The following is a 57,671-nucleotide window of genomic DNA, read 5'->3' on the forward strand; positions in this document are numbered from 1 at the left end:
GACCACTGACCACTGACCACTGACCACTGACCACTGACCACTGACCACTGACCACTGACCACTGACCACTGACCACTGACCACTGACCACTGACCACTACTCACCAACCAACTAAATAACCTTCATTACCTGCAAAGCTAAAAAGCCAACTGCAGCAACCATCGTTAGCACCATGGTTAGTATGCTGGTTTTCATTTTGGCGCGGATGCCGGGCAGGCAAACTATTACAGATATCAGTACAAAAAAACTGATAACAATGAGGTTCCGGATAACTTCGTCTGTTGATATAATGTCGGCATAGTGGTCATTTAATTTAATATCCAGGTCCTTTTTAAAAAAATAAGCCTGTTTAAGCGCGTTATACATTACCGCCCAGGATAGCATTATCCATCCTAATTGTTTTCTCAAACCAAAACCAATGGCGCCCAATGGCAGCATTAAATAGGGTATTACTACAAACAAAAAAGATGGGCGGTACGAACTGGATTCGGTAATCATGCGCAAAACAGCGGTATCACCCTGGGCAAGCGTAATAAAATACACTGCTAACACCGTTAGCGAAATAATGCCGATTACCCGCTTTGCCGAAAAGAACTGCTGATTTGCGAGCGCTATTTTTGCTTGTTGAGGCTTGGGCGAATTTAACTCCTGCGTTTGTTTGGTAACTTTTCGCTTCAGGTAAAGATTAAATTCGTCATTTATTTCTTTAAGTTGTTCGGGTGGCAGGGCCCTGCGCTGAAGTTCGATGTACGCCGTTTCAACAGCAAGAGGCTGAAAATTTCTTGAATTGCGTATGATAGCGATAAGTTCTGAGTTTTCAAGTCGTTCGTACTTGTACTCAAATGAGTTGACATTAACAAGTTGGTCCATAATAAAGGTAAGGAGCGTAAATATATTACATCAGCCAACATCGCCATATACCAATGAGTTGGTATTATTTCTATTTGATTCAGCCAGGTCTTCAATTTTTGTAATTGTAGTGCCGGCCTGCACAGCTATATATTGATGTTTGTTGTAGTATGTTTTATTGCTGTTAAATTCCGCGTAACTGTGCAACCTTGTGCCACTTTGGAGCAGATGGGTTTTATGTAAATTGAAATTGTTTTGTGCCTGTTCAATTTCGCTCCGGGCATTTGATGGCGCAGCAAAGGGCATGCTTTGAGCGATATGCTCCATGTTGAGTTTTAGCTGCTGTAATAGGTCGTTTACTTTAGCAAACCAAGTGCTTATAAAACTGGTTTTACCAACTCTAAAAATGGGCTCCGATAGTTTGACTGCGAATTTATGCACAGCTAACAATTCGCCCCCGCTCAGGGTTTCCGAACTTTGTAACAGTATATTCAAAATAAGATCAGGAGGTATTTGGTTAAAACTGGAACCAAATATAGATACTTTTTTAAATTAAAATGTAGTTAAAAAATTACCTTTTTTTATAAAAATGGATTTTAAGTATCTGATGTATATGTAATTATGTTTAAATGTTAATTTTAGTTAAAATGTAATTTCGTTACAGTTACAGATCGTATTTATGTTTATTTTTAAACATGCTTAAACATCTACTTTTATTACTGCTGAGCGGCTCAATTCCGGCATTGGCGCTTGGGCAAACTATGCAAACCGGGGTTGTGTTTGAAAACAAAACGCGTGTAACCCTACAAGGCGTTAAAGTTGAAAACATGGGTACCCACAAGGTTTTCATTACCGATAAAAGTGGCGTATTTAATATTGAAGGGAAAACAGGCGATGTATTGGTATTTAGCAGCAGCTTTTACCGCGCCGATACTGTGCTGCTAACTGATAATAAACCAATGGAAGTTTTCCTGGTACCGCAGCATAATATGCTTAACCAGGTTAATGTTACGGCAACAGAAGCCAAACACACAGGCTCGTTCCAGGCACCCGATTTTCATAACCAAACGGTAGTTTACCAGCGCGATCCAAAAACCGGGTATTACAAAGGTGGCGTAGCAATCAGGCTCCATTACTTTAAAAAAGACGAAAAACGAAAAGCTAAGCAGGCCGCCTTTTTAAAAGACCAGCAGCAACAGGATGAGATAGCTAAGATTTTTAACGCCGAAAATATTGCTAAGTACCTGCCACTGAAAGATAAGGACATGGACGATTTTTTGATCCTGTATACCCCATCAACCAAATACTATTTTAGCGCGGCTTTTAACCTTGTTAGTTATCTGGATACCAGTTACAAAGCGTTTTTAAAGATTCCGGTTGATAAAAGGAATACCGTTCTGGGCGCTTCGCCACCCGTTTTAGGCAAACAATAAGTTTAACTTACAGGTTTCTGTACATGATATAGGTATCTACAAAGCCCAATTGCCGGTGTCTGAATCCCTTAGGCGTGGTCCCGATGATGGTGAAGCCGTGTTTTTGCCAAAGCTTTACGGCTTTTTCGTTAGTTGAAACCACAAAGTTAAACTGCATGCCCCGGTAACCTTGTTGTTTAGCTTTTTCAAGCGAGTGCAGGCACAATTGGCTGCCTACACCTTTGCCGCGGGTATCGGGATGCACCATGTAGCCGCAATTGGCAACGTGGCCGCCCAGGCCCGGCTGGTTGGGTTTTAATATATAGGTGCCCAGTATTTTGCCATCTCCTTCGGCAACAAACGTTTGAATAGAGTTGCCAAACCAATATTTTTCTAAATCGGCCTTTGGGGTTTCCGGATCAAAAGCATAAGTATCGCCGCTTTGTATAACGATCGAGAATATCTCCCAAATTGAATCGTAATCTTGTTTTGTAGCCGGCCGGATGTTCATATCGTTAATATTTTATGCGCTATTGACGTGTTACGCAAAGATGCATCAAGAACAGTATAGCTGCACAAAGGTTGATGAAGAAAATTAGATGCTCCTAAATGGTAATTACCGGCTGGTAATTTTTATAGATGGAATGGTATTTGTATCAGTAAACCAAATTGTAGATAAACTGCCGTGAAAGACGAAAACATAAAAACAGCCGCCCGGATATTATTGGGGACAGGCCTAATATTTGCAGGCATCAGCCACCTTACATTTGCCCGCAAAGTTTTTAAGGCGCAAGTGCCAGACTGGGTGCCATTAAAAATTGACGATACTGTTGTATACTCGGGTATCGCTGAAATAACTTTGGGAACTGCGTTGGCACTGGCTCCCGAAAAATATAAAGCAACTACAGGTAAAATAGCGGCCGCCTTTTTTATCGCTATATTCCCCGGTAATATCTCGCAATATGTAAACAAACGCAGTGCCTTTGGATTAGATACTGATGGTAAACGGTTTGCAAGGCTTTTTTTTCAGCCTGTGCTGGTGTACTGGGCGCTTAAAAGTACGGGTAATATAAAGTAGCTCCTTAGCTTTTTATCGAAGCGCAAGGCGTAAATGCCTGTTTTTAATCTCGACACAGATAACCGGCATGATCAGGTTGCCGTGGGGTAATCATCTTGAACCTGGTGTCCTAAATCAATAAAAAACTGTTTTATTAACCTGTAGGCTTCGGCATCCGTATGTATTTCTTCGGATGGTTGGATAGCCATGTATTCACAGCCAAGGCAAACGTTTAGTGTCGAGATGATATTGCCATCCTTGTCATAAAATACTACCGCGTCGCGGTAAACAGGCGCACACATCCAATAGGGGATGTTAACAGCAGGGATATTCAGGATAGTTATTAAGCGATCAACTTCAGGGCTTTCTCGTTTAAATGTATTTGTTTTTATGGCTGATTGATGAAATTGCCCGTCTTCGTTGATAATGTACGACCCCACCTTATGATATACATTGTTCAAATGGGTGTATCGTTCTGCTTCGCCGGAAGTGAGTGTTTCGCTTTCGCTACGGGTTTTAAGCGCCTCAAGTTCGGGAAGGATCACATTGAGCCGTACCTGGTAATCGCCGCCGCGCTGAAACGAATAGGTTTCAATATAATCGAACGTAAGGCTGTTAACGTAATCTGGCGACGAAATATAGGTTGTAGGCATGTCCATTTTTTTGCCGCCAAATTACGATAGCTATATTATATTTCTTCCTTTTCTTCCGTTTCTGGTTGTTTAGGTTCTTCCCGTTCAACGGTAATGGTACACTCGCCAACTAAGGCTGCTACCGCGCCAACTGCCGCCAATACAGGCGCCAGGAAAATACCCACAAGGCCTACAGCCAATGGGAAAGTCATGAGTTCTTTGCCCGAATGATCGGTTATGGTTATTTTTCTGATGTTGCCTTCGGCAATCAGGTCTTTTACTTTTTTAAGCAGGATGTCTCCGTTTATAGAGAATGATTCTTTTGTGGCCATGATAGGTGTTATTAATGGGTTAATTTTTAATAATAATTCAGCAAAACTTGCAGGTTATGGTAATTTGTATTAATATTCTTTTGACTGCCACTTGTTTGTATTGTTACTGATAAAAATTATTAATGTTTAATACAAATATTTATGCAGCAGGGAAGCCCGAAATGGAATGGCAATTCCGGCCGCAGCTGGAACAGGTTTCGTTATGGCAATACCGGCCCAACCTGTAGAAAACAGGAGAAAGTATAATATTGAACACTGAATTTCGAATGCCCAACACCGAAGTTTTCCCTTCATTATTCGATATCGACATTCGGTGTTCGATATTAAATCTACCTTAATTTCTTAACTTAGTGATATCGGCCGGTATTCACTGCTATCCTTATTGCAGAAAAATAAGTTTGGTCACAACTGCTTGTACTTCTTGCTTTTATCGGCCCTACAGGGCCGGTTGCATTATGTTTTGCAAAAGTACTTTCATTAAACTACCTTAGGCCATATAAATCCACAAAACCTTATGGAACCGATAAAAACCCCAAGGCCGACAGTAGGTTGGAAAGCGCAATTAGATGACGGCAGCGAATTTTTTACCGAGGAAGCAATTGCCGCAGCAGATTTATTGCTGGATAATTATATTGCCGCTTTACAGGGCGCCACCAATGAACGGACTATCTGGAAAGCCATTGAAGCCGTTGTAAAAGGCTTTGATCAGCTGAATATTGCTCATGACTACTTTATTGAAACCATGGAGCGCGAAGACCTGGCCGAATTTATCCAAAAGGCAGCCGAAGCAGCCGGATTGTTCTATGATGGTGACGTAACCGAAGAGTGGCGCGAGGAATGGTAGGTGTGGTGCTAAACATCGTCAAAAATAGTATCCGGCTATAGTCTTGGGTTGTTGTTAGCCCAAGTATTGATCTTAACAACAGTATCGCAGACACGTTATAAAGGCGATCAGGTGAAAATACTGATCGCCTTTTTTAATTATTGATTCCGCCGAAAATCTCCCTGTTAATTTATCATACAATAATAACAGAAGGCTGTCCATATCTGAAGTGAAATGCATTAGCATCCTGATAGCTTGACGGTTCCTGGGCGTTTGCTACGTTTGTTATAAATTTCAAATCAGTAAGGGGTGGTTCCAAAAGCATAATAATATCAGACCCTCCAAAAGCAAAATAGCCAAACTCTTGCCCTTTAACTACCTGTTGCCCCTGTAGGGTGTCTGTATACATATTAACCGACGATACCTGGGCCATGCCGATAGGTATGGTAGCAACCAGCCCAACGTTAGATGTGCTTGTACTGGTGTCAATTACCAGTACGCCCCTGGCCTGGGTAAACTCGTATCCATCTTCGGCCGCATCGGGCGCATCAAACTGGTTATCGGTAATATTAACAGCAAGGTATACATTGCCGGGTACTGCTACCAGGTCAAGAACGGTGCCGCTTACCGGTGTGTGAAAACGGTGATAGTCAAACGGGCTTAAAAAATAGTGAACAAAAGTGCCGTTATAAAAATTACCGGCGTACGGGCTCCCTGCCTCGCCAAGTAAATCGTTGATGTTGCCTATGGTATGCGTTTGTTTTAAGGTTAATGTTGTAAGGTTGCCCTCATTATCAGTTACATTACCGTCCTGGTCAATCTGGTAATATGCTTTAAACGTACAATCAGCCGGCGAGCAGATAATAGTATTGTCATCGGGATTGGCAACCGGGCGCATGGGCGAGCCATCGGGTTGTGTTGAATTTAATTGACGGTAAAAAAAGGTATTGAATGAAACCCAGTTAGGTGCGTCATTTGAATAGTTGGGCAGGTTATATTCAGGATCGTTCCAGTACGATTGTAGCGCTTCTGGTGTAAGTGAGGCAGGGGTATCTAAAAAGCTGCCCCAGGCCGTAGCATATTGGTCAAGCCAGCCGGCAAACGTAAATTCATTAATAGGGCTTACATAGTCCTGCAAGGTAACACTGGCTGTGCCCTGGTCTACCAGCCAGTAAAACTGGCACAGGCGGTCGTATATTTCCTGGCTATAACCGTTTTGCCCTGGGGTATTTTGCCACGGGTCGTAATTGCCCGTGTTTTCGCTGGGTATTACTTCTGCAAAAAGTGTCAGGTAGGTAATGTAATCGCCGGGGATAGCAGGCCACCCAAAGCCCGAGTATATATCATTGAGAGCATTGTACAAACCAGGATCAAGGTTGGCAATCGCCAGGTTGTTTGCCGATACTAATGAATTGGTTAGCGCGTTTGCAAAGTCACTGTCATCATTGATTTGATTTTGAAGTTCCTGAATTACATCGTACGAGGTTGTGGTTGTTGTTAGTGTGCTCATAATACTGTTTTTTTTGATAGTAGGTTTATGTAAATTGGATGTACTAATGTATAAACTATTTATAAATAATAATAAATAAAAAATATTTATTTGTCGCATTCAAAAAAATCGTATTTGTCAGATTATCAACACATGTTAAATAAATTTTTATTATAAAATGAAGTATTTGTATGTGAAATTAATATTAAAAAATAGCTGCAGGTCTTAACAGGTTTCGGGATATCAAAGGCTGCGGCCAAATATCTTGTTTGTGGAACACCGAAATAAAATCAGGTTCTCCTGTTTCCAATTTTTCGGGCACCTGCGGCTACAACACTACCATGTCCACAGTTTATGCCCAAACGGCGTATAGCTAAATTTCAGGGTTAAATGCGCTAAATGCTGGCAGGCGCTAAAGACAAAAAAAAGCATTATTTTAGCTTAAAATGATGCCGTTAAACGCCGCAATTTTTTATTTTTGATGATAAAACAACTCTAATACCTTTTGCAATATGAATATGCTTTTTGGCGGCGGCAGCTATTATTATTTAGTGCTTATTTTAGAAGCCTTTTGTATTATTCATTGCCTGCGCAGGGGTACCCAACAACAATGGCTTTGGATACTTATTGTTATCCCCGTTTTAGGTTGCCTTATCTATATTTACAAGGAGATTTTAACCAACCGCCATTCTATCCGTATACCTAAAGTGGATGTTGGTGCCGTACTTAACCCTGGTGTAAAACTTAAGCGGCTGGAAGATGAATTGCGCTTCACCAATACCTTTGCCAACAAAGTGAAACTGGCCGATGCCTATCTGGAAGCCGGCTTTACCGATAAAGCCGTTGAGATATACCAAGCCAGCTTAACGGGTGCCTTTGCCGAGAATGAACATGTGCTTGCCCAATTAATTATTGCCTATTACGAACAGGAGCGTTACCAGGAGATTATCCCGATAGCACAAAAGATTTATAAACTACCCCAGTTTGCCCGTTCAAAGGCGCATATGAAGTACGCAGAAGCCCTGGAAAACACCGGCCAGGTTGATTTGGCTGAAAAGGAATTTAAGGCGATGAAAGGCCGTTACTCATACTTTGAGCAGCGTTACCAATATGGTTTATTTCTGGTACGCCAAAACCGCGACGAAGACGCCTACCAGGTTTTTTCCGATATCCTGAACGAAGAACGCCAGCTAAGCGCCATGGAACGCAAAACCAATAAAGTTTGGTTTGCCAAAACCAAGGATGAGCTAAAGAAATTGGCGGCACAGAAGACAGCGTGACAGTAAGACTGTCGTCTTGAGTTGTAAAATTTCGCGAAACTTTAAAGAGGAAATGACATTCAAAGATAAAAGGCTGTCATCCTGAGTGGTAAAATCTCGTGAAATTCTGAAGGGAGAATGACAATCAAAAATAAACGATTGTCATCCTGAGGTACGAAGGATCTATTCGCGAACTTTGCTGGTGGTTGGGCACGGCGTACAATAGATCCTTCGCTATCACTCAGGATGACAGGAAAATTGAATATGCCATGGATACGAACGAAGCAATGATGATTTATACCTCCTATCCCCCCTTAAAAACTCACAAAAAACGGCGCCTCAAAAACATGGCCGGGGCTAAGTTTCTGGATAGCTTCTTTATGTTTAATGTCTTTTTGCTCGCCTGCGGTATCGGCGCAGCCTAACCAGGGCTCGATGCAAACAAAATCGGCACCGGGTTTGGCCCAGATGCCCAGGTAGCTAAAGTGGGGGAACTCAACCGATAGTGTTTGCCCGTGCTTGTCGCTTTTTATGGTTACCATCCTCGATTTTAACTCTTTAAACACCAGGGCATCTGCATTAAATAAATCGCGGGTTAATTGCAGCCTGTTTTTAGGTGTGGCTACCGGGTGACTTTCGCCATTAAAAAAACCATCGGCAGATAACAGTTCTGTTTCCAGGTGTTCATCTGTTTCAAATTCAATGTAATAATCCTCGTACTTCTCGCCTTTGTTAAATGGAACGTTAAAAGCAGGATGGGCCCCTACCGAAAAGTAGATGTTTTTTTTATCCAGGTTAATTACTTTATAGGTTATCCTGAGGGCGTTATCTATCAGTGTATACAGTACCTGGTAATCAAATTTAAAGGGGTATGTCTTTAAGGTGTTATCACAATAAGGCAACGAAAAACTTGCCGAAACATCGCCTGCATCTAATGTTATAAACTCCGATTGCCTGGCAAAGCCATGCCGCCCCATAGGGTACTTGCTGCCATCAACCACCAGTTCGTTGTTAATTAAGCCACCTACTACCGGGAATAAGTTGGGTGCATGCCATGGCCAAACGGCGGCATTGGCCTGCCAAAGGTGTTCAATGCCGGTTGCCTTATCAATTAATGAACTTAACTGCGCACCTTTAGTATCGATGCTTGCCTTCAGGTATTCGTTTTCGATGGTGATCATAACAATTAGAATTTGACAGAACCCGAAGTTAGGGATTTGTTTGAATTTCAGGAATTACTTCAAAGTTAGATTTTCTAATTTCTATTAATTCATATATTCTTCATTAAACAACCGCGGTAGTTTTTAGTCTAAAGCCTAAAGTTCTAAGTCAAAAGAGATTTTAATTAATACTTTGTGGCTCTTGACTTAGAGCTCAAGACTTTGTACTTAAGACTCAACACTAATCATCGTCTTCTTCCTTCTTCGGCTCCAAAATTACAAAGGCGCTCCGTTTTGGCGCGGGCATAACCGCGGTTTCGCCCTTAACAAATTTCCAGATCACTTCGTTCAAATCGATATCAGGGGCTGCATCTTCCTTGGCCAGGTTAAATAATTCCGACCGGCGGCTGCTTTCATTTACAGCAACGTTGCGTTGCTCCAGGTCAACCTGTGCGGCTTTGGCCACGTACGGTGTGAAATCTGCTTTGCTGGTAAAGCAATCATATAATGGCATGGCGGCTGCGTCATATTGGCTCATCGGCGGCAGGCCTAATATCAGTTCGATAGTGCGTAATACGCCGGATGTGGAGTACATACCATGCACCACCGTGTTACGTTTTACATACGGCCCTGCAACAAACACCGGCGAGCGGTGTGCATCCACATGGTCGGGCCCGTTTTGGGCGTCATCCTCTAAAATAAATACTACCGACTCTTTCCAGATAGGGCTTTTTGAAAGATGTTCAATAAACTGGCCTATTGCCTGGTCATTATCCCCAACAGCCGCTATGGGCGATAGGGCACCTTTACGCTGCCCGCTGGTATGGTCGTTCCCAATCCTTACGCTGTTAAAACGCGGCACTGCGTTAATAGCCAATAATGAATCGAAATCGTGTTTCCAGATCTCTACGCGTTTAATATCCTTCACACCCAGGTCAAAGCCAGGCGACTGCGTGCAGTAATGCCCCTCTAACGATTTAAGGCTGGCCTTACCCGGGTTGCCATCGGTAACAAATTCGCCATAGGTGCGGTAGCTTACACCGGCCCGTTTGCAGTAATCCCATATAAAGCCATCGCGGGGGTAGGCTGTTTTGCGGGTGCCCTCATAGTCGTAATTACCACCACGGCTACCATAGCTGGTTGGCCATGTTTTTTCTACAAAATCGGTGGCGTAGGCGGCGTTGCTCCAGTTATGTCCGTCTGCACTTACTTCCGCGTCTACATAAAAGTTATCAAGTAATACAAATTCGCTGGCAATGGCGTGGTGGTTGGGCGTTACTTTTTTATCAAAAATACATAGCGAAGTATCGCCGTTGCCCTGTGGCATATCGCCCAAAACCTGGTCGTAAGTTCGGTTTTCTTTAATAATGTAAAACACGTGCTTAATAGGCGATTTTTCGCCCATCCGGCGGGGGATAGGGTTCCCCTCCTCGCCCGGTGCTGTTTTGGCTATTTTGTTGTTAAAAGGCGTGTTGGCATAAACCTGTTTGGTATAGGCTTTAAGCTCATTTACCGATGGTGTTTTTATAAACGACAGTGCGCCTTTAAATAAGCCGCCAATGTATTGTTCCCTGCTATTGATAGCCCCCTTTTGATAGCCGCTGTTATCGGCTTTTTTTACAGGCTGCGGTCCTTGCGGGTTGGCCATTGATGTAAAACCTTTGCCGTCGGCAACCAGTATTTTTTTGCCCAGCATTTTAACGTTGGTAGGGTACCAGCCCACGGGTATAAAACCCATACTGCGGCTGCTGCCTGGTTTGCTTACATCAAACACGGCCAGGCAATTGTTATCGGCATTGGCTATGTACAGCGTTTTTTCATCGGCCGATAAGGCAAGGCCGTTGGTAGTTGAGCCGGTAAGATGGGTAGGGTATAAGGCTGTAGAAATAGTTTCGAGCGCCCTGTGCGTTGCTGTGTTTATTACCGATACCGAGTTATCATTGGCGTTGGCTACATACAGCAGGCTGCCTTTTTTATTCAGCAGCAATTCGTTGGGGTTGCTGCCTGTTTTTATAGTTTTAAGTGTTTGGGTAGCCACATCGTAAATGCCAAGCTGGCCGCATCCCCATAAAGAAATATAAAGCGTTTTTTCATTTGGCGATAAGATGCAGCTATAACCCTCTGATGGCAGCTTGAGCCGTTGTAATGTTTTACCATCGTTAGGGTTAACCGTATAAAGTGTGCTATCCTCTTTAGTAACCACATAAAGCCGGGTGTCGCTTTTATTTACCGCTATTCCACTCGGCGATACCTTGTCTTTTGGCCATGATTTTGGCGCCAGTTTAATAGTATCGGGTTTGCCCAGTTTAGTACCGGTTATATTAAAAACATAGATCAGGTTATCGTTACCGCCCGATGCATAAAGTCTTTTCTCATCTTTACTGAAAGTAAGCCCGTACCATGATTTGGCTACCACCTTTTCATCCAGCAGCTTCTCGTTTTTTGGGTCGATAAGTTGGATGGATTGGGTACTTTGGCCGTTGTTGGTAACCGCCAGCAGCTTTCCCGAAGCCGATAGCTGGAGGTTGAGCGGCAAATCGCCCAAGGGCAGGGAGGTACCTGCCGGGCTTAGCTTCCAGCCGTTTGGCAATAAAACCTGCCCTGTTTGGGCAATTTTGCCGGGTGTTTGGGCAAATGTTGTAACTGACGATGCTAAAATAGCTAAGCCGATGAGTAGCTTTTGTTTCATAACCGGATGATTGTATGTCAAAACTAAACAAACAAACGGTTATGATGTGTTACTTAACAAAAACATAACACACAAAAAAGGCCCGCTTGCGGGCGGCCCTAGTGTATGTAATAGTTTTTTTACTTCAGCAAATTCTTCCAGCTTACCTGGTCGCCGATGATTTTTTCAAGGTCGGCGCTGGCCACACGTTCCTGGGCCATGGTATCGCGGTAGCGGATGGTTACGGTATCATCCTCCAAACTCTGGTGATCTACCGTTATACAGAAAGGTGTACCAATGGCATCCTGGCGGCGGTAACGCTTGCCAATGGCATCTTTTTCTTCGTATTGTATATTGAAATCAACTTTCAGTCGGTCCATAATTTCGCGGGCTTTCTCTGGCAAACCATCTTTTTTGGTAAGCGGGAAAATAGCGGCTTTAACCGGTGCCAGGCAAGGGTGCAGGTGCAGCACGGTACGGCTGTCCTGTTTCTCGTCGGTGCTCAGGTCTTCCTCTTCAAAAGCGTTTATCATGGTTAGCAGGAACATCCTGTCCAAACCTATCGAGGTTTCCATTACATAAGGAATATAGTTACCGTATGGTTTGCCGGTTTGCGGGTCAACCTCGGGATCAAAGTACTGCATTTTTTTGCCCGAGAATTTTTGGTGTTGGCTCAGGTCAAAATCGGTACGGCTATGAATGCCCTCTACCTCTTTAAAGCCAAACGGAAACTCAAACTCAATATCAACCGCCGCGTTGGCATAGTGGGCCAGTTTGGTATGGTCATGATAGCGGTATTTAGCGGCATTTGTACCCAGGGCCAGGTGCCATTTAAGGCGGGCGGCTTTCCAATACTCATACCATTCCATTTCGGTGCCGGGGCGTAAAAAGAATTGCATCTCCATTTGTTCAAACTCGCGCATGCGGATAATGAACTGGCGGGCAATTACCTCGTTACGGAAAGCCTTACCTATTTGCGCAATACCGAAAGGGATTTTCATCCTGCCCGATTTTTGCACGTTTAGGTAGTTCACAAAAATACCCTGCGCGGTTTCCGGGCGAAGGTAAATCAGGTCGGCATCATCGGCTACGGCGCCCATTTGGGTGCTAAACATCAGGTTAAACTGGCGCACGTCTGTCCAGTTGCGGGTACCGCTTACCGGGCAGGCAATTTCGTGCTCAATAATTAGTTCTTTAAGGCGGGGCAGGTCCTCGTTTTTAAGGGCCTCGTCCATATCGTGCTGCAGTTGCTCGGCTTTGTCGGTTTTACCATCTTTATCGTAACGGTCAATCTTATCCTCCAAAAGCTGATCGGCGCGGTAACGCTTCTTCGAATCCTTGTTGTCAATCATCGGATCGCTGAAACCATCAACGTGGCCGCTGGCTTTCCAAATTTTGGGGTGCATAAATATGGCGCTATCAATACCAACAATGTTGTCATGCATTTGCACCATGGCTTTCCACCAGTAGGTTTTAATGTTGTTCTTCAGTTCGGCACCATTTTGGCCGTAATCGTAAACAGCGCTTAAACCATCATAAATTTCGCTCGATGGGAAAACAAAGCCATACTCCTTGGCATGCGATATAACATTTTTAAAAAGTTCGTCGGTTGATTTGCTCATAATAGCTGCAAAGATAGTTTTTTTGAGGATTTCGGATATCGGATTTTCGATTTCGGAATTTGTCTGAATTAGAATTTATAGAATTTAAGAATTAGCAGAATGAAAGGGCGGGGAACTTGCGAAGTTTTCAAAACTTCGCAAGTATAATTAATCCCAAATCAAAATAAATCCGAAATCGAAATTCCCAAATCCGAAATAACAATGGCGTTCCCTGCGGGCCGGGCCATACACTCATACGCGCACAGGGCATTAGGCGCGGGCCGGTATCCGTTTCTGTCCCTAACGCAAAATCCGGAAGCGATAAGGCCGTCCGTCCGCACAGGTGTCCTCACTCATTGTCGGACAAAAGCGGACAGGCATCGTTTGATGGCTATTTTTTAATGAAATTCTTTATTTTAAAGAAATTTCTGTATATTTGTAATAGGCTTGTTCTGTTTTAAAAGCACTAAAAACTGTCCGCTTCCGTCCGATACCGTCCTACACCTGTGGTCGGACGGACACCAGAACAGGCCCTCACCACCTTGTCCGCCCTGTCCGAAATGTACCGGGACCCTAAAGCGGACGGACGGAAACACAACCAACCACATAAGCACACCAGATAGCATGCACCCGCCCGCTTTCCCCACTTTAAATAAATTTAAGGTAAGGAGAGGTATTTTTAAAAAACTCGGTTTTTATAAAAACAAGGGCAGTAAAAAATCAGGGTAAGTTGCTCAATATACTCTTTAACATATCTTTTGCTGTACCTCTTTGGGTAATTAATTGTATTGATATGGCAAAAATGTAAAATGCCAGGAAAAACAAAATACCATAATACCGTTCCTGGCTTATTAAGCCTATTGCAAGGGCAATAAATATAAGTAGCGGTGCGGTTAAACTTGTGTAATAACTAAAGTTTACCAAAACCTCATCCGCCGTAACGCTGAGCTCAAACTTTCCTCCATTTAGCCGTCCTGCAGCTTGGTGCCTCCACCTTAATTTCCAGGGATTATCATCAAATTCAACAATACTACTGGTTAAGTTGTTAACCCTGTATTCTTCACCCTCTAACAGGGATACTGTTTTGTCAATTACAAATTGAGGGGCAACGTGGGTAGCTTGTGTTAGTTTAAACTTTATTTTCATTGCGATAAGTGCCGCTAATTTACTAAAGTGCAGGCAATAATAAATATATGGCTGTTTGACCGATTGATTGCCTGCGTAATAAACACACTGCCAGTGCCTGTGTAAATTCCTTTGCCCTTAAAAAAACATTGGTTGCCCTTTTGTAGTGTCCGTCCGCAGGGGGGGGACAGGACAAAAACGGACAGGCGCGGACAGGTAAACTTTTGGCAAAACTGGTTTTAACCATGTCCGTCCGGATTTGTCCGTTAAAGAGCGGCACCCCCCGTGCGGACGGACGGGCTTTTAGATTAACGGAAGCTTGCGCTAAGGACAGAAACGGATACCGGCCTGTGAATAAGGCCTGTGCAGTATGAGTGTATGGCCTGGCACACACTTCTACCAGTGTGGGCAACGCCCTTAAAATGACACTAAAACAGGGTATTTGCTAAAACTTATCGGGCAAAAGTTTATTGTACTATATACAACTAATTGCTGCCATGGAAACCATAGTGAAAATCATATCAACCCAATATGTAACCCATAATGTAAAACAGTTTAGGCTCGAAAAACCCGAAGGCTTTACTTTTACACCGGGGCAGGCCACCGAATTATCTGTAAACCAACCCGGATGGACGGACAAGAAAAACCCTTTTACCTTTACTTGCCTTAACACCGACCCCTACCTAGAGTTTACCATTAAAATATATCCCGATAGCGAGGAAGGCGTAACCAATCAATTAAGCAAATTAGCCGTTGGTGATGAACTTATTATCCGCGATGCCTGGGGTGCCATTGAGTATAAGGGCCCCGGTTATTTTATAGCGGGTGGTGCAGGTATTACGCCATTTATTGCCATTTTAAGAGATTTGAACAGGAAAGGAGAGCTGGCAGGAAACAAACTGTTTTTTAGTAACAAAACAGATAGCGACATTATTCTTGCCGATGAGCTGAAAAGTATGCTTGGCGCCGATGCCTTGTTTTTAATAAGCAGCCAAAAGGATAGCGTTCACGACACCCGCCGCATAGATGAGGCCTTTTTAAAAGCCGAAGTAAGCGATTTTACCAAACATTTTTACGTTTGCGGGCCCGATGCTATGGTAGAGCAGATTAACGGTATTTTAACCAGCATGGGTGCAGATGCCGATTCGGTGGTGTTTGAGCGGTAGGTTTTTGGTTGATGGATCATAGTTCATGGTTGATTGTTCATGCTTCATGGCCCCGGCGGAGTTTGAAACTGTTGCTTATTTCCTGCCATCTTAGGCTATGAACCATGATCCATGAATCATGAACAAAATATAATCTGCCAGGTCTTCAAACAGCCATGATCCATGAACCATGAACCAATGAACAAAACCGTCCGCAGTGTTGGTCACCTCCGGACGGACGGACACCCAATAAATCCGAATCGAAATACCCGATTACGGCAAAACCATAAACCATGATCTATGAACCATGAACAACTAACAAATTCTTCCATCTCCTATCTCAAATCTCATATCTAACATCTATTTTTACCGCATGAGTATCCGGGTAGAAGCATTGACAAAAATTTACGGCGAGCAAAAGGCAGTTGATAGCATCAGCTTTACTGCCGAAACAGGTGTGCTGGGCTTTTTGGGGCCTAACGGAGCGGGTAAATCAACCACGATGAAGATACTTACGGGCTTTATACCCCAAACATCGGGCTCGGCATCGGTTTGCGGGTTTGATGTGGTAACACAATCGTTAGATGTGCGCAGGCGTATTGGCTACCTGCCCGAAAGCAACCCGCTATACCTGGATATGTACGTGAAGGAATCGTTGGTGTTTATAGCAGGCATCCACAAAATGGCCCAACCCGAAGCCCGCATTGCCGAAGTGATTGAGCAAACCGGCCTTGGCCCCGAGCAGCATAAAAAAATTGGCCAGCTATCTAAAGGCTATCGTCAGCGCGTTGGCCTTGCCCAGGCTATACTGCACAATCCCGATGTGCTGATTTTAGATGAACCAACCTCGGGACTTGACCCTAACCAGCTCATAGGCATCCGCCGGTTAATTACCGATTTGGGTAAAACCAAAACCATCATCCTATCTACCCATATTATGCAGGAGGTTGAAGCCGTTTGTGATAAGGTGATCATCATCAATAAAGGCAAAATAGTTGCTGATGACACCCTGCAAGGGTTGCGGGCCGGTAATAACAATAAAACGTTGGAGAAAATATTTATCAGTCTTACCAATTAATTGGCGTAAATATTTTTATTTTCGCCTCAATAATTAACCTTATCATAATAAACATGAAAAAAACATTACTCGCCCTTTTTATTTTATTTGGCACCGTACTTACTGTTAAAGCACAGGACGATGAACTTTTACCAAGGTTTAGCGCAGGTTTTGGTGTTGGCGTTACAACCGGCCCCCAACATTCGGGGTTTCCGGCAGCGGGCAGCCTTGGCTTAAAAGGGGAATACCCAATAGCCGGCAGCCCGGTATGTATTACAGCATCGGTGGCATACCAGTTTTACGTATCAAGCGATGGCTATAACTACAGCTACAATAGTAACTATGGTGAAAGCACCACCGGCACTATAGCATCATTTGTTCCTGTAATGGCTGGCGCAAGGGTATATGTTAACAAGCTTTTTTTTGAAGGCGATGTTGGCGCTTCTTTTAACCTAAATTCAGGTAAGTCATACACAGCCCAAAAGGTAGCACCTATACTTTCGCCAAGTATTGGTTATGGTTTCAGGTTCGGGTCGTCGCAAAAAATTGGGCTCGATTTAAGCCTGTCGTACGAAACCCGCCTGGAGAAAACACAAACGCCTTCAGACCCATCAACGGTTAGCCCTTACATCAGCGGCTATGGTGCCTATAACCTGGTTGCTTTTCACGTAGCTTTCAGCCTGGGATTATAATATCGAAAAAATTTAATGAACGGCCCCGGCGATTGACTTGCCGGGGCTTTTTATTGGATTAAAATTTACCGGGCTTAAATATAAATTATTGGCCTCAGGCTGTCGCATTTAACTGCCAGGGTACGTAACTGTTGTATAACCTCAAATCTGTATGCAAGCTAAATCAATCCGTTTGTTTTTATTATTGATGCTTTTCGGGGCATCCACCCTGGTTAAAGCACAATCGGGTAATAAAATGAGTATCAGCATAGGGCCGGATGTTGGTATTCCCTTTAATACCGAACACACCTATCAGGTGCATACCCGCGATATTTACCAGGATGGTTTGGGCGGTAACATCAGGGCCGAGTTGCCTATCACCGTAGGTTTACACCTGACGGCAAGTGTGGGTTATGTGGTTTACCACTCCAATGTAAAGTATTTTTATTTAACGCCCTGGCAAGGTACTATTAATAGTTCATCGGCCCCGGCAGGCCCGCCGCCTTATAAGTATATCCCGCTAAAAGCGGGTTTGCGTTATTACTACTCAAAGTATCTATACGTAGGTGCAGAGGCCGGCGACGCGGTTAAAGTTCAAAAACAGGCTGTATCGTCTTTTATATATTCGGGAGGCATAGGCGCCGCAATTCCCTTTGGTGTTCATCATGGTCTGGATATTGGCCTGCGTTACGAAAGCGGTTATAAAAACATCGATTCGGATTTTAAGATGGCGCAGCTGGGTATTGGGTTTGCTTATAAATATACCTTTTAAAAGTATTTGTAACCGGGGCATGGTTTTGCCTTCCTGAAAATTCCCTAATAAGGGCGAAATTTGAATATACCCTGTCACATGAAAAAAACTTTACTTGTCCTATTGTTCTTAACGGTTATCACTTTTACCGCAATGGCGCAAACCGATGTTAATCCGCTTTCGCGGGTAGCGGTTGGCTTTGGTTTAGGGGCTACAGTTGGTCCGCATAGCAATGAATACCCTGTAGCCAGTGGTTTTGGTATTAAATTCGAATTTCCTATCAAATCAACCTCAGTTAGTATCATGGCTTCAGCAGCTTATACATTTATGCTGTCAGAGGCTGCCTACTACAACGATAGGCATAATTACAATAACAACTATGAAGGCGATGCACATGTTGCTTCATTTGCTCCCGTTGAATTGGGGGTAAGGGTATATATGGATGGTAAGCTTTTTGTTGAGGGCAACGCCGGTGTATCCTTCAATTTAAATGAAAACCACGGTAATTACACCGGCAAAAAAGTGGCCCTGGTTATAACCCCTAATATTGGTTATGCCTTCAGGTTTAAAGCATCAAAAAAATATGGCCTAGATTTAAGCCTGGGTTACGAAACCCGACCCGAAGATTCCCAGCTTCATGAGTTTAGTAATTATGGCAGTTACAATCAAATAGCGGTACACGCAGTTTTTAGCATAGGCTATTGATTTTGGGTTTTCAATACTTTAAATATCCCGGCTGTTATCTGGCGCCCTTTACCGGACTAAAACGCTTGCAATCAGAATAGCGATCTGTGAGGACACAGATCGCTCTAGTGGCTTTAGGCTTTCAGCATTCTGCTTTCAGCTTTTAAAGATTCCCCCTCAAATCCTGCTCCCTTTCAATGGCTTCAAACAGTGCTTTGAAATTACCGGCGCCAAATGATTTTGCCCCTTTACGCTGAATGATCTCGAAGAAAAGGGTAGGCCTGTCTTCAATAGGTTTGGTAAAAATTTGCAGCAGGTAACCTTCGTCGTCCCGGTCAACCAGTATGCCCAGGTTTTTAAGTGGTTCAAGGTCTTCGTCAATGTGCCCAACCCTGTCTGTAAGCTCATCATAGTAGGAGGTGGGTACGGTTAAAAACTCTACTCCGCGGTTTTGCAGTTCGGTAACGGTGGCTACAATATCGTGGGTGGCCAGGGCCAGGTGCTGTACGCCTTCGCCCTCATAAAACTCCAGGTACTCTTCAATCTGCGATTTCTTTTTACCCTCGGCCGGCTCATTGATAGGGAATTTCACATAACCGTTGCCGTTGCTCATCACCTTGCTCATCAGTGCCGAGTACTCGGTAGAGATCATTTTATCATCAAAGGTTAAAATGTTTTTGAAGCCCAATACTTCCTCATAAAAATTAACCCACTCGTTCATTTTATGCCAGCCAACATTGCCTACGCAATGGTCCACGTACAATAAACCGGTCTCGGTTGGGTTATAGGCGGTTTCCAGTTTTTGATAGCCGGGCAAAAACAAGCCTTTATAGTTTTTACGTTCCACAAAAAGGTGAACGGTTTCGCCATAAAGCTTAATGCCGCTGGTGCGTACCTCGCCGTATTCATCGCGCAGGGTTTGTGGCTGCTGGTAAGGTTCGGCGCCGCGACTGGTGGTTTGTTTAAAGGCATCGTAAGCATCATCAACCCAAAGGGCCAATACCTTTACACCATCACCGTGTTTTTTAATATGCTCGGCAATAGGATGGTCGGAGTGAAGGGGGGTGGTTAACACCAGCCTTATTTTGCCCTGTTGCAACACGTATGATGCCCTGTCGCGTACGCCGGTTTCGGGACCTGCATAAGCCAGTGTTTGAAAGCCGAAGGCGGTTTTATAATAATGGGCGGCCTGCTTGGCATTACCCACATAAAACTCAACATAATCGGTACCATTAAGGGGTAAAAAATCAGTTGAGGTTGTTGGTTTATCTATGGTTTGTGTGTGCATTTTAATTAGTGAATTAGTGAGTTATTGAATTATTGATTTGAAAAGGGCGGCGGCTTAATCCTGAATTATTGAATTGAAAGGGGGAGAGTCCTTTCAGCTTTTGCCTTTAACCTTTCACCCATTTTAACTTGATTGCAGCTACCTTTTGCCTTTCAGCTTTTACCTTTCGCCTAACCTACATTTGCCAGCTTTTATAATAATTTTCGTCCTCAATCTTAATAGCATCTTCGGTAAGCATCAGCGGCCTGAAGGGGTCAATCATCACGGCAAGCTCATCGGTTGATTCTTTACCTATTGATTTCTCGACCGATCCTGGGTGCGGGCCATGCGGGATACCACCCGGGTGCAGGGTTATCTGGCCCTTAACCACGCTTTTACGGCTCATAAAATCGCCATCTACATAATACAAAACCTCGTCGCTATCTACATTGCTATGGTTATAGGGGGCGGGGATAGACAGGGGGTGATAATCAAACTTGCGGGGCACAAAGGAGCATATCACAAAGTTGTTGCCTTCAAAAGTTTGGTGAACGGGCGGTGGCTGGTGCAGGCGGCCTGTTATCGGTTCAAAGTCATGAATAGATAACGCCCAGGGATAATGGAAACCATCCCAACCAATAAAATCAAAAGGATGTGTGCCGTAAATGTAGGGGTAAATAAGCCCCTGCTTTTTAATCAGAATTTTGAAATCGCCGTGCTCATCGTGGGTTTCCAGGTTGGTGGGGCGCTTAATATCGCGCTCGCAATAGGGCGAATGTTCCATCAGCTGCCCGTACTGGTTTCGGTAGCGTTTGGGGGCACGTATCGGGCTAAAGCTTTCGACGATGAACAGGCGGTTTGCTGTGCCGTCAAACTCCATCTGGTAAATGGTACCACGTGGTATTACCAGGTAATCGCCATAGCCGAATTTAATATTGCCGAATCCGGTTTTTAAAGTGCCTGTACCTTCGTGAATAAACACCACCTCGTCGGCCTGGCTGTTTTTGTAAAAATAATTAGTCATGCTTTGGCGTGGCGCGGCCAGTGAAATATGCAGGTCGCTGTTTACCAGTACCGGTTTACGGCTTTGCAGGTAATCGTCTTCGGGCGGTACATTAAAGCCTATCAGGCTGGTATGCTTCAGGTGTTTTTCGCGAGCTATTTTGGGCTCAACGCTGTACGGTTCGCCAAGGGTTTTAACAATGGTAGGTGGGTATACGTGGTAAACCAACGAGTAAAGGCTCGAAAAACCTTCTGTAGAAACCAGCTCTTCGGCGTATAAGGTACCATCGGGCTTACGGAACTGCGTATGCCTTTTAGGCGGAATTGCTCCTAATGAATGATATACAGGCATTGTGTTTTAATTGGTTGATAATAAAACGTTTAAAGTACCAGGATAGTTTCGGAAGTTTTAAATATGCTTATAGCGCAAATGAGCCATATGGCTGTAAACCGGCTTTGGCAATAATTAAAAAAGAAGAGTGGAAAAGGGAGTTAGTATTGAGCCAGCACAGCTTTGGCGAGCATAGCATCCCTAAACGATGATGCATCGCTCATGGAGGTAAGCCCCAGGGAAAAATAAAAGTGCTTTTGTATGCTCATGGTTTATTTAATACGAAGTTAGGTGGTTTATTATTGCAAAGCAAATTTTAGTTAGATGGAGGGGCAGCTTGGTAATAGCTGGTTAAACAACAAAGTAGTATGCAAAAGTTGAACAAGCCTGCGGGGAATGTTTGCTGATAAATAATTCTGTAGCAAATTTGTGTTTTTTAAAATTGAAACAGCTTTGTTACGTAAAAAGCTATTTGTTATTGGTTTTTTAACCTTGCCTAACAATATGTTAACGTTAGGTTTATTTAATCATTAAACCGCCGGGGTTTCTTTGCAGGGATTTTTAATCCCCCATGATAATGAAGAAACTCCTACCCCTATTAATTATCTTCCAGTTTGCTATCAGCAGTTTTGCTTTTGCAAGCGGAACGATTAAAGGAACCGTTACCGACAGAAAAACAGGCGAGCCACTGGTTGGTGCCACCGTTAAATTAAAAAGCAAAGATAAAGGTTTCAAAGCGTCAACCGGCGTTGGCCTTGATGGTACTTTTGTATTTAAAAATGTACCCGCGGGTAATTGCGAAGTTGAGGCAGACTACATTTCTTTTGAGGATGATGAAGCCAGTGTAACCGTGCAGGATGGCGGTATAACAAACGTTAAATTATCTTTAAAAACAAAAGAACACGCTTTAAACGAAGTAGCTATAAATGGCCGCGCCGATAAAAGTACCGATCAGTCGGCCACCACTGCCCAGCGCAGGTCGCCGGCTTTGTTAAACGTGGTTTCGGCACGCGCCATTGAGGCGTCACCCGATATTACCATAGCTAACGTTACCCAACGTGTATCAGGTGTATCGGTTGACCGCAGCACCAACGGCGAGGCACAATACGCTATCATTCGCGGTATGGATGCGCGTTACCAGTATACATTGGTAAATGGTGTTAAAATCCCCAGTCCCGATAATAAAAACCGTTATGTACCGCTTGATATTTTCCCGGCAGATATTGTTGACCGTTTAGAGGTTTCCAAATCGCTTACGGCCAATATGGAAGGCGATGCTATTGGCGGCGCCATAAACCTGGTGCTAAAAGATGCGCCGGACGATTTTACTGTTCGTGCCAACCTGGGTACGGGTTTGGCGGCCAACTTTTTTAACAAAGGCTTTACCAAATTTGATCATAGCGGTAGCTTACAAACCTCGCCACGTGCCGATGGCCGCATAGCTACCGGTGCCGATTTTACAACCGCTCCATTTCATTATAGCGAAAACAAGGTGCCTTTAGCTACTATAGCTGGCTTAAGCATAGGCGGCCGCAGCGCCAATAAAAAGTTTGGGGCCTTATTATCTTTAAGCTATCAAAATACGTACAGGCAAACCAATGGTACATTTTTTAGTACCGAGGTTAACCCGGCAAATAACGAGCCGCTGGTTACCGATATTGAAAAACGTAATTACAACATCCAGCAACAGCGTACAGGTGTTATTACCAAGTTTGATTACCGTATCAACAATGCCAATAAGATTACCCTCGACCTGGATTACATTAACCTTGCCCAAAATACCTACAGGTTTAGCTCGGATACCAGTTTAGAGCTTGGCCGCGCAGGTATTGGCACCGGCCGTGTAGGCCAAACCTACCGCAGCGACAGAACGATACAAACCATAAAAAACGGCAATTTACATGGCGATCATAGGTTGAACGATAATTTTAGCATCAACTGGACGGCCGTTTACTCAAAAGCTACCGCCAATGAGCCCGATAGGGCCGAACTTAACCTGAATACCGGCCGTAACGTTCAATCAGACGGTACTATTGTACAGGCCCCTTTTACTTTTGATGCCAATAAAGCCCAAAGCCGCACTTTCACCAAAAACTCGGATGAGGACAAAACAGGCTTCCTGAACTTTATTTATACACCAACTTTGTTCGATACTAAATTTGAATTAAGCGCAGGTGGTATGTACCGCGATAAAACAAGGCACAGCAGCTACGATGAGTATGACCTGAGGCCAGGCGCCGCAAACACGGCCCAAACTTTTAACGGCAATGTTGATTTAAACACTTTCGATTTGTTTAACACCCAGGGCACGCCAACTAATGCGCTTAATTACGATTTTACCGAAAAGGTTGGCGCCGGATATGGCCAGGTTAAGTTTACCACAGGTAAATTATTAACTATTGCCGGCTTAAGGTATGAGCATACCAGCCAGGCCTGGCATACGCAGGCTGATGCTTCGGTAGAAGGTAAAGACGGAACAATCAGATATTATGATTTACTACCAAGCCTAAACTTTAAATATCAGTTTAATGAAAAGCAGGATCTGCGCCTGTCGTATTACTCGGCCATCAGTCGTCCAAACTTTTATGAGCTGGTGCCGCATACAGCCGGCGACCCGGATGCACTTTATGACGAATTAGGCAACCCGAACCTGAAACGTATCACCGCCGAAAACTTCGACTTACGTTACGAACTGTTCCCTAAGGCGCTTGACCAGTTATTGGTTGGTGTGTTTTACAAATCAATAAACAACCCGGTTGAATACGCTATCGAAAAATCGGGAACAAGCTACGTATTAAGGCCGGAAAACTTTGGCAATGCCCACAACTACGGCTTTGAGGTTGATTACACCAAATATTTCAGAAGTTTTGGTATCCGTGCAAACTACACCTACACCAACTCTAAAATAACAACAGATAAAGAAGAAGATTATCGTAACGACCAGGGACAGGTAACACACCGTACTGTGCAACAAACGCGTTCGTTACAGGGCCAGTCAAAAAATATTGGTAACCTTTCATTACTGTACCGCAGCGTTAAAAACGGGCTTAATGCACAGTTGTCATTTGTATACACCGGTGCAAGGTTAAATACCGTATCGCCATATCTGAATAATGATATCTGGCAAAAAGGTTTTACAACGCTTGACCTATCGGCCGATAAACGCTTGTTTGGCAATCTGTACGTATATGCCAAGGCAACCAACCTGTTGAATACCCCCTATGAATTAGAGATCAGGAGGCCTTACCCAACAGATGCGGTAAATGTTGAACTGCAAAAAGCTGGCGAAAACACAGCTGTACGTAAAGACCTTTACAAACAATATTACATACTTGGTTTACGGTATAAATTATAATGATATTACAGATGAAAAGCTTAAACAAAATATATTTTGCATGCCTTACGCTATTAGCGCTAAGTGCATGCCATAAAGCCGAACTGGCAATTATTTCGCCGCCATTGCACCAGGTAAGTAACGGTATCACTTCTGATACCCTTAAAGGGGCCGTAAAAGGCACTATGCTCAGCGGTAAAACTTATTACTTCAGCAGCGATATTACTGTAAATGAGGGCGACACCCTGCAAATGGAGGCCGGCGTAAAGCTGATAGCCATAGGCGATGGTAAAACCTACCAAACGGCGCCCGAAATTATCATGCACGGTACTTTTATCAGCCTGGGTACAAAGGATAAACCCAACTATATAACCGTACAAAATGCCGATACCTATCACACCGAGGCGAACGCGCAAAACTATACCGACGTTTTTAAAGGATACTGGGGTGGTATTGTTTGCTGGCCCGACCCTTCATCGAAAAGCGCTACCCCAGGCGGCGATCTGATTATTAAATGGACACACCTTGAATTTGCGGGCGGCCCCGCAAGCGGTAACGAAACTGGCATTTACTCCAGCGGCGACCCCAGGTATATCATTTATTTCGCCAATATCAACAGGAACTTTATTTTAGAAGATTCGTGGGTGTTTGGCGCGAAGGATGATGCCATTAGGGTAGCAGGCGGCAAGATTAGCGTAATGCGAAATACCTTTGAACTTTGCGGACAATCAGGAGGCGAGTTTTTTAATATGAAAAGCGGTACCGTGGGCGATTTGGCTTATAACTTTATGATAGGTGCTGCTACCAACGCTTTAAAGGCATCTGATGCCGGTAGCTCGGGCACTCAAACCAATGTTAACATGTACAACAATACCATGGTTAACTGCGGTTTCAGGCAAACGAAATCTGGCCGTGGGGGCTCTATCAATTTTGAAAAGGCGGCACGGGGAACAGTTTACAATAACATTATTGCCAACTGCCGGTTTGGCCTGCGTTTAACCGGTGATGCAGACTTAATTAACATCAAGTACAACAATCAATATTATTACGGACAAACCCAAAAAATAGTCGACCTGTTTAATGCCGCTGATGGCGTATCCACTTTTCAATCGGCCGATGTGCATTCAACTACGCCAAAAGATAACGATCCGTCATTTTATGGCTATGATCTTACTGCTTTTGATTATACAGCCAACCCTGGCCCAATGACGGTATCATTACAAACCCCGGCCGCGGTAATGGTTGGTACATCAAACTTCAGGTTAAAATCAACATCGAAAGCGCTTAAAGCGGGCAAAACTGATTTTACACCAATGCACGCGGTAACTGCAACCGGTACTTACGGTACGGATATTACCCCTCCGGGTAAAGATGCCGGCGCTTATCAGAATGATTTTACAGGTAACCAGCATTAATAATAAGCTCTTGGTTAATTAATATTTGCAAGGATCAGTTGAAAGGCTGATCCTTGCATGTTTAAATTGATATTTTTAAAGTGTTTACGTTTAAAAAGAGGAGGACTGCCATGTTATCCATGACATATCCAATTTTCCTGTCATCCTGAGGTACGAAGGATCTATCAACTGTATATGACCGATAGAAAAGTTCGCGAATAGATCCTTCGTACCTCAGGATGACAGTCTTATATTTTTTAATGTCATTTCGCTTCAGAATCTATAGATTTTACAGCTCAGCATGACAGCCCTTTTAATACGACATTTCTTCAACCCATGAAAAAAGCTTTCTTATATCTTCTGCTCATATCTGTATCAGCTTTCAATGCCTATGCCCAGGATTGTGGTACTGCTTTTTTAGGTACCAAAACCTTGTATAAAGCACCGCTTGCCAAATATACACCTGCGCCAAAAGGTTACCGGCCGGTGTTTATTAATCACGTGGGCAGGCACGGGGCAAGGCATTTAACTAAGGATGTGAATACCACTGCTATATACGTCATTTTATTAAAGGCCGATAGCGCAGGCATGCTTAGCGAAAAAGGCAGGCTGCTTAAACAAATGGTGATTAACCTGCAAAAGGTAGAGAAAGGAAACATCAAATCCATATCTGCCGAGGGGCGTACCGAATTACAGCAAATAGGGGATAGGATGTATCGAAACTACAGCAACATATTTGCCGGCCATCCCAAATTAAACGTAACAATTACCAAAGAGGTACGCACTAAACAAAGCGCCGATGCTTTTTTGTCGGGGTTGAAGGCGGGTTTAAAAGATTCGGCTCAGATAACGGAGGCCAATGATGACTTAAACCTGCGGTTTTACGATGAATCGCCGGCTTATACCGCTTATAAAGACGGCGACGATTGGGAAAAATACAAAGCTATTATTGCCAAAGCCGAACATATTGAAGAGATCAACAAAAATATTATCGCCAAATTTTTCAAGCCTGATTTTGTGAAAGTACAGGATAAAAAATGGGCTGATAAAATAGTAAGTGATATCTGGGGGTTTGCAACTATAGTATATTCGTTAAAGGAAGAAATCAACCAAAAGGGCATCGATCCCAAAGATCTTGACTTTACCCACTTTTTTTCCTGTGATGAGCTAAAAGCTTTGGGGCGCGCCGATGCCGCTGAAGATTTTTTGGTGAAAGGCCCCGGTATAAAACCCAATGGCATCCAGGTAAGTATAGCTGCGCCTTTATTAGCCAATTTTATAACCACCAGCGATGATTTTATAAAAACCGGAGCAATTAGCGCCAACCTCCGTTTTGCCCATGCCGAAACTATTTCGCCTTTTGCGGCATTGTTGGTAATTAAAGGCGCCGATAAGGTATCGCCAAACATTAACCAGTTTGATGCCAATTGGCGGGCTTCAAACGTAGCCCCGCTAAGCTCAAATATCCAATGGATATTTTATAAAAAAAGGGGATCGGCAAGTTACCTTGTCAAGATACTACTAAACGAGAAGGAAGCGCATATCAGCGGGTTAAAAACAGGTTTCCCATATTACAAATGGGCCGATATACGCCAATTGTATATGACCAAACTTGCCATGCTAAATTACAAACCGGGCGACGATGCTGCTGCGTTTTTAAAGGAGTTAAAATAGCTTTTTGTACGCTCGGTACCCGCAGCCGTTACCCCAGGGATTAAGTTAACTTCTTCAGTTTTTTTATGCCCTTTTTGGCCTGCGGGTAAATTACAAGTACAAAAAAGCCCCCTTATCCAGGAGGCTCTTAAACTATAAATCAGAACATGTTATTTAATTTCAATTTGCCTGCTTACAGATTTGGCTTCTTCTTTTTTGGCAATGTTTACCTTAAGTACGCCATCGGTGTAAGTAGCTTCAATGCGATTGTCATCTGCACTTTCAGGAAGGGTAAATGATCTCACGAATGAGCTATAACTGTACTCGCGTTTGCTGTAATTTTTTTTCTCGTTATTGCTTTCTGACAATTGTTCAACAGAAATGCTCAATACATTGCGGTCAAGGTTTAGTTTAAAATCTTCTTTTTTTAAGCCGGGTGCAGCCAGTTCAATATGGTAGTTTTCGGCTGTTTCGCTAATGTTAGCGGCAGGCACGCGGGCCACCATACGGTCGTTTAAAAAAGTGTCGTTAAAAATGGAATCAAAAACGTCATTAAAGCCTGGCAGTAATGAGTTGCTCCTTTTTTCGGGATTAAATTTAACCAATGTCATAGGTTGTCCTCCTAAATAAATTTAATGATTGAACTTGTATTAATTAAACTTCAGAACTTCGCGTTCTGATAATAACCCAACAAGTAAAATGCCAGAAGCTAAAGCGGCTTAACCGACTGAAAAAATTTCATATTCTGTGAAAAAATTGCAGGTTATGGCTGTCACAAATTCAAATATAACGCGCGTTATTCATTACCGTCCATAAATAATCTAAATCAAATATTAGGAGCCCATCCCAATAGCCCCTCCTAAAAACACAAAATCCCGGATGAAACCACATCCGGGACTTGTATATTAACTACTTTGCCAACAGGGCACCCCGATAATTATCGGGGCGGCGCCGTAGGGGGGTATGTCATTAAAAATTAGGATTGGCATCCTGTTCAGATTGTGGTATCGGGAATAGTAAATGGTTATCATCAACAGTGACACTAACCTTGGCCATAGCGGCCTTCAGCCGTCCCAAACGTAAAAGGTCCCAGCGGCGTTGCCCTTCTCCGCAAAGTTCACGCGCCCGTTCGGCCAGTAAGGCATCTATAAACGCATCAGGGGTGGGGGTATTGGTAATATTTAGTTGGTCTGTTGGCAATGATAAACCCGCCCGCGCCCGCACTATATTTATCCCGTTAAATTTGTCGGGGTCAGCTGGGTTGATGTTATTCATGGCCTCTGATTGCAACAGGTAAATTTCGGCCAGGCGTAATACAAACCAATCACTCCGTGAATTATTATCCTGCTTCCACTGGCTATCCCTGAATTTATAAATAAAAGGGGTTACCGTTTGGGTTACACCTTTACTATCAACGGCCTGGTTAGATATGCTATAGGTTTTGCGTACATCTCTGTCGCCATCGGGAAAGCCATTATTGAAAAAGTTGTTCTGGGCAAAAAATGAGCCGTACCCGCCTAAAACAGTTGGATAAAACATCCGCAATATAATATTACCAACATTGGGCGCTGTGCCAAAGCGTACCGCAAAAACTATCTCTTTGTTATATTTATTATCCGAGCTGAATATACTGGCATAATTGGTTAGCAAGCTGTATGAGCCGCCGTCGTTAATTACTTTATTACATTCGGTAAGCGCGTCCTGGCTATCAGTAGCTTTTGCTGCCCCTGATTTAGCGCGTGTTAACAGTACCTTTGCTAACAGGCCAGATGCTGCGCCCGAAGATACCCTTCCCTTATTGCCGGCAGTAATATTTTTTTCGGCATAGCAATTGGCTTCGGCATACTGAAGATCGGCAACCACCTGGTCATAAAGAGCCGCAAGTGAAGCTTTTTTTGGATACAGATCGGGCGAGGTTGCGGTAACAGGTTCTGTAATAAGCGGCACTTCCCCAAAAGCAGTAAGCAGATTAAAATAGCCTAATGCACGCAAAAAGCGGGCATTACCAATAATATTTGCCTTCTCAACCGGGTCCATCGAAATCGGCGGAACGTATTTGATAACGTCGTTTGCATTCTTGATCATTTTGTAATCATTGATGTACCAGTTGCCAATTTCGCCATTAACGGCGGCAAAAGTATGGTTGGTTAGCGAGTTCCTGTCGGTTGAAGAACCAGGTGCTGCATACATCAGGTCCGATGCATTATCAGATACGATGTAAACCGTACGCTGATAAAAGGTTTGAGGTTGCATCGTGCTGAAAACTCCGTTTAAAGCCGCAACCGCATCGCCCTGGTTTTTATAAAAATTGGAGGGCGTTAAAAAGCTATATGGCTGTTCGGTAAGGAATTTCTTACACGAGGTAAGGCTGATAGTAACTATCGCCACAGCCATTAAAATTCTTATCTTCATATGAATGATATTAAATATGTTTTTGTTTAAAATCCTATTTTCACTCCCAATAAAAAGGTTCTTGGCGGCGGATATGAGTTAACGTCGGCCCCAAGGTTTAAGTTCTGGCTGCCTGGGTTCAGGTTCTGCGTACCCGCATTCAGGTTTTGGGCACCAAAGCTGTTTATTTCGGGGTTATAGCCGGTGTATTTTGTGAAAGTGTGTACGTTTTGGACTGTGACATATACCGTTGAGGTTTTAAATACCCGTGATGTGGGCGAGACAGGTATATTGTATCCCAGCGATATGGTTTGTATCCTCAAATAACTCCCGTCTTCCAGGTAATTATCTACCACGCCGGCGTTGCGTATAGACGTGCTGAGTACCCTTGGAACGGTGTTGGTGCTGCCGGCGCCGTTCCAGGCATTAGCCATATAGCTGTACACGTTTGCTGTAGTGCCGCTGCTGTGTGCATAGCTGGTAAGGTTTAGCACCTTGTTGCCTTGTACCCCCTGGGCAAAAATGGAAAGATCGAAGTTTTTGTAAGATAAAGTATTGTTTATGCTGAAAATAAATTTTGGAGCTGCCTGCCCGATAATTTGCCGGTCATTACCGTCAATTATTTTATTGCCGTCAACATCTCGAATGATGGCGTCGCCCGGTACTACGCCTGATATGCCTGCTGCAGCAATTTGCGCCTGGGTTTGGTATATGCCATCAAAATGATAGCCGTAAAACGATCCTATAGGCTGGCCAACCCGCAAAATAGAAGGTGCAAGGCCGTTGGTTGCAATGTATGGACCGGTATTACCAACCAGTATATTGTTGGTGCCATTCATATCCAATACTTTGTTCCGGTTGGCGGCATAGGTAAGGGTGGTATTCCAGTTGAAATTCCGCGATTCAATATTTCTTGTAGTTAAAGAAAATTCGATACCGTGGTTTTCAACCTTTCCCGCATTAAGCAAGATGCTTGAAAAACCCGACGATTGAGGTATCGAAAAATTAAGCAGCAGATCGCTGGTTGTTTTATGATAATAATCGGCAGTAAGGCTGATGCGGTTATTAAACAATCCCATGTCGGCGCCTACGTCAAAAGAAGCTGTAGACTCCCAACTCAATTTAGGGTTAGCAATATTATTTGGCTGTACGCCAACCACACGTGTTGCCGACGTGCCTAAAGTGTAGCTGTTTATGCCATATTGAGATAATGATTGATATGATCCTATTTCCTGGTTACCGGTAACCCCGTAGCTGGCCCTGATTTTCAGGTCTGATATTTGTTTTATGTTTTTAATGAATTTCTCTTCCGATGCCCGCCACGCGAACGCTCCGGATGGAAAATAACCCCATTTTCTTGTTGCACCAAAACGGGAAGACCCATCAGAACGCATGGTGAAAGTAAACAGGTATTTTTCCATCAGCCGGTAATTAATCCGCCCAAAATAGGAGGCAATAGTATTCCTGTACTTGTTGGATTGGGGCGTTAAAACATTGGCGCCTAAAGCCAGGTTGTCGGTGCCTAAATTATCGGTAAAAAAGCCCTGTGCACTGCTGCTGAATGCCTTGGTTTTAAACTCCTGTAATGAAACACCGGCCACCGCATCAATTACATGTATTTTGTTGAATTGTTTATTGAAGGATAATGTATTTTCATTTAACCAGCTGTAGCTTGTATTATTGGACGAATAAGCCGTTCCGCCGGTTTGCTGCCCAATGTAAATGGTGGTAGGCAGGTATGAATTTTCGTTGGCGGTATTATAATCAACCCCAAAACTGCTTTTAAATTTAAAGCCGGGGATAAATTCATACTCGCCAAAAGTATTAATAAGCCCCCGCGAATTGGCAATACGGTCTGTGGCCAATTCAACAGCGGCAACCGGGTTTCCATATGTGCCAACATACGCGGCAGGCGCATTTGCAAATGTATATGCCCCGCTGGCATCGCGTAAAGGTGTAATTGGGCTCATGCTTAACGCGCCGCCCGCAGCGCCATATCCTACCCCGGTTATACTTGGGTCAACCGCCTGTACATTATAGGAAATCTGCGAAGAAAAGCCCATCTTAATCTTCTTGCCTATATTCCTGTCCAGGTTTAAACGCACCAGTTCGCGTCTGAAACCCGTGGCCCTCATAATACCGTCCTGGTCAAAGTGGTTTAAGCTGAGGTAGTATCGAGCTTCGTTGGTTCCGCCGTTAAAGCTAAGCTGATAATTTTGTATTGGCGCGGTGCGGTATAGCGCGTTCTGCCAGTCGGTGCCTTTGCCAAACCCGGCAATCTGGTCGTCGGTGTAAGGTAAAGCTTTGGCTGTGGCTGGGTTAGCTGCGTTATATTCGGTATAATATTCGTTCAGGTATTTGCCAAACTGTGTGGCGTCCATAAGGGGGAGTTTGCGGGCTATACGCTGTACACCCGCGTACGATTCAAAATTTATAGCGTGCTGCCCGGCTTTTCCCTTTTTGGTGGTAATAAGTATTACCCCATTGGCACCGCGGCTACCATAAATTGCGGTTGCCGACGCATCTTTTAAAACCTCGATAGATTGTATATCATTTGGGTTGATGGAGGTAAGGTTGCCAACACCTGCAAAACCATCAACAACATACAAAGGCTCGTTACCCGAGTTGATGGAGTTGGTGCCCCGTATGCGGATAGATGTGGCACTGCCCGGCTGCCCGTCTGATTGAGTAAGCTGCAAACCGCTAACCCTTCCCTGCAGCATCTGGTCGGCGCCCAGTACCGGCGTTTTATCCAAATCTTTCCCGCTTATGGAGGCTACTGATCCGGTAAGATCGCTTTTGCGTTGCGTGCCGTATCCAACCACAATTACTTCGCTCAGTTTCTGGCTGGCTTCATCTGTTTTTAAAACTACATTGATCTGTGTTTTTGTACCAACTTCAACCGTTTGTGTAAGATAGCCGATATATGAAAATACCAGGGAAGCCCCTTCGGGCACCGATACATCGTATTCGCCATTGCCATTAGTTACGGCGCCGCCGTTTGTACCAAGTACCTTTACACTTACCCCCGGCAATGGGCTGCCTTTATCATCAAGCACCCTGCCCTTTACCTGTATATTTTTAATAACAGAACCCTTCAGGGCTATAATCACCAGCCCGTTATCAGTTGTCTGGTAATCAAGCCCGGTATTTTCAAGTATCCTGTTTAATACATCAAGCAGGGGCACGTTGTTAACATCAAGCGTAACCTGCTTGTCTTGCGGCAACAATTGCTCGCTGTATAAAAAACGGGTTTTCCCTTTTTGCTCAAGGGTGTTAATAGCCTTCCTCAAAGACGCATCTTTAAGGTTAAGGCTAACCTTAACGTTTTGCGAATAACTGTTTGCCGATACATTCAAACAAAACAGGAAAGTGAGAACAAAAGTCCAGTTAAGCATCAATAAAAATTTTCGGTAATGGGGCACAGAAAATACTTTATCATGAAGTATTTCTTTTTTCATAATTTTACGGTGTTAGTAATTAAACAATCGGTTAGTTATCAGCAACATCCTGTTACTGATTTAATGGATCGATAATACAGCGGGGAATATTCGAGCATTTCCCGCTTTTTTATTGCAACCCTCTTCTCTCTTTAGTTAATGGTCACTACGTCATTGGCGGTTATCTTAAATTTAAATGGTCTTATAATTTGCATTTCTGTTAATGCCTGGGTTAGGGTTTCGTTTTCAAGAATGCCGGTAAACCTATAGCCGGCCGCGGTTTTATTATTAATTTTAAAGGTTACGTTATACCATTTTTCTAACTTGGGTACCAGCTCTTCAAAAGATTCGTCTTTGAAAACCAGTTTGTTTTGCAGCCATGAGGTTTCTTCAATATAATCCTTGTTTGATATTTCAACCGGTTCAATGTTTTCTATTACCAACTGGTTATGAATTGGCGGGGCGGCGCTTTTATCGTTATGCTCATTTAGCACGCTTTCATTTAACGCGAGTTTTTCTTTGGCACGCAGTAATATCTTCCGTTGCGGATCGCTGTTAAGCGATAGCTCGATTAATCCCCTGATGAGCGTTGTTTCGGTAACAGCATCGCCAGGGTAGGCTTTAATATTAAAAGCCGTACCTAAAACTTTGACAGCTATTTTTTCGGTATGTATAATAAACGGATGCTTTTTATCTTTAGCTACATCAAAAAAGGCCTCGCCGTACAGCCTTACTTCCCGGCGGTCCTTATTCAGCATGGTTTCATCATATTGGAGCTTGCTGTTGGTATTAAGCCAAACGCTTGTGCCGTCCGGCAGTACTATTTTTTTGCGCATCCGTTTGCCGCATACAATTTCTGTATCTGGTGTGTATGAAACATTGTTGCTTTTTTTATTGCGATATAACAGGAATACGGCAAAACTGGTTATCGTTATCAGCGAGGCTGCCACCAGCCAGCGCGTAACAAGCCTTCTTTTTAAATTGGTGGCTGGGCCTTTCTGGTTATCATCGGCAAACTCATGCCCGTATTTTTGCTCATGCAAGGCAAAAGCTTCATCTATATCAATTTCTTCATGGAGTTCATCTTTAAAGGTAATTTGGTTTAGCACCTCTTCGTAATACAGGGCTTCGGGAAATAGCGCAAGCAGTTCTTCCAGTTCCAGTAGTTCCTCGCTGGTGGCTTCACCGGCAAGTTTCCTGGTTAATAACTGAATGATCCTTTTCTGCTCCATTAATAACTAAATGTTGGGTAATTAAGCCGAAGGACAACAAAACCAGAAATTCTCCCTAAAAATTTTTAATATTTTTTTACCGGGCTAAGGTTAAACTCCTTTTTAATAGAAACAGACAGGCGCCTGGTGGCAATAACAAGTTGAGCATCAACTGTTTTTATAGATATGTCAAGTATTTCAGAAACTTCTTTATAACTCAGGCCATCTTCTTTTACCAGCCTGAAAATTATTTTACACCTGGTTGGCAATTCGTTGATAGCATTATTAAGGCTTATCCTCAATTCGTCGTTAATCAGGATCCACTCGGGGGTTGTGTTATCAATCCGTAAATTAACTGCAATATCATCCAGTGAAACTATTCTGCCGCCCGAATTCTTTTTTAAAATATTTAAGCACAGGTTTTTTGCAATTACAAAAGCATATACTTTAATATTATTGATGGAGGTAATAGAATCCCGCTTTCGCCACAAAGTAATCAATACGTCAGACGCTACCTCTTCTGCAAGTTCGGGCGATTTTAACAGGCTGTATGAAAAGCGTTTTATTGGTGGAAATAGCAATCCGAATAACTTTTTGTAAGCGGAATAACTGTCGTGCACAGCTATTTCTTTTACAATATCCGTTAAGTCAGACAAATTGCACGACATTTTTGATTGCTTATAATTAAATTAGGTTTATTGCGATACAAGACTGGTATCCAATGATACAAACTAAAATAAAATATTTGTATTAAACTAATGACATTTACATATCGGGCTTAGCCAGGGCACAATATGTTAATATGCTATATAGACGGAAATCAATGGATATTTTGAAAAAAACACTTCCAATTCCACTACTTGGCCTGTAAAATGAACCAGGATGATTCAAAAAAGAGAATTAACCAACTTATTAAAAAAATAAAGGATATGGTAATTATGCTGAATGATTAGCCAATTTTGCTTAATTAAATATTAACCTGCCGGCCCCAATGCTCCCGAAAGACTGGTTCGTGGCAGCGAAAAACGAGTAAGGTAACCAGTGAATGTTTTAATACCTATTGAAAATCAGCAACTTGTAATAGTATCATTGCTTTATAGCGATGACAATATATTTAAAAATAGCTTTTTATATGTTTTTGTAATATGCGTATATTACATTCGCTATGGATAACACCCATTACGTTTAAATAATACGGAACTCGTTTTTAATGCTAAAGAACTTTTTAATTATGACGGGCCTTTTTTACTTAACGTAGATTAACAAACGGAAAATTGCGATTTCAGGTCCGGGGCAGTATACAGTTGTATTTTTTAAACCAAACGTTATTACTTTCATATTACCTAATAAACCTACATCCCGCAAGATGCAAACACAGGAAAGCAACCATGATAATTTAATGGCATTTTTTGATGCCATGGATGAAGTTTTCTTTTCTGTTGATATGGTTAATATGCAGGTATTGCAAATTTCGCAGGCATGCGAAAAACTATACGGTTATAAACCCGCCGATTTTATTGCCGCTAACGGGCTGTGGTTTAATTTGGTGCACCCAGAGGATAACGACATCGTTGTTAATGAACAAAAAAAGTTAGAACAAGGCGAGCAGGCAAGCAGCCAGTTCCGCATTATCCATAAAGACGGAACGACGCGCTGGGTGGAAAAAAAGACTATCCCCATACTGAATCCTTCGGGGAGTTTAATAAGGGCCGAGGGGATTATCAGGGATATCACTTCGGTTAAAGCCGAAAAGGAAACACTAAGGTTAAGTGAGGAGTTGTACCGGCAAATTGTTGAAACCGCCCAGGAAGGCATCTGGACAATTGATGAAAACGAAAAAACAAATTTTGTAAACATCAAAATAGCCGAAATTTTGGGCTACTCCGCAGAAGAAATGATGGGAAAGGAACTTTATGATTTTATGGACGAAGAGGGGAAGGCCTACGCTATAGCCTGCATGGAAAGGCGAAGAAACGGGGCCAAAGAAAATTTAAATATCAGGTACGTTAAAAAAAATGGGGAAGATGTGTGGACAAATATATCTGCCAATCCAATTTTTGATAAAACAGGCAGGTATAAAGGCGCCCTTGCCATGGTTACAGATATTACCCAGAGTAAACAAGATCAGGAAGCGCTTCAAAAATCGGAAGCAAACCTGCGCGCCATTTTCGACAACACCGATATAGCTTATGTGCTGTTTGATGACGAGCTGAACATCGTTTCATTTAACGCGCAGGCGCAAAAGTATTCTGAAGAACGCCGAAATAAAACACTGAAGACAGGCCAGGCCATGAAAGGTTATTTTCCAGCAGAAAGAATGGCTTTTATGGAAGAAATGCTGGATAAAGTTGTCAGGAACGGAAGCGCCGAGTATGAATTAAGTTATCCAAAAAACGACGGCACTGTTGAATGGTACCATATTCAATGGTTTGTTATAAAAAACAGTGAGCAAAATCCCTGTGGTTTTGTGGTGGCTAACAAAAACATTACCGCGCATAAAATTGCCGGGCTTGAACGCGAAAGGATAACAGCCGATCTTATCCAGCAAAACAAAGACCTGGAGCAATTTACTTATATCATATCGCATAATCTGCGCGCGCCTGTGGCCAATATAATAGGACTCTCGTACCTGGTTGATGAAAAAGATGGCACCTTGACTGAAATGCGTGAAGTGCTTGAAAAAGCCGCCCAATCTGCAAAAGATATCGACACCGTTATACAGGACCTTAACCATATCCTGCAAACCCGGAAGGTGGTAAACGAACAAAAAGAAACAGTGCATTTTAACAACCTGGTAAATGATATTAAGGTTAATATGCAGCATATCATCGCAGATGAAAACGTTTATTTTGAATGCGCTTTTGATGAGGCCAGCGCCATATTTTCCATACGAAGTTTCATGTACAGTATTTTTTACAATATTATTTCAAACAGCATCAAATATCGCCGGGCTGGCATTGTGCCGCTTATTCATATCGAAAGCCATCAGCATAAAGATAAAATAAGACTGACTTTTAAAGACAATGGCAAGGGGATTGATCTTGACAAAAATGCCGCCAGCCTGTTTGGCTTGTACAAACGTTTTGATACCACTATGGAAGGCAAGGGCATGGGGCTTTTTATGGTTAAAACCCAGGTTGAGGCTTTAGGCGGTAACGTAAAAGTAAAAAGCAAACTAACAGAAGGTACCGAAATTATTTTAGAATTTCCCTTTACAAAACCTGGCGACTGAAAGCGGGATAAATATTGAAATTTCGTATTTGCACTCCTGTTATTGTAGCCACATTTGGTGCAGTAGCGAAATATCGTATAGATAAAGGACAACGCCCGCTCCTATACCACCGTAGTATATACATAAATGAAAGCATTTGGTATGATACTATATTTAATAAATATGGTAATATCTTATTTCTGTATATCTTATTAAGATTGCTCATTTAACGTTATATTAACAGTTCCAATTAATTTAAATTATACTGTATGGGAAAACCTTTACTTACGCATAACCTGTATTTTTATATATGGCACCTGGTTATATGCAGTTTACTGGTTACTGCGGCCCCATCCACCAGCCTGGCCCAGGCCGATCATTTAAAGGTTTTATTTGAGAAACTAAAAACAGCCAAACACGATACCGACCGCGTAAATACCTATTATTCTATTTCCAGGCAATACTGGGGCCGAAATGCCGACAGCGCCCTTCTAATGGCGCAAAAATCGCTTGACCTTGCACAAAAAATTCATTTTGAAAAAGGTGTGGCCCTGGCCTATGTTTCAAAAGGGGTGGCCCTGGGATACAAAGGCAAGTGGCCCGAAGCGCTGGAATGCCATTTTCAGTCTTTACGCATCAGCCAAAAACTGGGGATGGAAGGATTAACCGGCAATGAATATAATAACATCAGCGGCATGTACATCAGTATTGAGGATTATTCAAAAGCGCTTTATTACAACAGGCAAGCGTATAAAATAGCCCTGAAACAAAATGACCCTACACATGAGGGGGTGGTGAGCTTATTGATAAACTTAGGCGAAATTTTTAAGAAAAAAGGCCAGCCCGATTCTTCCATACTATATAATACCCAGGCGCTGGTTATTGCGAAAAGAGGAAAAAATCCTATAAACACAACCGTTGCACTGTATAATATTGGCGAAAACTATGTTACCAAGAAAGAGTACAGGCTGGCGCAGACTTATTTTTATAAGGCGCTTGCTATTGCGCAAAAAAACGGCGATGATGAGGATATTGCTTATTGCCATAACGGCCTGGCGCTTACCAGTTATTATACAGGTAATTACACTGCGAGTATGAGCTATGCACAAAAGGGATTGGAAGAAAGCAAAAAATCGGGTATTGTTGAACTTATTGCAACCGCTTATAAGGCACTGTACCTAACCAATCAAAAAAAAGGCAGTTATAAGGAAGCACTATATTACAGGAACCTTGAAGTTGCTTTGAACGACAGCTTGAAAACCGCAGAAAAAGAGAAAGTTATCCGGAATATACAATCGTCATATGAACTGGAACAAAAGCAACGGCAAATTGATTTGCTGAGTAAAGATAAGGTTATAGGGCAAAAAGAGCTGGAAAGGGTAAAACTAAGGCGCGATTTATTAACGGCAGGGGCTATCTCGTTACTCATATTTGCCTTTGTGCTGTTCAGAAATTACGCGCAGAAACGAAAGCTTAGCGAACAACTGGCCCTGCAAAACAAAGATATATCGGCGCAAAACCTACAGCTGGAAGAACTGGTACATGTAAAAGACAGACTGTTTTCTATTATAGGGCACGATTTGCGGGGGCCTATCCATACCATCAGCCATATGATAGATATGATAAAGGAGGATGGCCTATCGGAAGAAGAGGGTAAGTATTGGATTGAGAAAATATCCGATACGCTTACAATAACCGCGCATCTGGTCGAAAACCTGCTGTATTGGGCAAAAAGCCAGATGGATGGTATCCAGGCTAATCCCGCCGACTTTAATGTGCAAAAAGTAATAGAACAAAATATAACCCTGCTGAAAGAACGGGCCGCCGAAAAGAAAGTGCTGGTAACCGGGGTGGAGAGTACCACGCCCGGAACTGTTTATGGCGACGAAACAATGATTGATATCGTGATCAGGAATTTGGTGGAGAATGCCGTGAAATTTTCGAAAGCAGGTGATACCGTTACAGTGAGCGCCCAAAATAAGGATGCTGTTACCGTTATAACTGTAAAAGATAACGGGAAAGGCATTCCCGAAGAAGCCCAGGCAAAAATATTTGATAAATTTTCGTCGTACACAACTTATGGTACAGCCAGCGAAAAAGGAAGCGGGCTCGGACTTTTATTATGTAAAGAACTGGTCGAAAAAAACAACGGTACCATATGGTTTGAAAGTAAGGCAGGTATTGGCAGCTCGTTTTATTTTAGCATACCATCACTATAGCCACCCAGGGCTTTCCAATAAGTTAAGTACTTTGCTCCAGGCCAGTCATCCGCAGGTTAGTGGCTGCCGGCCGTGGCTGCATCAAACACCCGGCAAAAGTTGCCGCCGCCTATCTTGCCTATTTCATCTGTGTTAAAACCAATATTCAGCATCGCCTCTACTACGGTGTAATAAAACCCTGTCTTTTGATCCGGCCAGGTTTGGTTGGTACCCCCGTCCATTTTGCCGCGGTTTGGGCCGCCGGCTGGGCCATCATGGGGTTTATCGCCCTGAGGTGGGCCATCAGAACGGTTGCCGGGCATGCCGCCCGGTGGCGGGCCTTGTTCGCCCGGTTTGGGGCCGAAACCGCCGCCCGCTGGTCTGTAAGCCGGGGTTAGTTTGGTATCGGTACCGATGCAAACATAATCTATCCCCACAACATCAACCAGCGCCCGGATATTTTGGGCATACTCAGATGCCGAGTCGGCCAGGTGCGTCCAAACGCCGATAACGCCCCCGGTATCTGCCACGATTTTAGCTTGCTCCTTGCTGATGAGCCGGGGGCGCATCATGCGGGCCATGTTCTCGTTTTGCCCCAATTGGGTATCAAGGCCGGTGTGCGAAATGATTACCGGGTGTTTGGCCACTTTAAGTGCGGCGGCCACTGTTTCGGCGCTGGCGTGCCCCAGGTCGACCAGGATGCCCAGGCGGTTGCACTCGCGGATAACGTCGGCACCAAAAGCGGTAAGGCCTCCCCAGCGTGCAGGGTTGGTGAAAACGTCGCCCAGCGGTACCGAGGCATCGCTGTCATGCAGGAGTGTCAGGTGCCTGAGGCCGCGGGTATAGGCTTCTTCAAGTCGTTCAATGTGTCCCTCCAGGAAATGACCGCCCTCTACCGATTGAATAACCGTGGGCTGGTGCTTTTTATGTGCGTTGTTAAGATCGGCCATGTTCAGGGAGCGCTTCATACCGTTACGGGCCAGCTGCTGGTCCATTGAAGCCAGGCCGTTTTTAAAACGCTCGTAGGCATCGCCGGGGTTTTGCAGTTTTTGATAATCAACGGCGAATGTCATGCAGATGGCCGCTAAGCCCGACTTTTTCAGTTCGCCCGCAAGGCTGATATCCGGGCCCGGTACTTCGGCTGACGTTAGTGGCACGTCGATATGGTTGTGCGTATCTATACCCAGGGTATCGGCTACTATTTTGGCTACGCGAGGGTCTACCCCATTGGTAGCCCAGGTAGCCAGCGGGTTCAGCATTAATGCAGTGCCGGCCCCGGCAACGGCAACCGCGGCCAGGAATTCCCGCCGCGACCAGGTTGGTTGAAACTTCTTCATCATTTTAAATTACAGGATAGCTGTTTTATCTCGTTTAAAGGTAGTAACTACCCCGAGTATCGCCTCCTGTAATCGTCGTTTGGCCGGGATGAATAGACGAATTGGCGGATAGAGCCGATAAAGATAATCATCGCGCATAAACGCGGCTTTCGGGATATGACTTGCGCGGGGACAGAAAAGCGGAGGGAGTGTGCGATTCCTTCCTTGGGGAAGGTGGGGGTAGGGGTTAAATCAGGCGTTCAAGCTGCTTTGCAACCAGCCGCTCGTATAAACCCCTCCCTGCCTTTGCGCTCATTTCCGACGGCTCCCGTTGGGAGGGAACTAAAAAGTCTTCCGGACACCTATGGAGACAACTCCACCAAGGGCGGAGCGGGTTTAAGAGATCTTTAATTGCACCAATTGATGGCTGATCAAATATTGCATTGATTCTTTTACTACCACGTCGGTGTTTGTGGGATTAAAGCCTAATTCTTTTCTCGATTTTGTTAAACAGAAGTCCTGTTGCAATCCCGAAAACATAGCAATGTCTTTAGTGCTCAATAATGGTGCTTTCCCATTCATTTTACTTCCTAATTCCATTAACCGGGCAATAACAAATAAAATAAGTTTTGGCACTGCTACCGGTAATTTGATTTTCAATTCGGGGAAAAGCTGTTGTGCCATTTTGGTAGTATCTTTAATAGACGTACATTTTTCATTTGCCAGGATATACCTTTCTCCGTTGATCCCTTTTGTTGCCGCTAAATAACAACCTTCGGCAACATCTTTTACATCTACCCAGTTAAGTGTAATGTTAGTTTCTACCGGGATTTCTTTTTGCAGAATTAACCTGAGAATATTGTACGATACATTTAATGGCGCAAAAGCTTCACCTCCTATCATAGCCGACGGTAATACAGCTACCAACGCTATATTAAGTTCCTTTGCAAGTTTAAAAGCCAGTTGTTCGCCGTCGTTTTTTGAGTTATAGTACACATCCCTGCGGTCCGGGTTATAACCGTAACTTTCCTTTGCCGGGGTGGTGGTATAATTTAGCGCGGCTATTGAACTCACGTATACAATTCTTTTAACCCCAGCCTCTGCGGCTGCTTCTATCATGTTCCTGGTGCCCCGGATATTTACATCATAAATTTCTTTTTGGGGATCTCGGGCCCAAAGCTTAAACGCAGCGCCTACTGCATAAAAGGTATCTACACCTTGCAGCGCCCTTACCAACGATTGCTTATCAGTAATGTCTGATTGAACCACCTCACAATCCAATCCTTCAAAAGTTTTTTTATCATTAATATTCCTTACCGACGCACGTACCGCAATGCCTTTGCTGATAAGGAGTCGTACTAAATTGTTGCCCAGATGCCCATTTGCACCGTTAACCAATGATAGCTGCTGATTTTCCATTTGCTTATTTTTTAATAATTAATGGTTCAAATCTGCCGACTATAAAAGCTAATCCACTTGACAAATGTTAGGAAAGCATCCGTTTGCGGATACGGCTCAAACTTTCGGGTTTCATGCCCAAAAACGAAGCTATGTATTGCACCGGTACATGGTGAATGATAGCCGGATAGTTTTCGATAAGTTTTTTATATCGCTGCTCTGCTGTTAATGTGGCAAGTTCTTTTGAACGGTTCTCGTTGTAAGCTATAGATTGCTGAAATACTTCAATACTGAAATCTTTAAACGCTGCGCTTTTACTGGTTAGCCTGTCTAAATTGGTTTTTGTGATCCTAAGCAATTCACATTCGGTAATGCATTCTACACTTTCATCGGCTTTAGTTTGATTGATAAAATGAAAGTAAGAAGTTAAAAAGCCGGGCGGACAATTAATATGAGTTGTTACTTCGTCGCCATTTTCGTTGTAATGAAAAATACGCATAAAGCCTTTTATAACAAAATACAAGTATTGGGGTACGTAACCGGCTTGTTCAACAATTCTGTTTTTAGGCAACAACACCGGCTCAAAACATGCTTTGCATAAATCGTTATCAGCTTCTGTTAGCGGTCCCTTTTGAGATATTATATTTAGCAAGTGCTTGTGCATACCGCCAAGTTATCAATAAGTAACACTATTTTGTCGAAAGATCTCGTTTTGTGTTAAGCAGATCAATTGCAATACATAAGCATCGGCTGGTGCGGTGAAAACACCGACCAGAAGCTGAATAGGCTTGTTTAAAATTCCCACGCTTACATAAGCCAATGCCTTGCTGTTTTCCTTATCAATCACAATACCCTTAAGTGTAATATTTTCGGCAGTGTTAGCCTGGGCGAGAACATGTGAGGCAGTTATACATACCAGGAAAAGCAATAGTAACGGTTTTATGGTCATGATGAGGCGGATTGTTGTAGGCGGATACCAACCCAACAGGTAGGTTGTTTTAACACATTTATTATAAGGCTTATTGTTAAATATATTTTGATGTTAGCTTCTCCCTGGGGTATGGCCCTTCTTTAAACAATCTGCAGGGGACAAAGCGTAGAAAAATCTATACCTTAGTTCTAACCTAAAATCATATGAAGTACTGCCTTATGTTTTTTACTACGCTAATCTTTCTTGCTGCTTGTGATAAACAATCGCGACGGAACAATGAGATCACCAAAATTGAGATTGCTACCACGGGATGTTTTGGTTTTTGCCAGCCTACTGTCGTGAGCGTCGATAGCTCTCTTACCTATCGATATTGGGGAGAAAAGCCCTATTTCCTTTCTTCGACAGACAGCGGCAAAAATAAAAAGCTAATAGGGTACTATTCCGCGAAGATAAGCCAGGCGTATTGGGACACCTTGAACATGAAACTCGAAAACATTAACTATAAGCGTTTGGATACTATGTACAATTATACGGTTGATGACGAAAGCCTCGAGGTATTTATACATTATGGACATGAAGTAAAACGTATAAGGGCACAGTCCGGGAGTTTACCCAACGGCGTAGGGGAGGCGTTCTACTACATAATCAAAAGTTATAAAGTCGTCAAACCAGCACCAACCAAGGACACCTTTATATTCGAATCGAAATTAAAACCCTTTCCGGGATCGGATGTTCGGGACATCAGGTTTCCACCGCCAACAAAAAAGGAGAAGGAAGATTAAATAATTGTTTAATATGGATGGCTTACGGCCTCATTGGCTGTTGTTGTGAAATAGCGATCAAAGCTGAAACACGTACAGTTCTTGCTACCGCCCGGGTGGAAAATATCACTATCAGTTAACCAATTGCTTTTTAAACTGGTTGGGGCTAATACCCGTTTCTTTTTTAAAAAGCCTCGAAAAATAGGGGAGGTTTTCAAAACCGAGCTGGTAGGCTATTTCGGAAACACTGTGATCATCGCCCATGAGCCGGTTTTTGGCCTCGTTCACCAGGTAAATATGGATTAGTTCGATGGCTGTTTTACCGGTTTCCTGTTTCAGCAGATCGCTCAGGTAACGTGGCGACAGGTTGAGGCGTGATGCCAGCGTGCTTACCGAAGGCAGTCCCTGGGTAACTAATAAGCCTTTTTTGAAGTACGTGGCCAGTGCATCATTGAATTTTGAAACAGTTTTGCCCGATAGCTCGCGCCGGTTGATAAACTGACGCTTATAAAACCGCTGCGAATATTTAAGCATCGAATCGATGTGCGTAAGCATAATATCGCGGCTGTACTCGTCGGTATTACTGCGGTATTCGGTATCTATTTTGTAAAAAAGGTCCCAGATGATTTGCTCTTCCTGCGGAGAGAGGTGTAGCGCCTCGTTGGTTTCGTAATCAAAAAAAGGGTATTTGTTGATCTCGGTATGCAACACATGGCCGTTCAAAAAATCCTCATGGATGAAGATGATAAAAGCATCGTCCTCATACTCCACGCTGCTAAATTCAATGATTTGCCGCGGTTTTACAAACATCATACTGCCGTTATCATGATCGTATTTGGTACGGCCATATTTGATAACGCCCGACTTTAGTTTTTTAAAGCCTATCATATAAAAATCGGATGTAAACTCCCTGTCGCCAAGGCTGCAGGTTTGCGTGCACCGCTGTATACTGATGAGCGGATTCTCGGGCGGGGCGTAACCGTTGGCACGGTGCATATCGGTTAAATTTTTAAAATGCTGCATAACGTTAAATAATAAAACAAATTTACGCCGAAAACCGGCGTAAATTATGTCAGTGTAATACCATTAAAATTATTTGCCCTGTGCGGCGGCCGATATCTCTTTCCAGCTTTCCCACTCGGCAATGCGGCCATCATAAACCTGTTTTACCCATGGGTAAGCCTGGCTGCCCAATAACAAACGCAACGGCGGGTTCCCGCTGTCTATAAGCTTCAATACGGCGTCGCTGGTTGCTTCGGGTATACCAAAAATGTCATCGGTTATGCCGGCCTGGAAAGCGGCACGCACGGCATCATACTCGGGCATAGCCACGGTTTGTGCAGATGAAGCGCCGGCCCAATCAGTTGCAAAGCCGTTAGGTTCAATCAGGGTAACATTAATGCCAAAGCCTTTTACTTCAGTAGCCAGCGTTTCGCTCAAGCCTTCCACGGCAAATTTTGATGCATTATATAAACCCAGCACCGGCAGGGTAGCATGGCCCAATACGCTCGAAACCTGGATGATGTGGCCATGGCCCTGCTGGCGCATTACAGGTAATACGGCCTGGGTTAACCACAGCAAACCAAAAAAGTTGGTTTCTATCTGGCCGCGGGCTTCCTGCTCGGTAGTTTCTTCAATAGTACCAAATAAGCCATAGCCGGCATTGTTAATCAGTACATCTATGCTGCCAAAATGTGCTTTTGCTTTGTTGATGGCGGCAACGCCGGCGGCGCGGTCGTTAACATCCAGTTGCAGGGGTAAAATATTGTCGCCGTATTTGGTTACCAGGTCATCAAGGGTACTTAGGTCGCGGGCTGTTGCTACTACTTTATCGCCGCGTTGCAGTAATGCTTCGGCCCATAATTTACCGAAACCACGTGAGGCGCCGGTAATAAAAATTGTTTTTGCCATTGTTTTGTTGTTTTAATTATGACACAAATGTATAGCGCCTTTTGCCGCTCCATTTATACGGAAGTGGGGAAGAATGATACATTTTAACGTAAGCGGCGCGGGACAGTAATGGGAGTGTCATGTTGAGGGGGAAAGCAATATATTGTACATTCGCTAATGCGCAACTGGAAAACAAGATATAAGGCTTTACTTGCAATAGCCATCATCGGGTTGGGTAATTTCCTCTTTATTTATGCATGGACACATGCATCGCCTGGGCCTGTATTGGGTAACCTGTTCGGCGTATTAGATGTAATCCTTACCGGCGGTGGGGCCGTATATCTTCTTATCGCGATAATTGATAAGCTGCGGCGATAAGCAGAGTATATTTGGCGTACCAAAGCAACTTTATTTGTTGCTCATCCATGATAAAAATTGCGTCTTATTAAGGTGATAATAACCTCAGTTAATATCTAACTTAGCTTCAATCTATAACTATATGAAGTGCTGCCTAATCTTTTTTATCACTGTAGTTTTTTAACAGTTTGTAGTAAACAGCCACGATGGAACAACGAGATCACCGAAATTGAGATTGCCACCGGGGGATGTTTTGGCCCTTTACCGTCCCCGCGAAGACAGAAATTCATTATTATTTACCTGTGTTTTTGCCTTAACTTTATACCATTGGAGAGATTTCGTTGGGACAGAAAATGATGCAAATGGAATGGTAACCGGAGGTAACCGCTGTGTTGTTTGCTAAAAATAAAAACAATGATTCATGAATGATACGTCGACTAATGCACCTTCCCCTGGTTTGCCGGGAGAAACTGCGATTCAATATGATCAATTTTTTGGTCCGTTATACTTTGAACCATATGCCATAGAGGTTGCAAAACGAATTGACCCGGCCCCGGTTTCTATTGTACTGGAAATTGCGGCCGGAACAGGCCGTGTTACCCGCCATATCCGGGAACGTATTCCGCCCGCGGCAAAACTAATTGCTTCGGATATTAGCGGGGATATGTTGGCCGTAGCCCAAAAAAAATTAAGCCATCTTGATATCGACTGGCAAAATATAGATGCCCAACAACTTCCTTTTGATGACAATAGCATCGACATGGTTATATGTTGCTTCGGGTATATGTTTGTTCCGGATAAGCCAAAGGCGTTTGCAGAGGCATACCGGGTGCTAAAACCGGGTGGCTTATTTTTATTTACAACATGGGATAAGCTGGAGAACAACGCTGCGTCATCTTCCTGCAGAACTATCGCACAACAATACCTGGAAGAGCCATTGCCCGAATCTTATAATCTTGCTACCTCGATGAGTGATGAGGCCGTTATAACACCATTATTACAGCATGCCGGGTTTGCAAAAATATCAATAGAAAAAGTACAACTTTTTGCCGTTAGTCCAACGGCAAAAGAAGCAACAGACGGTCTTGTAGCGTGGGGGCCTGTTTATGAGGAGATCAAAAAGCGTAATCCTGCCTGGATAGACGAGATGAAAATTAAGGTGGAAAAAGAACTCGCCGAGAAATTCGGAGCTGCTCCCATGGTTGCTCCAATAAGTGCTGTAATCAGCCAGGCGCGGAAATAGTTAGGACAACTTTGTTTGAAAGAAAATCGGAGGTGGTTTAGTTTGCTGGTACCCGCCGTTGTTGGTGTTGTCACCTCCATAGGTGTTCGGAAGAAATAAAAAAAGCGCAGGGATGTGCGATTCCTTCCCTGGGGAAGGGGAGGTAGGGGTTAAATCAGCCGTTCAAGCCGCTTTGCAACTCGCCGCTCGTATAGACCCCTCCCTGCCTTTGCGCTCATTTCCGACCGCACCCCTCCCGTGGGGAGGGAACTAAAAAGTCTTCCGAACACCTATGCTGTCACCTCCAACAAGGGCGGAGAAACTCAGTGACTCCCCAGCTCCTGCGCCAGGCCGATAAGAAGCCCCTCGGTTCCGCGAATGTAGCAGAGCCGGTATGAGTTCTCGTACTTAACCACCTCGCCTACAAGCTGGGCACCATGCTTGCTGAGCCTGGATATCATTTCGTCGAGGTTTTCAACAGTGAACATCGCACGCAGGTAGCCCAGCGCGTTCACCGGGGCTGTACGGTGGTCTGAAATTACAGGCGGATTAACAAATCGCGAAAGCTCGAGGCGGTTATGGCCATCCGGGGTAACCATCATGGCAATTTCTACGCGCTGAGAACCCAGCCCGGTAATGCGGCCCGCCCATTCACCTTCTACGGTAGCCCGTCCTTCAAGCTTCAGGCCTATTTCTGTAAAAAAGGATATGGCGTTATCGAGGGATTCTACAACGATGCCCATATTGTCCATTCTTATTAATTCGTTTTCAGCCATGGTTTTTTCTCCTTATAAATGTAAAGTAACGGTGTTCATTGAATAATTGTTTACAACAAACTTCAATGAAGTTAAACGCATTAAATTGTATGAATCGGAACCGCAGCCTATGGCAATCACTAAACCCCTGCATTTATCCCCGAAAAAAATAAAATCAAATAAATTTGCGCAACTCAAAAGTTGCATATATATTTGCAACCAGCAGGTTGCTTATTTGAACTTTACAACATGAAACAAGATATATTCCAGGCCATAGCCGACCCGACACGAAGGGCTATTTTAACTTTAATTGCCATACAGGCATTAACACCAAATGCCATGGCCCAAAAATTTGATATGACCCGGCAGGCCGTATCAAAACATATTAAAGTATTACACGAATGCGATTTGATTAAACCCGAGCAGAGCGGCCGGGAGATTTATTATCACTTTAACGCAAAAAAAATGCAGGAATTCGACAACTGGTTAGCCCAGTTCAGGCAAAGCTGGGAAACACAATTCAATCAACTCGACCAATTATTATCAACAATTAAAAAAACAGAAAAATGAACAACGATTTGCTATTTGATTTTAACGTTGACAAAGCAGCGAAAACGGTATTTATAACCAGGGAATTTAATGCCGGCCAATCTTTAGTATGGGATGCCTTTACCAAAGCCGAATTACTGGACCAATGGGGGGCACCTGCACCTATGCGTGCCAAAACCAAGTATATGAATTTTGAAGTAGGCGGGCGGCGATTTTACGCGATGATAAGCCCCGATGGGCAGGAGCGTTGGTCGGTGCAGGAATTTACATCCATTACCCCGAAAACCAATTTTAAGATGTACAACGCGTTTGCAGATAAAGACGAAAATCGTGAACTGCCGGGTTCTGAATGGGATTACAATTTCAGCGAACAAAATGGAATAACCAAAGTGGACATTGTCATTTTTAATGAATCGTTTGAACGAATGGAGAAATTATTGGAAGGCTTCAAAATAGGCTTTACCATGACGTTAAAAAACCTGGAAGACTTGTTGTCAACTTTATCCTGAGATATTAAACCGAAATAATTAACAATTAAAACATAAAAATCATGAGAGCAATTAATCCCTGGATCAACTTCAATGGAAATGCCGAAGAAGCATTCACTTTTTACAAATCAGTTTTTGGCGGCGAGTTTACAAAGATCATCCGTTTCAAGGACATATCGGGCCCCGAAATGCCGATAGCAGAAAATGAGGCCAATAAAATCATGTACATTGGTTTACCATTGGGTAAAAACAATGTGCTAATAGCCAATGATGTTCCCGGTTTTATGGGTCGGGTGAGCGAAGCCGAAAACCGGTCGAAAATATATGTGAGCGCCGATAGCCGGGAAGAGGCCGAGCAAATATTTAACGGCCTGTCGGCAGGCGGAGACGTGGAAGGTCCTATTGGCGATACCCCATGGGGTACATATGCCGGCATGTTCCGGGACAAATATGGTATTGAATGGATTGTGGAATTTGATGGGAGTTATAACGGGTAAACAGACGGAGAAACCCCTGTTTTGTAACGTCATACAAACGTTCGCCGTCCCCCAGGGTCTCTCCAATGCTATTAAGTTAAGGCCGATTTAATATCGAACACCGAATATTCGATTTCGAATAATGAAGGAAAAACTTCGGCGTTGGATATTCGAAACTCAGTGTTCGATATTATTTTTCACTTCTGCTTCTTTTAACTTAATAGCATTGGAGAGACCCCGCGGGGACAGAAATAGCATCTGTAGTGCCAGTTTAGCCCGCATATCGCCAGCTTATTTTTTATCCTGTACGATTACAGTATAAGTATAGTCAAGTTTGCGAACGGCTACGCTACTGTGTACAACCACCATTTGCAGGGGATAACCGCCTTTATTATAAGTATAATTATAAAATTCCAGGTCGTTATCACTTATTCTGTTATTAACCGGGCTGTATATATCATTAAAAGCCTGGTACAAAACGTATAAATTGCTTTTCAGGGCCTTGAAGGGGCTATTTCTTTTATCATACTTAAAATTAGTTACAAAAGTAGGCACTGATGGATTTGAATTATTATATAAACCCCGTTTGGTGATATTGCCGTCAACGTCATATACAAGTTGATATTGTTGTTGTCTGCCTACTATTTTTTCTGCATAGCCTTTACTATTCAGCGTAGTGACCAGGCTATCCGTCGGTGCTTCCGGATAATGATAAAAGGTTGTCATAACATTACCCGAATAGGAATAGGTAAGCTTATTCCATGGGTAATACTGCGTTCCGGCTTTAATCACTTCTGTTATCTTTCCGGTGCCATCGTAATTTATGGTAAAACTTACTGTAAAATTCTGCGAAGCGCTTTTATAAACAACGGTATGTTTGGTTAGCTGGTGCGCATCGGTGTAAGTAAAGTTCTCCGTTTTCGTTACCGGCGCTGGCGACAGCAGTTCATTGGTTACTATGCTCTTTAAAAGATAAATGGTGTCTTTTTTGGGGACTTCGGTGTCTGTTCCCGAATTTTTGTCCTTTTTGCAACTGGCCATCAAACCCATTAATGCAACCACTATGATCATGTGTTTAAAATTCATGAGATTAAAGCTTAAACAGGTATACAATTGGAGAACGTGTTAACAAAGCTACATGAAAACACCGAACTATCAATAAGTTAACTAAAACAAATTTATGTATTTGCTGATGATGCAACAAATGCCTGCTTCCGGAAGAAAGCAGGCATTTGAAAGAAACTTATACTTTTGAAACAATTATTTTTTCGTTGTGGCGAAACCGCCGTCAACTAATAATTCCGTCGCTTTGTCGTTCATTTTTTTGGGGTTATAAAGTTAAAAACCATACATACCACCCGATACGGAAATTTGCTCGCCCGTAATCCACGCTGCATCATCCGAAGCAAGAAAAACGGCAGCTTTCGCAATGTCTTCGGGCTGGCCTCTGCGGCCAAGTGGTGTTTTGTCGACAAACATCTTTTCATACTCACTGCCGGCGGTAACGCCCGCGCTGGCTGCGCCTTCGGTTGCTGTAGCGCCCGGCAAAATAGAATTGATACGAACTTTTTTAATGCCCAACTCCTTAGATAAAGCTATGGTGAAGGCATCCAATGCTGCTTTAGTTGAAGAGTACAATGAGGCATTTTGAAGAGGGTATTTACTTGCACCCGAACTGATATTGATAATGTTGCCTCCCTTATCGCCGAAAAGTTTCAAAGCCGCCTGGATGGTCAATATTGGCCCTAACACATTCACGTTGAAACTTTGGTGGAAATCTTCTACCGAAATTTGTTCAATAGGCGCATATCCTTGAGATACCGCGTTATTTACTAAAATGTCCAGCGTGCCGAAAGCATTCTCAGTTTCTTTAAACAACCTGCTTACATCGGCTTGTTTAGATACATCGGCCTGTACTGCAATGGCTAAGCCTCCATTGTCGGTTATCTCCTTAACCACCTTATCTGCGCCTTCTTTACTTGAGGCATAATTTACAACTACTTTTGCGCCTGCTGCCGCGAAGTGTTTGGCAATAGATGCGCCTATTCCTTTTGAAGCACCGGTAACTACCGCTACTTTATTTTTTAATTTACTCATCATTTTGAAAATTATTTTAGTTATTTAATGGCACGGGTACATCCCCGTGCCGGTGTGAGGTTAACTACTTAGCCAAATAGGTCATGCCGCCATCAACAAGGAGTTCGGCACCAAGCATGAACGAAGAATCGTCGGAGGCCAGGAAAACCGCTGTTTTACCAATGTCGGCTGGTTGCCCGATTCTGCCTATCGGCATTTGATCTGCAAAGTGCTTTTTTACCGCTTCCATTTGTTCCGCGGGAACAAACTTGTCAAATGCTGGTGTATCTGTTGTGCCTGGTGTGATTACATTTGCCCTGATCTTCCTGTCTAAAAGGTCGCTTGAAAATCCTTTGGCTAAATAGATAACAGCTGCTTTTGCAGCGCCATAAAGCGTAAAATTCGCATACGCCCGATGTGCCGCGTTTGACCCGATCAAAATAATAGAACCACCATCATTCATATAGGGCAATGCTTTCTGAACAGTGAAATAAACACTTTTCAGGTTCAGGTCAATTGCCTTATCAAAGTCGGCTTCGCTAAAGGTTGCCACAGTTCCTACAGTTCCGGCACCTGCATTGGCTACAACCACGTCTATTTTACCAAATTTTTCGGCTGTTGCTGCAAACACCCTTTCCAGGTCGGCAAGGTTGGTTATATCGGCATTTATGGCTATAAAGTTATCTCCAAGCTGGGCCACGGCACTATCTAAAGTTTCCTGGTTTCTGCCCACAATAGCTCCTTTAGCACCTTCACTTTTAAATTCCTGTGCAATGCCAAACCCAATGCCACTATTACCGCCTGTAATAACTACTACTTTATCTTTTAATCTACTCATTTTTAATTTCTATTTAAATTTGTTTCGCAAAGATATTATCAATAGTTTATATTTGTAACCATCAACGGTGTATTCTGGTTACCATAGGGTAACTACAATTTTAAATGTTATGAAGGACGAAAGATTTTGCAACTCGAATTGCCCATTTACCAGAGCCATTGGCACTATTGGTAATAAATGGAAGCCGATAATTATAAATGTAATTGGTACCCGTACCATTCGTTTTGGTCAGCTGGATTCTATAATACCACTCATTTCAAGGAAAGTATTAACCGAGCAGTTAAAAGAGCTGGAAGAAGATGGACTATTGGAAAGATTGGCCTATAAGGAACTGCCGCCAAGGGTAGAATACAAGTTGTCTGAAAAAGGCTTAGCTTTTTTGCCAATTTTAGAACACATCAAAGAATGGAATTTAAAATATGAGGTAGCTTTAATACCCAAAGAGACTGATAGGGTAACTTACGCCGGATAGTGCGAGATAGAAACCCGGCAATGAACGGGAAATGGAAGATATCAGTTATCTTGTCGATTTGTACACCGAAAGAAAATTGCCGTCCCCTAAGGGGCTCTCACGGGGACGGAAAGTCCATTCATGAAACCAATAAACCGGAATATTTTTTCTATATTTGAATATAAACTGCAAAAATGGAGTAAATAATGATTCAATATATCAAAATCAAAAACTTTGGCCCGATTAGGGATGAGGTGGAACTTAGTTTTGAGGCAAATTTGGCCGATGATATGGCCGATGATATTTATTTAACAACAATGCCCGATGGATGTAAACTATTGAAGTTGGCCTACATTTATGGGGCAAATGCATCCGGTAAAACAACGGTGCTAAAGGTTTTTGAATTTCTGAGAAAACTTTTGCTGCGCCCCCTGCTGGATAAATCGGCTAAACTGGACTATGAACCGTTTTTATTTTGCGAAGATCCGCAGCAAAACGAGTCATTTATAGAACTGGCTTTTTATGCCAATCAAATCCGTCATATTTACAGTGTTACGTTTAACCAGGAAGCCATTTTAAATGAAAAACTTGTTTTTTTTAACAGCGCCAAACCTACCGAGCTTTTTACGCGGGATACCGATATGGATAAGCGATTGGCAAAAATTCAGTTCGGCAGTAAAATAAAAGTACCTGCTAAAGAACGCGACCGGCTGGAAAGTAACACCCTGCATAACAATACCGTTTTTGGCGCTTTTACTAAAACTAATACCGATATCCCGGATTTGAACGCGCTGAATATCTGGATGAACCTTTTTTGGTTAGGGCTGATTAGCAGCAGTACAAATGTAATGGGCGAAACCGCGCTGATGATTGCCGATAACCCGCAGGCAAACAAATGGATGGATAAATTCATGAACAAGGCCGACAGGCAAATCAGTAAAGTACAGGCCGATAAAGAAAAAACTGCCGGTGCTTTGCTTAAAAACCTCGATGCTACGAGTATCGGTTTTATGCCGCGAAATACCTTTGATACGAATACAGCTAATACTACTCCTGTGGATGCGGCTTTAACTACTGGCAAAATGTATGGCGGTGGAGATGTCTATGCGTTAAGGCGCAAAATTATGTTTACACACCATACAGACAATGGCAGTTATACCCTGCCCATTGATGCAGAAAGCAGCGGCACGCAGCGGTATTTTTCATTGGGCGGCCCATTATATACGTTAGTGCACAGAGATTCTATATTGTTGGTAGATGAATTGGAGAATTCGCTTCATCCGGATTTAATGAAACATTTTCTGCAAACTTTCCTGGCCAATGCAGAGCAGTCTCAAATGCTGATAACAACCCACAATGTGGCGCTTATGGAGGAGATTGATTTTATTCGCCGGGATGCCTTGTGGTTTAGCGAAAAAAAGGAAGATGGCTCTGTCGACCTTTATTCTGCGGCTGATTTTGATACCGGCATCCTACGCAAGGGGGCCAGTTTAATTAACGCCTACCGCGCCGGCAGATTAGGCGCCAAGCCTAATTTGGGTTCACCTTATATAGCACAGGAGTAAATGACCAGGCATCCTAAAAGGCGCAACCTCCGGTTCAGCGTGGCATTGGTTGGCGACGGATTTACAGAAAGCATCTATTTTACAGACTTTCGTGATGCCGAACGACCTGATAATTTGCGTATTATTCCCGATTTCCCAGGTAAAATCGGCAGTTTTTCAGGAGTGCTTGATCGTGCGATGGAACTTGCGCAGAACTATAACAAGGTATATGCTTTAATAGATATGGACGCTGTTATAGCGCAGCAGCAACAACAACCGTACCTGCAACACAAAGCCATAGCCTTGCGTTCGGGAGTGATAGTTTTGGAAAATAATCCGTGTTTTGAGATTTGGCTGCTGCTGCACTTTAAACCAACCGGCAGGTTATTTTTAAATTGCGAGCAGGTAGTAACAGAATTACGCCGTTTTATCCCCAATTATAACAAAGGCCTAAAATTCCTGGAGGCAGCAAGGTTATTTACTAATTTACGCGACAGGCTGCCGGATGCCATGAATAATGCCGCCATGCTGGAGCGGGATAGAGATGACCACGACCCCTCATATCCAAGAGCAGAGGTATACAAATTTTTTGAATGGTATAATGTTGGGCGGCTTGTTTAAGCCACTTTTGATATACTTGCCGATACAATCACAAGTCCTCTACCCCCTCATTACGTCGATAAGTCACAAGTCATCTGCCCACTGGCCATCGAACAAGACTTGCGCTAAGGAACCAATATTTGCGCTAAAGGTTGACCGGAAAACAAGGAATATTTTTAGCTTATTGACGAGATGACTTAATGTTTTTAATACGTTGCTTATCTTTTAGTAACTTTTCTTTATCGTCAATTGGTTTAAAAGTTCCCCCTCCACTTGCCCCGCGCTGTACAACAATCACTGTGGGTGGATTAGAATTGATATTAGTTAAGTTACATGAATTTATCATTTTAATGCTTTCCTTTAAGGATACTGCGGCTGGATCTTTATTTAGTAAAACAGATAACTTAGCATATTTAACTACACTGTCGCATTTTTGAAGTCCGGAGTAGCTTGCTGCGATATAATAGGCTACTAAATCGCTATTTCTTAATTTGTAGGATTTCATTAACACCTGGATAGCGTTATAGTATTCTTTACGGTTGTAGTAACCAACTCCGGTTTTGTAATCAGTTACATATTGGGGTTCTTGCCAACTTACCAGGAAGCACGATCCTAAAGCTAAAAAGAATATTTTCATTATCTATATGGAGGTATGGTATCGGTTAGAAGTGGCTTGTATATCGAATCGGGTTTCGAAATGGTAGTTGCAGTCGTACTTCCATTGTCATAGTGGTATGGTTTCTCCACAAAAATAGCGTATGCTATCAGGCACGTCCCTAACAAAACAAAAAGCAGACCGGGAGAAGAACTTACTAAACCAGCTTTAATTCCTTTATATTCACTGGTGAAATTAAACTCTCCTTTAACACCGGTGTTAATTAAATTGTATCCTAATTTAACTATTAGATAGCCTAAAAAGAAACAGATAACTTTCATTAAGAAAATTAAGCCGATACTATAATAATTAATCATAGTGAATTGGTTTGGTTGTATAAATATGTAGATTTAAAAACTATAAATCAAATGTTAAAATAACTATTATTTATCTATACGTTTTCCTATCCCGATTGATAAGCTATATCTATTACCGTCTCTCGCAGATTTAAGTTAGCATTTTTACCACAGGTCTTGCGTGAAGGAATGTGTGACGGTTGACATATGCTTTACGATATGTTTCATAAATAAGTCCAAATCCTCTACTCCTCAAGCGGCCGCACAAGACGCGCCAAGGGGGGGCTAAGCGGAACGCCTGGCAGCAGAGGCTGAAAGCCTAAAATCGATACTGTCTGTCAGACGATTTATTGAAATTATTTATCCTCGAAACAGTAACTTTCAAAATAAATTCATTTACCGGTTTGCTGCGCAATTAGGATGCGCAGTAGTGGGTTTATTTAGATAGATTATGAAAATATTTTATGAACGCCATTGAGATTTATCAGGTTATAGATGACCCGCAGGAGCAGTATAAGCACTACAAGGTTGCCGAATGCTTTGCAGAGTTGGCTCAGGATGACGACGAGAAGAGTCCCGAATACCAGCTGGAAAGTATCGCGTTTACTTTTTATTTGGATGACAAGGCCAGCGTGGCCGGTATTTCAACAGCAGGGATAAAAATAGCCTCGACACCGGCTGCCAAGGCTTATTTCCAACAGCGACTTTCTTTGACAAAGCATCCTGAAACGCTCACTCGCTATGGCCACTTGCTATGGCAACTGTACCGTTATTTTCCTGGTTATCAAGTCGCTATAGGTGCCTATCTTCAATTGGCAGAGTATGCGTTAGATCGGCTTGGTAATAATGATAAATATTTCTTGCGGTGGAGCAGGACGATTTACCCGGCCCTGATTTTAAGCGCAGCCACTAAGGACCAGC

General features: G+C 43.2%; 52 protein-coding genes (1 of these 52 running past the window's edge). 24 read left to right on the forward strand and 28 right to left on the reverse strand.

From position 1 onward, the window contains the following. Window positions 1-111 precede the first annotated feature (111 nt). Together BMX56_RS08035 and BMX56_RS08040 are read right to left on the reverse strand one after the other, a co-directional pair. Window positions 112-870, reverse strand: coding sequence for a hypothetical protein (locus BMX56_RS08035; RefSeq protein WP_090644069.1), 759 nt, complete (start codon window positions 868-870; stop codon window positions 112-114). A gap of 30 nt (window positions 871-900) precedes the next feature. Beyond that, complete coding sequence (locus BMX56_RS08040; RefSeq protein WP_090644075.1) at window positions 901-1,344, reverse strand: hypothetical protein; 444 nt, start codon at window positions 1,342-1,344, stop codon at window positions 901-903. Window positions 1,345-1,544: 200 nt separating this feature from the next. Here BMX56_RS08040 and BMX56_RS08045 point away from each other — a divergent pair, with 200 nt between their 5' ends. Further along, the gene (locus tag BMX56_RS08045; protein ID WP_090644084.1) at window positions 1,545-2,282 is read left to right on the forward strand and encodes a hypothetical protein; all 738 of its coding nucleotides are present in this window, start codon (window positions 1,545-1,547) and stop codon (window positions 2,280-2,282) included. A 7-nt stretch (window positions 2,283-2,289) separates the two neighbouring features. Here the strand turns inward: BMX56_RS08045 and BMX56_RS08050 are convergent, their stop codons facing one another. Further along, complete coding sequence (locus BMX56_RS08050; protein WP_090644088.1) at window positions 2,290-2,772, reverse strand: GNAT family N-acetyltransferase; 483 nt, start codon at window positions 2,770-2,772, stop codon at window positions 2,290-2,292. A gap of 174 nt (window positions 2,773-2,946) precedes the next feature. Between BMX56_RS08050 and BMX56_RS08055 the strand changes: the two genes are divergently transcribed. After that, window positions 2,947-3,339, forward strand: a complete 393-nt coding sequence (locus BMX56_RS08055; RefSeq protein ID WP_090644092.1) for a DoxX family protein — start codon at window positions 2,947-2,949, stop codon at window positions 3,337-3,339. 71 nt (window positions 3,340-3,410) lie between these two features. Here the strand turns inward: BMX56_RS08055 and BMX56_RS08060 are convergent, their stop codons facing one another. Both BMX56_RS08060 and BMX56_RS08065 read right to left on the reverse strand, forming a co-directional pair. Next, the gene (locus BMX56_RS08060) at window positions 3,411-3,977 is read right to left on the reverse strand and encodes a hypothetical protein (protein ID WP_255369802.1); all 567 of its coding nucleotides are present in this window, start codon (window positions 3,975-3,977) and stop codon (window positions 3,411-3,413) included. A gap of 29 nt (window positions 3,978-4,006) precedes the next feature. Next, complete coding sequence (locus BMX56_RS08065; RefSeq protein ID WP_090644095.1) at window positions 4,007-4,282, reverse strand: DUF4342 domain-containing protein; 276 nt, start codon at window positions 4,280-4,282, stop codon at window positions 4,007-4,009. A gap of 514 nt (window positions 4,283-4,796) precedes the next feature. On the opposite strand from BMX56_RS08065, the gene BMX56_RS08070 reads away from it, so the two are divergent. Further along, a complete protein-coding gene (locus tag BMX56_RS08070) occupies window positions 4,797-5,126 on the forward strand; it encodes a hypothetical protein (protein WP_090644099.1) in 330 nt (109 codons plus the stop codon). A 172-nt stretch (window positions 5,127-5,298) separates the two neighbouring features. Here BMX56_RS08070 and BMX56_RS08075 read toward each other — a convergent pair whose 3' ends face one another. Continuing rightward, on the reverse strand, window positions 5,299-6,615 hold the full coding sequence (locus tag BMX56_RS08075) for a phosphatidylserine decarboxylase (RefSeq protein WP_177183751.1): 1,317 nt from the start codon (window positions 6,613-6,615) through the stop codon (window positions 5,299-5,301). A 491-nt stretch (window positions 6,616-7,106) separates the two neighbouring features. Here BMX56_RS08075 and BMX56_RS08080 point away from each other — a divergent pair, with 491 nt between their 5' ends. After that, window positions 7,107-7,874 (forward strand): PLDc N-terminal domain-containing protein, encoded by a 768-nt coding sequence (locus BMX56_RS08080; RefSeq protein WP_255369803.1) that lies wholly within the window; start codon window positions 7,107-7,109, stop codon window positions 7,872-7,874. A 293-nt stretch (window positions 7,875-8,167) separates the two neighbouring features. Here BMX56_RS08080 and BMX56_RS08085 read toward each other — a convergent pair whose 3' ends face one another. The 4 genes from BMX56_RS08085 to BMX56_RS08105 all read right to left on the reverse strand — a co-directional run bounded on the left by BMX56_RS08085 (window position 8,168) and on the right by BMX56_RS08105 (window position 14,428). Beyond that, complete coding sequence (locus tag BMX56_RS08085) at window positions 8,168-9,034, reverse strand: aldose 1-epimerase family protein (RefSeq protein WP_090644106.1); 867 nt, start codon at window positions 9,032-9,034, stop codon at window positions 8,168-8,170. Between the two features lie 220 nt (window positions 9,035-9,254). Then, window positions 9,255-11,702: a bifunctional YncE family protein/alkaline phosphatase family protein gene (locus BMX56_RS08090; RefSeq protein ID WP_090644109.1), complete on the reverse strand. Its 2,448-nt coding sequence runs from the start codon at window positions 11,700-11,702 to the stop codon at window positions 9,255-9,257. A gap of 119 nt (window positions 11,703-11,821) precedes the next feature. Next, window positions 11,822-13,303 carry a glycine--tRNA ligase gene (locus BMX56_RS08095; RefSeq protein ID WP_090644113.1) on the reverse strand — a complete coding sequence of 494 codons (1,482 nt, stop codon included), beginning with the start codon at window positions 13,301-13,303 and terminating at the stop codon, window positions 11,822-11,824. A gap of 699 nt (window positions 13,304-14,002) precedes the next feature. Then, entirely contained in the window at window positions 14,003-14,428 is a 426-nt protein-coding gene (locus BMX56_RS08105) for a hypothetical protein (protein WP_090644122.1), read from the reverse strand. Window positions 14,429-14,904: 476 nt separating this feature from the next. Here BMX56_RS08105 and BMX56_RS08115 point away from each other — a divergent pair, with 476 nt between their 5' ends. The 5 genes from BMX56_RS08115 (at window position 14,905) to BMX56_RS08135 (ending at window position 18,736) form a co-directional block, all read left to right on the forward strand. After that, a complete protein-coding gene (locus BMX56_RS08115; RefSeq protein ID WP_090644130.1) occupies window positions 14,905-15,573 on the forward strand; it encodes an FAD-binding oxidoreductase in 669 nt (222 codons plus the stop codon). A 352-nt stretch (window positions 15,574-15,925) separates the two neighbouring features. Continuing rightward, window positions 15,926-16,630 (forward strand): ATP-binding cassette domain-containing protein, encoded by a 705-nt coding sequence (locus tag BMX56_RS08120; RefSeq protein ID WP_090644134.1) that lies wholly within the window; start codon window positions 15,926-15,928, stop codon window positions 16,628-16,630. Window positions 16,631-16,683: 53 nt separating this feature from the next. Then, window positions 16,684-17,301 (forward strand): hypothetical protein, encoded by a 618-nt coding sequence (locus BMX56_RS08125; RefSeq protein ID WP_090644138.1) that lies wholly within the window; start codon window positions 16,684-16,686, stop codon window positions 17,299-17,301. A gap of 151 nt (window positions 17,302-17,452) precedes the next feature. Beyond that, window positions 17,453-18,052, forward strand: coding sequence for an outer membrane beta-barrel protein (locus BMX56_RS08130; RefSeq protein ID WP_090644142.1), 600 nt, complete (start codon window positions 17,453-17,455; stop codon window positions 18,050-18,052). A gap of 78 nt (window positions 18,053-18,130) precedes the next feature. Beyond that, complete coding sequence (locus BMX56_RS08135) at window positions 18,131-18,736, forward strand: hypothetical protein (protein WP_090644146.1); 606 nt, start codon at window positions 18,131-18,133, stop codon at window positions 18,734-18,736. Window positions 18,737-18,878: 142 nt separating this feature from the next. Here the strand turns inward: BMX56_RS08135 and hppD are convergent, their stop codons facing one another. Together hppD and BMX56_RS08145 are read right to left on the reverse strand one after the other, a co-directional pair. Then, a complete protein-coding gene (gene hppD / locus BMX56_RS08140; protein WP_090644150.1) occupies window positions 18,879-20,003 on the reverse strand; it encodes a 4-hydroxyphenylpyruvate dioxygenase in 1,125 nt (374 codons plus the stop codon). 175 nt (window positions 20,004-20,178) lie between these two features. Then, on the reverse strand, window positions 20,179-21,336 hold the full coding sequence (locus BMX56_RS08145) for a homogentisate 1,2-dioxygenase (RefSeq protein WP_090644153.1): 1,158 nt from the start codon (window positions 21,334-21,336) through the stop codon (window positions 20,179-20,181). A gap of 556 nt (window positions 21,337-21,892) precedes the next feature. Between BMX56_RS08145 and BMX56_RS08155 the strand changes: the two genes are divergently transcribed. From BMX56_RS08155 to BMX56_RS08165, 3 genes are all read left to right on the forward strand, one after another. Continuing rightward, window positions 21,893-24,670, forward strand: coding sequence for a TonB-dependent receptor (locus tag BMX56_RS08155; RefSeq protein WP_177183752.1), 2,778 nt, complete (start codon window positions 21,893-21,895; stop codon window positions 24,668-24,670). An 11-nt stretch (window positions 24,671-24,681) separates the two neighbouring features. Beyond that, the gene (locus BMX56_RS08160; RefSeq protein ID WP_143065394.1) at window positions 24,682-26,064 is read left to right on the forward strand and encodes a hypothetical protein; all 1,383 of its coding nucleotides are present in this window, start codon (window positions 24,682-24,684) and stop codon (window positions 26,062-26,064) included. Between the two features lie 315 nt (window positions 26,065-26,379). Continuing rightward, on the forward strand, window positions 26,380-27,717 hold the full coding sequence (locus BMX56_RS08165) for a histidine-type phosphatase (protein WP_090644169.1): 1,338 nt from the start codon (window positions 26,380-26,382) through the stop codon (window positions 27,715-27,717). A gap of 149 nt (window positions 27,718-27,866) precedes the next feature. Here BMX56_RS08165 and BMX56_RS08170 read toward each other — a convergent pair whose 3' ends face one another. The 5 genes from BMX56_RS08170 to BMX56_RS08190 all read right to left on the reverse strand — a co-directional run bounded on the left by BMX56_RS08170 (window position 27,867) and on the right by BMX56_RS08190 (window position 35,406). After that, complete coding sequence (locus BMX56_RS08170; protein WP_090644174.1) at window positions 27,867-28,307, reverse strand: Hsp20/alpha crystallin family protein; 441 nt, start codon at window positions 28,305-28,307, stop codon at window positions 27,867-27,869. Between the two features lie 358 nt (window positions 28,308-28,665). Beyond that, window positions 28,666-30,108, reverse strand: coding sequence for a RagB/SusD family nutrient uptake outer membrane protein (locus BMX56_RS08175; RefSeq protein WP_090644178.1), 1,443 nt, complete (start codon window positions 30,106-30,108; stop codon window positions 28,666-28,668). A 26-nt stretch (window positions 30,109-30,134) separates the two neighbouring features. Continuing rightward, a complete protein-coding gene (locus BMX56_RS08180; RefSeq protein ID WP_090644182.1) occupies window positions 30,135-33,548 on the reverse strand; it encodes a TonB-dependent receptor in 3,414 nt (1,137 codons plus the stop codon). A gap of 131 nt (window positions 33,549-33,679) precedes the next feature. Further along, on the reverse strand, window positions 33,680-34,759 hold the full coding sequence (locus BMX56_RS08185; protein WP_090644186.1) for a FecR family protein: 1,080 nt from the start codon (window positions 34,757-34,759) through the stop codon (window positions 33,680-33,682). A 65-nt stretch (window positions 34,760-34,824) separates the two neighbouring features. Continuing rightward, the gene (locus BMX56_RS08190) at window positions 34,825-35,406 is read right to left on the reverse strand and encodes an RNA polymerase sigma factor (RefSeq protein ID WP_090644191.1); all 582 of its coding nucleotides are present in this window, start codon (window positions 35,404-35,406) and stop codon (window positions 34,825-34,827) included. Between the two features lie 698 nt (window positions 35,407-36,104). Here BMX56_RS08190 and BMX56_RS08195 point away from each other — a divergent pair. Both BMX56_RS08195 and BMX56_RS08200 read left to right on the forward strand, forming a co-directional pair. Then, a complete protein-coding gene (locus tag BMX56_RS08195; RefSeq protein ID WP_090644194.1) occupies window positions 36,105-37,970 on the forward strand; it encodes a PAS domain-containing sensor histidine kinase in 1,866 nt (621 codons plus the stop codon). A 248-nt stretch (window positions 37,971-38,218) separates the two neighbouring features. Continuing rightward, on the forward strand, window positions 38,219-40,168 hold the full coding sequence (locus tag BMX56_RS08200; protein ID WP_090644198.1) for a tetratricopeptide repeat-containing sensor histidine kinase: 1,950 nt from the start codon (window positions 38,219-38,221) through the stop codon (window positions 40,166-40,168). Window positions 40,169-40,224: 56 nt separating this feature from the next. Here the strand turns inward: BMX56_RS08200 and BMX56_RS08205 are convergent, their stop codons facing one another. The 4 genes from BMX56_RS08205 to BMX56_RS08220 all read right to left on the reverse strand — a co-directional run bounded on the left by BMX56_RS08205 (window position 40,225) and on the right by BMX56_RS08220 (window position 43,810). Further along, window positions 40,225-41,487, reverse strand: a complete 1,263-nt coding sequence (locus BMX56_RS08205) for a dipeptidase (protein WP_255369804.1) — start codon at window positions 41,485-41,487, stop codon at window positions 40,225-40,227. Window positions 41,488-41,859: 372 nt separating this feature from the next. Continuing rightward, window positions 41,860-42,882: an NAD-dependent epimerase/dehydratase family protein gene (locus tag BMX56_RS08210; protein WP_090644205.1), complete on the reverse strand. Its 1,023-nt coding sequence runs from the start codon at window positions 42,880-42,882 to the stop codon at window positions 41,860-41,862. Window positions 42,883-42,949: 67 nt separating this feature from the next. Further along, window positions 42,950-43,525 carry a Crp/Fnr family transcriptional regulator gene (locus tag BMX56_RS08215; RefSeq protein ID WP_090644209.1) on the reverse strand — a complete coding sequence of 192 codons (576 nt, stop codon included), beginning with the start codon at window positions 43,523-43,525 and terminating at the stop codon, window positions 42,950-42,952. A 12-nt stretch (window positions 43,526-43,537) separates the two neighbouring features. Further along, the gene (locus BMX56_RS08220) at window positions 43,538-43,810 is read right to left on the reverse strand and encodes a hypothetical protein (protein ID WP_090644213.1); all 273 of its coding nucleotides are present in this window, start codon (window positions 43,808-43,810) and stop codon (window positions 43,538-43,540) included. Window positions 43,811-43,995: 185 nt separating this feature from the next. On the opposite strand from BMX56_RS08220, the gene BMX56_RS08225 reads away from it, so the two are divergent. Further along, window positions 43,996-44,574: a DUF6438 domain-containing protein gene (locus tag BMX56_RS08225; protein ID WP_143065395.1), complete on the forward strand. Its 579-nt coding sequence runs from the start codon at window positions 43,996-43,998 to the stop codon at window positions 44,572-44,574. Window positions 44,575-44,685: 111 nt separating this feature from the next. On the opposite strand, the gene BMX56_RS08230 is transcribed toward BMX56_RS08225, so the two are convergent. Further along, the gene (locus tag BMX56_RS08230) at window positions 44,686-45,576 is read right to left on the reverse strand and encodes a helix-turn-helix domain-containing protein (protein ID WP_090644221.1); all 891 of its coding nucleotides are present in this window, start codon (window positions 45,574-45,576) and stop codon (window positions 44,686-44,688) included. Between the two features lie 69 nt (window positions 45,577-45,645). Further along, complete coding sequence (locus BMX56_RS08235) at window positions 45,646-46,464, reverse strand: SDR family NAD(P)-dependent oxidoreductase (RefSeq protein ID WP_090644226.1); 819 nt, start codon at window positions 46,462-46,464, stop codon at window positions 45,646-45,648. A gap of 156 nt (window positions 46,465-46,620) precedes the next feature. Here BMX56_RS08235 and BMX56_RS08240 point away from each other — a divergent pair, with 156 nt between their 5' ends. Continuing rightward, a complete protein-coding gene (locus tag BMX56_RS08240) occupies window positions 46,621-46,821 on the forward strand; it encodes a hypothetical protein (protein WP_090644231.1) in 201 nt (66 codons plus the stop codon). Window positions 46,822-47,221: 400 nt separating this feature from the next. After that, complete coding sequence (locus BMX56_RS08245; protein ID WP_090644240.1) at window positions 47,222-48,043, forward strand: class I SAM-dependent methyltransferase; 822 nt, start codon at window positions 47,222-47,224, stop codon at window positions 48,041-48,043. A 302-nt stretch (window positions 48,044-48,345) separates the two neighbouring features. On the opposite strand, the gene BMX56_RS08250 is transcribed toward BMX56_RS08245, so the two are convergent. Next, window positions 48,346-48,798, reverse strand: coding sequence for a VOC family protein (locus BMX56_RS08250; protein WP_090644249.1), 453 nt, complete (start codon window positions 48,796-48,798; stop codon window positions 48,346-48,348). A 228-nt stretch (window positions 48,799-49,026) separates the two neighbouring features. On the opposite strand from BMX56_RS08250, the gene BMX56_RS08260 reads away from it, so the two are divergent. Genes BMX56_RS08260 through BMX56_RS08270 form a run of 3 tightly spaced genes read left to right on the forward strand, consistent with a single transcriptional unit; the run spans window position 49,027 to window position 50,311 of the window. Continuing rightward, entirely contained in the window at window positions 49,027-49,347 is a 321-nt protein-coding gene (locus tag BMX56_RS08260) for an ArsR/SmtB family transcription factor (protein WP_090644261.1), read from the forward strand. Beyond that, window positions 49,344-49,835: an SRPBCC family protein gene (locus BMX56_RS08265; protein WP_090644267.1), complete on the forward strand. Its 492-nt coding sequence runs from the start codon at window positions 49,344-49,346 to the stop codon at window positions 49,833-49,835. The genes BMX56_RS08260 and BMX56_RS08265 overlap by 4 nt, the downstream gene beginning before the upstream one ends. A 41-nt stretch (window positions 49,836-49,876) precedes the next feature. Then, window positions 49,877-50,311, forward strand: coding sequence for a VOC family protein (locus tag BMX56_RS08270; protein WP_090644270.1), 435 nt, complete (start codon window positions 49,877-49,879; stop codon window positions 50,309-50,311). Between the two features lie 270 nt (window positions 50,312-50,581). Here BMX56_RS08270 and BMX56_RS08275 read toward each other — a convergent pair whose 3' ends face one another. From BMX56_RS08275 to BMX56_RS08285, 3 genes are all read right to left on the reverse strand, one after another. Continuing rightward, window positions 50,582-51,376, reverse strand: coding sequence for a hypothetical protein (locus tag BMX56_RS08275; protein WP_090644275.1), 795 nt, complete (start codon window positions 51,374-51,376; stop codon window positions 50,582-50,584). Between the two features lie 252 nt (window positions 51,377-51,628). Beyond that, entirely contained in the window at window positions 51,629-52,390 is a 762-nt protein-coding gene (locus BMX56_RS08280) for an SDR family NAD(P)-dependent oxidoreductase (RefSeq protein ID WP_369829633.1), read from the reverse strand. A gap of 61 nt (window positions 52,391-52,451) precedes the next feature. After that, a complete protein-coding gene (locus BMX56_RS08285; RefSeq protein WP_090644284.1) occupies window positions 52,452-53,204 on the reverse strand; it encodes a glucose 1-dehydrogenase in 753 nt (250 codons plus the stop codon). A 109-nt stretch (window positions 53,205-53,313) separates the two neighbouring features. Here BMX56_RS08285 and BMX56_RS08290 point away from each other — a divergent pair, with 109 nt between their 5' ends. From BMX56_RS08290 to BMX56_RS08300, 3 genes are all read left to right on the forward strand, one after another. Continuing rightward, window positions 53,314-53,676, forward strand: coding sequence for a winged helix-turn-helix transcriptional regulator (locus BMX56_RS08290; protein ID WP_090644288.1), 363 nt, complete (start codon window positions 53,314-53,316; stop codon window positions 53,674-53,676). A gap of 185 nt (window positions 53,677-53,861) precedes the next feature. Further along, window positions 53,862-55,220: an AAA family ATPase gene (locus tag BMX56_RS08295; protein WP_090644292.1), complete on the forward strand. Its 1,359-nt coding sequence runs from the start codon at window positions 53,862-53,864 to the stop codon at window positions 55,218-55,220. Then, window positions 55,221-55,820, forward strand: a complete 600-nt coding sequence (locus tag BMX56_RS08300) for an RloB family protein (RefSeq protein WP_090644294.1) — start codon at window positions 55,221-55,223, stop codon at window positions 55,818-55,820. 160 nt (window positions 55,821-55,980) lie between these two features. On the opposite strand, the gene BMX56_RS08305 is transcribed toward BMX56_RS08300, so the two are convergent. Then, on the reverse strand, window positions 55,981-56,436 hold the full coding sequence (locus tag BMX56_RS08305; protein WP_090644297.1) for a hypothetical protein: 456 nt from the start codon (window positions 56,434-56,436) through the stop codon (window positions 55,981-55,983). 778 nt (window positions 56,437-57,214) lie between these two features. Here BMX56_RS08305 and BMX56_RS08315 point away from each other — a divergent pair. Next, a protein-coding gene (locus BMX56_RS08315; RefSeq protein WP_090644305.1) for a DUF4209 domain-containing protein crosses the window boundary here: on the forward strand, window positions 57,215-57,671 show its beginning. 1,304 nt of this gene lie beyond the right edge of the window; 457 of the gene's 1,761 nt are visible here — the first part of the coding sequence; it begins with the start codon at window positions 57,215-57,217; its stop codon lies beyond the right edge, outside the window.

Origin of the sequence: Mucilaginibacter sp. OK283 (assembly GCF_900110415.1) — a bacterium.
Lineage (GTDB): Bacteria > Bacteroidota > Bacteroidia > Sphingobacteriales > Sphingobacteriaceae > Mucilaginibacter.

What these genes read in the sequence shown, in the direction of transcription:
- BMX56_RS08270 (WP_090644270.1), top strand. Translation starts at nt 49,877, where the DNA reads ATGAGAGCAATTAATCCCTGGATCAACTTCAATGGAAATGCCGAAGAA.
- BMX56_RS08265 (WP_090644267.1), top strand. Translation starts at nt 49,344, where the DNA reads ATGAACAACGATTTGCTATTTGATTTTAACGTTGACAAAGCAGCGAAA.
- BMX56_RS08215 (WP_090644209.1), bottom strand. Translation starts at nt 43,525, where the DNA reads ATGCACAAGCACTTGCTAAATATAATATCTCAAAAGGGACCGCTAACA.
- BMX56_RS08080 (WP_255369803.1), top strand. Translation starts at nt 7,107, where the DNA reads ATGAATATGCTTTTTGGCGGCGGCAGCTATTATTATTTAGTGCTTATT.
- BMX56_RS08135 (WP_090644146.1), top strand. Translation starts at nt 18,131, where the DNA reads ATGAAAAAAACTTTACTTGTCCTATTGTTCTTAACGGTTATCACTTTT.
- BMX56_RS08075 (WP_177183751.1), bottom strand. Translation starts at nt 6,615, where the DNA reads ATGAGCACACTAACAACAACCACAACCTCGTACGATGTAATTCAGGAA.
- BMX56_RS08145 (WP_090644153.1), bottom strand. Translation starts at nt 21,336, where the DNA reads ATGCCTGTATATCATTCATTAGGAGCAATTCCGCCTAAAAGGCATACG.
- BMX56_RS08185 (WP_090644186.1), bottom strand. Translation starts at nt 34,759, where the DNA reads ATGGAGCAGAAAAGGATCATTCAGTTATTAACCAGGAAACTTGCCGGT.
- BMX56_RS08195 (WP_090644194.1), top strand. Translation starts at nt 36,105, where the DNA reads ATGCAAACACAGGAAAGCAACCATGATAATTTAATGGCATTTTTTGAT.
- BMX56_RS08245 (WP_090644240.1), top strand. Translation starts at nt 47,222, where the DNA reads ATGAATGATACGTCGACTAATGCACCTTCCCCTGGTTTGCCGGGAGAA.
- BMX56_RS08250 (WP_090644249.1), bottom strand. Translation starts at nt 48,798, where the DNA reads ATGGCTGAAAACGAATTAATAAGAATGGACAATATGGGCATCGTTGTA.
- BMX56_RS08235 (WP_090644226.1), bottom strand. Translation starts at nt 46,464, where the DNA reads ATGGCAAAAACAATTTTTATTACCGGCGCCTCACGTGGTTTCGGTAAA.
- BMX56_RS08190 (WP_090644191.1), bottom strand. Translation starts at nt 35,406, where the DNA reads ATGTCGTGCAATTTGTCTGACTTAACGGATATTGTAAAAGAAATAGCT.
- BMX56_RS08280 (WP_369829633.1), bottom strand. Translation starts at nt 52,390, where the DNA reads ATGATGAGTAAATTAAAAAATAAAGTAGCGGTAGTTACCGGTGCTTCA.
- BMX56_RS08035 (WP_090644069.1), bottom strand. Translation starts at nt 870, where the DNA reads ATGGACCAACTTGTTAATGTCAACTCATTTGAGTACAAGTACGAACGA.
- BMX56_RS08225 (WP_143065395.1), top strand. Translation starts at nt 43,996, where the DNA reads ATGAAGTACTGCCTTATGTTTTTTACTACGCTAATCTTTCTTGCTGCT.
- BMX56_RS08290 (WP_090644288.1), top strand. Translation starts at nt 53,314, where the DNA reads ATGAAGGACGAAAGATTTTGCAACTCGAATTGCCCATTTACCAGAGCC.
- BMX56_RS08160 (WP_143065394.1), top strand. Translation starts at nt 24,682, where the DNA reads ATGAAAAGCTTAAACAAAATATATTTTGCATGCCTTACGCTATTAGCG.
- BMX56_RS08095 (WP_090644113.1), bottom strand. Translation starts at nt 13,303, where the DNA reads ATGAGCAAATCAACCGACGAACTTTTTAAAAATGTTATATCGCATGCC.
- BMX56_RS08295 (WP_090644292.1), top strand. Translation starts at nt 53,862, where the DNA reads ATGATTCAATATATCAAAATCAAAAACTTTGGCCCGATTAGGGATGAG.
- BMX56_RS08085 (WP_090644106.1), bottom strand. Translation starts at nt 9,034, where the DNA reads ATGATCACCATCGAAAACGAATACCTGAAGGCAAGCATCGATACTAAA.
- BMX56_RS08180 (WP_090644182.1), bottom strand. Translation starts at nt 33,548, where the DNA reads ATGAAAAAAGAAATACTTCATGATAAAGTATTTTCTGTGCCCCATTAC.
- BMX56_RS08090 (WP_090644109.1), bottom strand. Translation starts at nt 11,702, where the DNA reads ATGAAACAAAAGCTACTCATCGGCTTAGCTATTTTAGCATCGTCAGTT.
- BMX56_RS08230 (WP_090644221.1), bottom strand. Translation starts at nt 45,576, where the DNA reads ATGCAGCATTTTAAAAATTTAACCGATATGCACCGTGCCAACGGTTAC.
- BMX56_RS08285 (WP_090644284.1), bottom strand. Translation starts at nt 53,204, where the DNA reads ATGAGTAGATTAAAAGATAAAGTAGTAGTTATTACAGGCGGTAATAGT.
- hppD (WP_090644150.1), bottom strand. Translation starts at nt 20,003, where the DNA reads ATGCACACACAAACCATAGATAAACCAACAACCTCAACTGATTTTTTA.
- BMX56_RS08220 (WP_090644213.1), bottom strand. Translation starts at nt 43,810, where the DNA reads ATGACCATAAAACCGTTACTATTGCTTTTCCTGGTATGTATAACTGCC.
- BMX56_RS08115 (WP_090644130.1), top strand. Translation starts at nt 14,905, where the DNA reads ATGGAAACCATAGTGAAAATCATATCAACCCAATATGTAACCCATAAT.
- BMX56_RS08060 (WP_255369802.1), bottom strand. Translation starts at nt 3,977, where the DNA reads ATGGACATGCCTACAACCTATATTTCGTCGCCAGATTACGTTAACAGC.
- BMX56_RS08305 (WP_090644297.1), bottom strand. Translation starts at nt 56,436, where the DNA reads ATGAAAATATTCTTTTTAGCTTTAGGATCGTGCTTCCTGGTAAGTTGG.
- BMX56_RS08170 (WP_090644174.1), bottom strand. Translation starts at nt 28,307, where the DNA reads ATGACATTGGTTAAATTTAATCCCGAAAAAAGGAGCAACTCATTACTG.
- BMX56_RS08175 (WP_090644178.1), bottom strand. Translation starts at nt 30,108, where the DNA reads ATGAAGATAAGAATTTTAATGGCTGTGGCGATAGTTACTATCAGCCTT.
- BMX56_RS08120 (WP_090644134.1), top strand. Translation starts at nt 15,926, where the DNA reads ATGAGTATCCGGGTAGAAGCATTGACAAAAATTTACGGCGAGCAAAAG.
- BMX56_RS08240 (WP_090644231.1), top strand. Translation starts at nt 46,621, where the DNA reads ATGCGCAACTGGAAAACAAGATATAAGGCTTTACTTGCAATAGCCATC.
- BMX56_RS08275 (WP_090644275.1), bottom strand. Translation starts at nt 51,376, where the DNA reads ATGAATTTTAAACACATGATCATAGTGGTTGCATTAATGGGTTTGATG.
- BMX56_RS08300 (WP_090644294.1), top strand. Translation starts at nt 55,221, where the DNA reads ATGACCAGGCATCCTAAAAGGCGCAACCTCCGGTTCAGCGTGGCATTG.
- BMX56_RS08130 (WP_090644142.1), top strand. Translation starts at nt 17,453, where the DNA reads ATGCAAGCTAAATCAATCCGTTTGTTTTTATTATTGATGCTTTTCGGG.
- BMX56_RS08200 (WP_090644198.1), top strand. Translation starts at nt 38,219, where the DNA reads ATGGGAAAACCTTTACTTACGCATAACCTGTATTTTTATATATGGCAC.
- BMX56_RS08045 (WP_090644084.1), top strand. Translation starts at nt 1,545, where the DNA reads ATGCTTAAACATCTACTTTTATTACTGCTGAGCGGCTCAATTCCGGCA.
- BMX56_RS08070 (WP_090644099.1), top strand. Translation starts at nt 4,797, where the DNA reads ATGGAACCGATAAAAACCCCAAGGCCGACAGTAGGTTGGAAAGCGCAA.
- BMX56_RS08065 (WP_090644095.1), bottom strand. Translation starts at nt 4,282, where the DNA reads ATGGCCACAAAAGAATCATTCTCTATAAACGGAGACATCCTGCTTAAA.
- BMX56_RS08165 (WP_090644169.1), top strand. Translation starts at nt 26,380, where the DNA reads ATGAAAAAAGCTTTCTTATATCTTCTGCTCATATCTGTATCAGCTTTC.
- BMX56_RS08125 (WP_090644138.1), top strand. Translation starts at nt 16,684, where the DNA reads ATGAAAAAAACATTACTCGCCCTTTTTATTTTATTTGGCACCGTACTT.
- BMX56_RS08050 (WP_090644088.1), bottom strand. Translation starts at nt 2,772, where the DNA reads ATGAACATCCGGCCGGCTACAAAACAAGATTACGATTCAATTTGGGAG.
- BMX56_RS08205 (WP_255369804.1), bottom strand. Translation starts at nt 41,487, where the DNA reads ATGATGAAGAAGTTTCAACCAACCTGGTCGCGGCGGGAATTCCTGGCC.
- BMX56_RS08105 (WP_090644122.1), bottom strand. Translation starts at nt 14,428, where the DNA reads ATGAAAATAAAGTTTAAACTAACACAAGCTACCCACGTTGCCCCTCAA.
- BMX56_RS08210 (WP_090644205.1), bottom strand. Translation starts at nt 42,882, where the DNA reads ATGGAAAATCAGCAGCTATCATTGGTTAACGGTGCAAATGGGCATCTG.
- BMX56_RS08155 (WP_177183752.1), top strand. Translation starts at nt 21,893, where the DNA reads ATGAAGAAACTCCTACCCCTATTAATTATCTTCCAGTTTGCTATCAGC.
- BMX56_RS08260 (WP_090644261.1), top strand. Translation starts at nt 49,027, where the DNA reads ATGAAACAAGATATATTCCAGGCCATAGCCGACCCGACACGAAGGGCT.